Genomic DNA, 57,671 nt, shown 5'->3' with positions numbered 1-57,671 from the left:
TCCGGTCCGGGTTGTCGAGGGTGATCCGCGCAATGGAGCCCTCGACGGCGAACAGCACTCGAGGGGTGGCTGGGGACTCGGTCATGGGCAACCTCGCAGACGTCGATTCGGTGGCTCCCGCGCGATCGGAACGCCCGGGTTCGATCAGAATGCAGCACCAAAGATTGGATTACAAGATTGGATCCAATCTGTTGACAAAGTGGCAGGGTCCCTCTTGAATGAAGGCTCGGTAGGGCGAACGATGTTCGCCGACTTACCTTCCCGGATCCCACGCCGCCAACGCGGCGGCCGGGGCCGGTGCCGGAGGCCGCGCGCACGCTGCGCAGCCCAGGACGGCTGATCGGAGCGGGCGGGCACGGTGCGTTGTCGGAAGGTAGTTCATTGCTCACATTGGCAGCAGTAGGTGGCGTCGCCGACGAACTCGTCGCGCTGCGTCTCGAGGTTCGCGAGTTCCTACGGGAGGAGATCGAGTCCGGTCGTATCCGGACCGAGGCCGACGCGTGGATGTCGGGAATCGACATCGAATTCAGCGGGCGGCTCGCTGCCCGCGGGTGGGTCGGCATGACCATCCCGGTCGAGTACGGAGGTCACGGGCTGACGGCCCTGGAGCGCTACGTCGTCACAGAGGAACTGCTGGCCGCGGGTGCACCGGTGGCCGCGCACTGGATCGCCGACCGGCAGATGGCGCCGGGAATCCTGCGGAACGGAACGGAAGCGCAGAAGCGCTCGTGCCTACCGGGAATTGCCAAGGGGGAGAGGTTCTTCGCGATCGGAATGAGCGAGCCCGATTCCGGCTCGGACCTGGCGTCCATCCGAACCCGGGCGGTAGAGGTGGAGGGCGGCTGGAAGCTGTCTGGCACCAAGGTCTGGACGAGTGCGGCGCACGTCGCGACCGACATCGTCGTCCTGGCCCGAACGGATTGCGGTGAGTCCCGACACGAGGGTCTGTCGCAGTTCCTGGTCGATCTGCCGCACCCGGACATTCACATCCGGCCGATCGTCACGATCGACGGTGAGCATCACTTCAACGAGGTCGTGTTCGACGATGCAGTGATACCCGCAACCAGTCTGCTCGGCAGGCGTGGCGACGGCTGGCGCCAAGTGACCACGGAACTGTCGAACGAACGCTCGGGTCCCGAGAGGATCCTGAGCACACTCCCGCTGCTGACGGCGTGGGCGAGCCGGGAATCGACCGAGGCGTCGCCGGTCGAACGGCTCGAGATGGGCCGCCTGGTCGGCCGTATGACGGTGTTGCGTCAACTCTCGCTCGCAGTTGCCGACCGCTTACGCGCGGGGGAGAACCCGGTGGCGGAAGCGGCCTTGGTCAAGGATCTCGGCACCCAGTACGAGGGCGACGTCGTGAATGTCGTCCGGCGACACGTCCCCCAGGGGCCGGACGCCACCGGCGACACCCTGACCAGGCTCTCGACCCAGTCCGTACTGCACTCGCCGGCTTTCACCCTGCGCGGCGGAACGAACGAGGTGCTGCGCTCGATCGTGGCGAAGGGACTGTGACAGCGATGCGCGAACATCATGCCGAACTCGGGGACGCCGTGCGGGCGGTCCTGGGCACTCGCCGCCGAACCGACTCCCGGCCGGTCGACGAGGTGGACCTTTCGCTGTGGAACGACCTCGAACAGCTCGGTTTCACATCGCTGACCGTGCCGCCCGAGCTGGGTGGATCCGGGGGAGATCTCCTCGACGCCGCCGTGATCCTGCGGGAGTCCGCAACGGCTGCAGTGCCATTGGCGGAGGCGCTCTTCCTGGCCGGCCCGCTGCTCGCGGCCGCCGGCCTGCCGCTCCCGCGGGGGCCGATAACGGCCGCGGCCGCCGAGAACGTGGAGCTCGGTCGAGACGGCGACGGGTGGCACCTGTCGGGTGCGGTGCGCGCGGTGCCCTGGATCCCGGGAGCCGACCACGTCGTGCTGCTGGTGCGGCGTGGCGGGCGCGGCGCGGTCGCCCTCGTCCCGACCGGGGAAGCCGGGTTCACGGTGGTCGAGGGCCGCAACCTCGCCGGGGAACCGCGCGGGACCGTCCTGCTGGAACGGGTCCGGGTCGCCGCAATCGAAGACCTGGGGGAGACCGACTGGTTCCGGAGGTTCGAGATGCTCGGCGCCGCCGCGCGGGCCGCCCAGATGGCCGGCGCTGCCGGCGCGGTCCTCGCCGCGACCCGTGAATACGTCCACGTGCGACACCAGTTCGGTCGGCCGCTGGTTGCCTTCCAGGCCGTCCAGCACCAGTTGGCGCGTCTGGCCGCGGATGTCGTGACGGTCGAGGTGTCCTCGGATGCCGCCGTCATCGCGCTCGTCGACGACGATCCGCACGCTGCCGTGCTCGTCTGTGCTGCCAAGTCCGAGGCGTCCTCGCTCGCCGGGTCGATCGCGTCCGTGGCGCACCAGGCACACGGCGCACTCGGGTTCACGATGGAGCACTCGCTCGGCGCGTTCACGACTCGCCTGTGGGCGTGGCGCGAGGAGTACGGAAACGAACTCCACTGGTGGAGCCGAATCGCCGATCTGGTGCGCGAGTCCGACGGCGATCTGTGGGGGTTGGTGACAGGAACGGCACAGATTCGTCCGGGAGATGGACGAATCGATTGGCGGGTCGGTAGTGGCGAGCAAGGCTGACATGACAGCGGAGCTCGCCGCGGACACGGACGACCGGGAGGAGACGACGGTGCTGCAGTGGGACGAGGACGTGCGGGCGGTGCTCGCGGCTCGACGCGCGAGGCCGACGTTGCAGGACCTCGGTGTCGAGCGGTCCCGCACCATGCTCGAACAAGCCCCCCGGCCCGGCGGGCCCGAGATGCGCAGCGTGCGGTCGACGGAGTTCGACGGGCTGCACGGTCGCGTGCCCGTCCGGATCTACACCCCCGAGGGCTCTGTTTCCCCCGCGCCGGCGCTGGTCTGGTTCCACGGCGGCGGCATGATCATGGGCTCCCTCGAGTCGTGGGATCACCTCGCTCGGGCGCTGGCCGTCGCGTCGGAGGCCGTGGTGGTCAACGTCGGGTACCGCCTCGCGCCGGAACACCGGTATCCGGTAGCCAACGACGAGGCGTATGCCGCCTTGGAATGGGTTGCCGCGCAGCATGCCTCTCTCGGCGTGGATCCCGCGCGCATCGCGGTCGGCGGCGACAGTGCGGGTGGATCGCTCGCCGCCGCGACAGCCCTGCGTGCGCGCGACGCCGGGGGGCCGACGCTGGTTCAGCAGGTCTTGGTGTATCCCGGTATCGAGCGCCGGTCGCCGCGGCAGTCGATGGTCGAGTTCGCGGACAGTCCCTTCCTCTGCGCGACCGATGTGGATTGGATGAAATCCCTCTACCTGGGCGACGACCCCACGGCCGACGATCAGTACGGCGTCCCGGCGCTGGCCGACGATCTGTCGGGTCTGCCGGCCGCAATCGTCGTGTCCGCTCGGTTCGACCCGCTGCGCGACGGTGTCGAGGAGTTCGGCGTACGGTTGCGCGATGCCGGGGTCGCCACCGCGCTTCTGCGCTATCCCGGTGTGGGGCACGGCTTTCTCGTGCAGGTCGGATCCTTCGCCCGCGCCGATACCGCGGTCGCCGAGATCGGGGCCCTCGTGCGTGCGCGGTTCTCTCGTCCACCTGCTTTCGCCGAAACGCATGCCACCACGTCGGAGGTGCATTCGTGACTGTGCCGGACTACACCCGCAAGAGTCTGTTCATCGGTGGTCGGTGGCACACGCCGCGATCCACGGACTTCCGGCCCGTGCGCGAGGCCGCTACCGGGGCACTGTTGGGCACCGCGCCTCTGGCCGGTCCCGACGACATCGACGCCGCGGTGGCGGCGGCGCGTGCCGCATTCGACAAGGGTCCGTGGCCGCGGATGTCGGTGTCCGAGCGCGGCGCGGCGTTGCGGGCACTGGCCGCGGAACTGGACAGGCGCGGTGACTTCACCGCAGAACTGGTGAGCCGCGAGAACGGTATGCCGTCCGTGATGTCCCGAGGCGCCAACGTCGCGGTTCCGGTCGCACTTCTGCACCGATACGCCGATCTCATCGAGACCGGCGGGCTCGAGGAGGTGCGGTCGAGCCCGCGCGGAGCAACCATCGTCCGCAGGGCTCCGGTGGGTGTCGTGGCGGCGATCGTGCCCTGGAACTTCCCACAGCTGATCGCGATGGCGAAGATCGCGCCCGCACTCGCGGCCGGATGCACCGTGGTGGTGAAACCGTCTCCGGAGACCGCGTTGGACGCCTATGTCCTCGCCGACGCGGCCGAGGCGGTGGGTCTCCCCGGCGGCGTGCTCAACATCGTTCCGGCCGAGCGGGATTCAAGTGCCGCCCTGGTGGCTCATCCCGACGTCGACAAGGTGTCCTTCACCGGCGGGACGGCCGCGGGTCGTCATATCGGTGAGGTGTGCGGGCGGCTGCTCCGCCCGGTGACGCTCGAGCTGGGCGGCAAGTCGGCTTCCATCGTCCTCGACGACGCCGATCCGGACGTGTTCGCTGCGCAGCTGGCAGCGACCTCCTTCATCAACAACGGACAGGCATGCGTGCTGCACTCGCGCATCCTGGCTCCGCGGTCGCGATACGAGGAGATCGTGAGTATCGTTGCCGAGCAAGCACGCTCACTCGTGGTGGGCGACCCCCTGGACCCCGGCGTCACTTGCGGACCGATGGTCTCGCAGGAGCATCGCGACCGCGTCATGGGGCATATCGAGGCGGCCCGCGCATCGGATGCGCGACTGGTCGCCGGCGGTCGTGCGCTGGACGGGCCGGGTTGGTTCGTCGAACCGACCGTCTTCGCCGACGTCGATCCGCGTAGCCGCCTGGCCCAGGAAGAAGTTTTCGGGCCTGTCGTCGCGGTGATCCGCTACGAGGACGACGACGATGCGGTCGCGATCGCGAACGACAGCCCCTACGGGTTGGCCGGAGCGGTCTGGACCCGCGACGAGGAGCGCGGCGTGGAAATTGCCCGTCGAATCCGGACGGGCACTTTCGGAGTGAACTACTACCAGATGGACCTCGGAGCGCCGTTCGGTGGAACCAAGGCGAGTGGCCTCGGCCGCGAACTCGGTCCCGAAGGACTCGATGCGTTCGTCGAATACCAGTCGATCTATGTCGGCACCTCGGAACGGAAGGTCGGAGTATGAAAACTCGCGCTGCGGTGCTGTGGGCGCCCGGAGAGCCTTGGTCGGTCGAGGAGATCGAGCTGGACGAACCCGCCGCCGGTGAAGTGCTCGTCGAACTGACCGCCAGCGGTCTGTGTCATTCGGACGAGCACTTCCGGGACGGGACGAGCGTGATCGGGTACCCGTTCATCGGTGGTCACGAGGGGTCCGGGATCGTTCGGCGGATCGGTCCCGGGGTCACCGAGCTGGAGCCCGGGGATCATGTCGTCTTCAGCTTCATCCCTGCGTGTGGGAGGTGCCGTTCGTGTGCCCGGGGAATGTCGAGCGTGTGCGACATGGGTGCGCACATCGGAGTAGGAACCCAGATCTCCGACGGCACCTCTCGTCACCGTGTACGCGGTGAGGATGCGCGCTTGATGTGCGTCGTCGGAACGTTCGCCGAGCACACGGTGGTGAATCAGGCGTCGTGCGTGAAGATCACACCCGACGTGCCGCTGGACAAGGCGGCCCTGGTGGGCTGCGGAATCCCCACGGGCTGGGGATCGTCCGTATACGTCGGGAAGGTCACGTCCGGTGACTCGGTGGTCGTTCTCGGCATGGGTGGAGTCGGTTGTGGCGCGGTGCAGGGCGCCGCTCTGTCCGGGGCACGGCACGTGGTGGTGGTCGATCCCTCTCCGTTCAAGCGGGCGGAGGCGAAGAGGTTCGGCGCCACGCACACCGCGGAGACCGTCGAGGAGGCCGGAGCTCTCGTCCGTGAGTTGACCTGGGGGGCTATGGCCGATGTCGTCGTCATCACGGTCGGGGTGATGACCGGTGGACTGCTCGCTCCTGCGATGTCGCTGCTCGGCAAGGGCGGAACCTGTGTCCAGGTCTCCGTCGGCGACCCGGCAGAGACCGCAGTGGAACTGAGCCTCATCGATCTGACGTCGATGCGGAAGACGATCACCGGGTCCTGGTACGGCAACGCCAACCCCCGGTCGGATATCCCGCTCCTGTTGCGTATGTACATGGAGGGCAAGCTACTTCTGGACGAGATGATCACCCGGACGTACACGTTGGACGACATCAACGTCGGATTCGAGGACATGCGCCGGGCCGAGTCGGTTCGCGGAATGATCGTGTTCTGACATACGGCCGGTGCGCCCGGGGACGAAGGTCCCGCCGGGTGACGTATGTGGCCACTGGACGGGAAAGCGCTATCCCCCAATGGAACCGGCACTCCTAACGTGTTCGGTGCCCGGCAGGTCCGGGGCAGTGTCGTGCAGTAGTGGAGAAGGACGTGGTTTCGTGAATCCGACAGAAGCTCATTTCGACGTCGTCGTCGTAGGTGCCGGCGTCGCAGGTATGTACGCGGTGCACCGTCTGCGGCAGCGAGGACTGACGGTGTGCGGGTTCGAATCGGCTGCCGGAGTGGGTGGAACCTGGTACCACAACCGCTATCCCGGGGCGCGGTGCGACGTGGAGAGCGTGGACTACTCGTTCTCGTTCGACGACGACCTGCAGCAGGACTGGACGTGGAGCGAACGGTTCGCCACTCAGCCCGAGATCCTCGCGTACCTCGAACACGTCGCCGACCGCTTCGATCTGCGCAGCGCGTTCCGATTCTCCACGCGTGCGGGGTCGGCGATCTTCGACGAGACCGAATCGCTGTGGCACGTCACCACCGACGGTGGCGACCGGGTCAGGGCGCGCTACTGCGTGTTCGCGACCGGGGTTCTCTCCGCAACCAACGTCCCGGACATCCCGGGACGCGACGCGTTCGCCGGTGAGTCCTACCACACCGGAGAATGGCCGCACACCCCGGTCGAGTTCGCGGGCAAGCGCATCGCGGTGATCGGTACCGGCTCGTCCGGCATGCAGTCGATCCCGATTATCGCGCAGTCGGCCGATCATGTCTACGTCCTGCAGCGCACCGCCAACTACTCGATCCCCGCAGGCAATCGACCGTTCCCCGAGGACGAGATGCGCGAGATCAAGGCGAACTACGCGGACCGGCGCCGTCAGGCCTGGTCGAGCGGAGGCGGATCACCGTTCACCGCCTACTCCAAGGGTGCGCTCGAGGTCTCTGCCGAGGAACGTACCCGCGTCTACGACGAGTGGTGGCAGCGCGGTGGTGTGCTGTTCAGCAAGGCGTTCCCGGATCAGTTGTCGAATCCGGAGGCGAACGACACCGCCCGGGAATACTGGGAGAGTCGGATCAGCGAAGTCATCGAGGATCCGGAGCTGGTCGACAAGCTGACACCGAAGGACCATCCCATCGGAACGAAGCGAATCGTCACGGACAGCGGATACTACGAGGTCTTCAACCGAGAGAACGTGACGCTCGTCGATCTGCGCGAGACGCCGATCGTGTCGATCACCGAGACCGGGATCCGGACCACCGATCGCGACTACCCGCTCGACATGATCGTCTACGCCACGGGATTCGATGCGATGACGGGATCGTTGAGCCGCATCGACATCCGTGGCCGCGGTGGCCGCGAGCTCCGAGCCGAATGGGCCGGGGGGCCGCGCACCTACCTCGGCCTGGGAGTCGACGGCTTCCCGAACATGTTCATCCTCACGGGGCCCGGCAGCCCCGGGCCACTCGCGAACATGGTGCTCGGTGCGGAACAGCACGTCGACTGGCTCACCGGTCTGCTGGACCGCGCGGAGGCGGACGGTGTAGTCACGATCGAGGCGAACGCCGACGCGGTCGAGAGCTGGGTTCGCGAGTGCAACGCTCTGGCCGAGAAGACGCTCTTCCTGCAGGCGAACTCGTGGTATCTCGGCGCCAACATACCGGGGAAGCCGCGGGTCTTCATGCCGTACATCGGCGGCTTCGCCGTCTACGGCCGAGTTCTCGAAGATGTTGCCGCCGACGACTACCGGGGGTTCACGCTGGCGCGTGCGGACGGTGCGGACGGTGCGGACGGTCAGGTCCGGCAAGCCGCGTCCCTTGCCTCGAGTTCCCGGGGGCGTCTCGCGTGAGCGCGCACCCGACGCGGGAAGTCCACGACAACCCGGCGTCTCCGACGCCGGTGTTCACCGCGTCTGTGCGTGAGCCCATCTGGGCGAGGGTGCGGAACACCCTCGCCGCGACCGAATACCGATCCCGGGAGGGAACACGATGACAAGCTTCGCGCTCGACGGCCGGACCGCCCTCGTCACGGGTGGGGGCCAGAACACCGGTCTGGGAATCGCCCGGACGCTCGCGGAGGCCGGGGCACACGTGATCGTCAACGACATCACCGCCGAGCGGGCCGAGGCGGGTGCCGCCGCCGTCCGGGAAGCGGGAGGTGCTGCGACGCCCGCCGCATTCGACATCACCTCGTACGAGGAAGTGTCCGCTGCGACGAAGAAGATCGGTGAAGAGATCGGCGTCGTCGACATCCTCGTCAACAATGCCGGCCTGCCTGCCGGCGCTCAGATGTTGCCGTTCCTCGAAACCCCGCGACACGAGTGGAACCCGTACATCGACATCAACATCTTCGGCTCGTTGCACATGATGCATGCGCTGCTGCCCGCAATGGTCGAGCAGGGGTGGGGTCGCGTCGTCCAGATCTCCTCGGGGTCGGGATCGGTCGCGAGCCGCGGGTTGGGCGGCACCTTCTACGGCGCGAGCAAGGCCGGTATCGAAGGAGCGGTACGCCATATCGCCACCGAGGTCGGTCCGAGGGGCGTCACCGTCAACACCCTCGCCCTCGGTCTGATGGAGAAGCTGCGGGACGCGATCGAATCCAAGTCCTCGCCGATGCTGAACGCGATCTGGGAGGGCAACGTCATGCAACGAATCGGTACCGGTGACGACGTGGGGGCGGCCTGTCTCTGGTTGTGTTCCGGTGCCGGTGAATTCGTGTCGGGCCAGACGATTCACCTAAACGGCGGCTCCTACTCGGGCCGTTGAGGGGTCGGAACCACGGGTGAGCGAGATCCGGCTGTGGTTCGTTTCCCGCCAGCCGGACGTTTGGACTCGATCCCGGAAAGGGGCGGCCCTAGCGTCGCTGGGGTCACTGTCAGGCCGATCGATCGGCCTATTCTTCTGAAGGAGCATCCATGACCACACTCGAGCGGCATCCGATGACACCCGTCGCGCCTCCCTCGGTGATCCAGGACTTCTACACGCCGGAAGAGCTGGACACCATCTTCGGAGTGATCCGCGACAACGGACCCTGGCGCCTGATTCTCGCGCATCACTTCGCGTCGACGGAGGAGTACCTGGCGGTGTCGGGCGGCAAGGACCGTAAGGCCGACGCGCGCCTGTCCGACTTCACTTCTCCGGTCTTCCGGGGGTTCCTCGCCAACGACGGGGTCGTGTTCCACCCCGAATTGAACGACATCTACTTCGGACGCAAGCTCCTCGACACCGCGCTCAGCCTCCACGGCGCGAAGTACGGCATGGCGCACAATCTTCTGTTCAATCTGGGTGGACCGTCACACAGCTTCGATGCCGGCCATTTCGATACCGGAAGCTTCCGCGGCATGGGGCTCCACAACACACCGCTCTGGCTGATGTCGGTGATGGCCAAATCGGGTCTGTTCGATGCGTGGGAAGTGAAGACCGCGCAGGTGATCACCTACTTCTACAAGTCGGACTTCGCAGGCGGCTTCACGTACTGGCCCGACGGGCCCGACGGGGACCCGCAGCGCCTGCGCCCGCCCTTCTGGAACACCGCGACACTGACCGACAACTCGCGGATGTATCACCGCCGTGAATCCAACGGTCCGGTCGAACGGCGGGATTGCCCCGAACTGGAGATGACGTCGCTGCTGCACAGCCTCCCCGACGGATCGTGGTCGGTCCGCAACGGTGACAAGGAGATCGCCCGATTCGGCGAAGCCGACATGCGAATGCTGGTGCACTACACGGCGCTCCTGTTCGACGACATCGACGACGTTCGTCGGTACCAGAACCATACGGACGACATCGACGCAGAGCGGGCGATCGGAATGCTGGTCTCCGACATGCGCGCGAAGGGCGCCACCGTCGAAATGCCGGGCGACCCCATGGCCGATCCGGCGTTCATCGGGCAGTTGACCGAGTTCTACGCGATGGCGCCGAGCCGGTATCCCGCTGAGGCGCCGCTCGAGGTCGTCGGCCGCTAGACCGGCCGATGTGGTCGGCCGTATCGACTCGAAGATGCCGCGGATCGTAGGCGGCGGCCCGGAAGCGCCCCCCGCTCTCGGGCAATGAAGGGATTTGATCATGACTTTGACCTGGACGTCCGGCGGTTCTGCCGGTGCGCAGGAGCGTGTGACGGAGGCGGACCTGGGCGCGGCGATCGATGTCGCCGACACGGGTGCCCTGCTGATGACGATCGTGCATGTCACCGGCGACCTGTCGTTGCTGGACGAGTTCGAGGCGAAACTGGACGACGCCAAGCGTGCGCGCGGTGCGGACAGCGCCGCATCGCAGACCCATTACGGGGCTCAGTCCGGTGCCGACGCGGTGCCACCGGGGCAGTTCCCGCCGGAGATCTCGGAAGAGGTCCGAGCGCGTGCCAGGACTGTGCTCACTGCGGACCTACCGGTCCGGTTGGGGTCGCTGGATCCGGAGATCTTCCGACGGATGGCTGCGCTGTGCACGGCGAGCGCGGTCGACGAGGAGTTCGTCCCCCTCCTGTTGGAACAGGCCGGGTTCGAGAAGTCCCGCCGCTGTGTTCCGGTCACGACGCGGCCGCCGGCGGACTTCGATGTCATCGTCATCGGTGCCGGGATGGTCGGCCTCAACGCCGCGATCAAGCTCGAGGAAGCAGGTTTCGCGTACACGGTGTTCGAAGCCGCCGAGGGAATCGGCGGAACGTGGTGGCGCAACACCTATCCCGGCGCGGCCGTCGACACCCCCAGCCACTATTACTCGTACTCCTTCGAGTTGAATCCGAACTGGACCAAGTACTACCCACCGGGTCCCGAGTATCTCGAGTACATGCGCGGCGTCGCCGAGAAGTACGAGCTCTACCGGAACATAAGACTGTCCACGTCGGTGCTGTCGGCCGGCTGGAACGAGGACGACCAGCGTTGGACCGTGGTAACCCGCTCGGCCGACGGGACGGTCGAGCGGCATCGGGCCAGGGCCGTGGTCACCGCTCTCGGGATGCTCAATGCGCCGAACATTCCCGATGTCGAGGGCCTGGCCACCTTCGAGGGCGAGATCGTGCACACCGCCGAATGGGATCCGCAACTGGACCTGACCGGCAAGCGTGTGGTGATCCTCGGCACGGGATGCACTGCGGTGCAGGTGGTTGCGAACATCGTCGACCAGGTCGAGAGCCTCGACGCCGTGGTGCGCAGCCCCCACTGGATCGTGCCGGAGAAGGCCGTCGTGAACGACGTTCCGGAGGGTGAGCGGTGGGCGATGCGCCACCTGCCCTACTACCAGGAATGGTTCCGGCTCAAGGCCTACTGGCTGGCATCCGACAATCTGTACCCGATGCCGCGCATCGACCCGGAATGGGCGGCCACGCATCTGTCCGCGTCGCAGTCGAACGACCGCGTCCTGCAGACTGCGCTCGCGCACCTGCGAAACTCCTTCCCGGATCGACCGGATCTCATCGACAAGCTCACCCCGGACTTCCGTCCGTACGCGAAGCGCATCGTCAAGGATCCGGGATTCTTCGCCGCACTCAATCGAGAGCATGTGGCCCTGCACCGGGCCTCGTTCGCACGTGTCCACCCCAACGGTGTCACCACCACGGAGGGGGAGTTCATCGAGGCGGACGTCATCATCTTCGCAACCGGATTCAAACTGCAGTTCGCCTCCTACATCGACATCACGGGCCGCGGCGGGCACAAGCTGGCCGACGTGTGGGACGGCGGTGACGACCCGCGTGCCTACCTGGGTATCCAGGTGTCGGGGTTTCCGAATCTGTTCGTCACGGCCGGCCCCAACAGTGCACCGAATCATGGTGCCGGGCACAACATCCTCAGTGAAGAGCAGGTTCACTACATCGTCGAGTGCCTGCAGCATCTCGTCGAGAGCGGGAATGCGTCGATGGACGTGTTGCCCGAGGTCCAGGAGGACTACAACCGGAGGGTCGACGAAGCGCTCGATCTCACCGTGTGGGCGCATCCGGGTGAAACCGCGACCGGCTACTACCGCAACAAGAAGGGCCGCGTCGTCGTGTCGTGTCCGTGGCGACTCGTGGACTACTGGACCATGTTGCGTCAGCCGGCCGTCGAGAACTTCCACTTCGTACCGGAGCCGGCGCACAGCGCCGAGTGACCCGATGGGTCGGTGGGCTCGCCTCCGGGGTGAGCCCACCGACCGGTCACTGGCCGATCACCACCCGGTCGACGGCACAGAAGGTGTGGCACACCCGGTCGCGAACCACTACCTCGGGACACTCGGGGTCGAACCAACGATCGACGACGGCCCAGTGGACCGGGTGGTCGAGGTACTGGCCCGTCACGTCACCGACCTCGCGAAACTCCTGCTCCCACACGTGCGTCCATGAAACTGGACCCGTGGATGTCTCGACGGGAGACAGCCTCCACGCCCGCATCGACGAGATGTGCCGAGGCATGGAGAGGATGTCGCTCTCGAATTGTTCCAGGGATTCCGGGGTCGCTGACGGGTCGACGCGAACCAGCAGTGCGCGGTAGAGGGTGCCCGGGTCGGCGCCGGGCGCACGACCGGTGGTGCCGCAGTGGTACTCGACGCCGTACACCTTCTCGACGGAGGGCGACGCGAGGATTTCGTCCACACTCGTGCGGACACGCAACCATTCGTCGCGGTCGGCGAACTGCATATGAGCGATGAGGTCTCCGCCGTTGATCGCTCCCGGAAGGGTACGCCCCACGACGGTGACGGCCGTGCCGATCGCGTCGACGGTTGTGCGCAGACGGGTCTCGAAGTCGTCCGGGTTCGCGCCTGCGACCAGATGGACGATTCGCGTGAGGTTAAACATTGCAGAGCTCCTCGACGTCGGCGGCCTCGCCGGCCATCGAGCGCGAGCGTTCGACGATCAATACGTCCACGCTGTCCCACCACTGTGCGAGCGTGACGTCGGGCCGGCCGAGTCTGGTCATGTTCCACCAGGCTGCGACGTCCTCGAGCGACCATACGATCGTGACGACGTTGGACGTCGCACCCTCCCAGATCGGCGGACTGACGAGGATGTGCTCGAGCGTCATGCCCCGGGACCGCCCGCCGGGTACGTAGGCGGTCGTGTATCTGTCGACGAACTCGCGACCACGGCCCGGCGCCGTGACGACGCGGTCGACAACGAATGCTTTTCCTGACATGTAACGAGAAGCTAGTGTCGGCGGTCTCGCTTGAGAAGTCGATATTTCCGTTGCACGGGAACAGAATTCGGCTGGCTATCGGTCGTCCGGTGCAGGCCCCCGGAGGCCGAGGACGAGATTCGCGGTCTGCTGTCCGCCCTCGCGATGGTGCTCCATCAACTCGACGAGCCGTTCGTTGTCGTGGGCGCGAAGGGCGTCGAGCATCTCGTCGTGTTCCCGGACCACTCGTGCTCGTCCTTCGGCTTCGTACAGATACACCGCGTGGTACGGCATCGCGAGCGTCCACAGGCGACGCAACTCCTGCACGACGAGGTCGAGTCCGGACTGCTCGAAGATCGCGAAATGGAAGTCCTGGTTGCACAGCCGCATCCCGAGGAAGTCCCGCACCTCGGCCGCTGCCTTGACCTTCTCGCCCAATTCCTCGATGCGGTCGACGGCTTCGGCGTCGATCGTGGGCAGAGCGCGGAGCGTCTCACGCTCGAGTACCGATCGCATGAGGTAGATCTGTTCGAGTTCGGACTGGTCGAGGCGCGCGACGGAGTATCCGACGTTGGGCACGTGCTGGACCAGGCCGTCGGACGTGAGTTGGCGCAGGCTTTCCCTGATGGGGAGACGGCTCACACCGAGGCGTTCCGCCATCGTCTCCTGCCGGATCTGCTGCCCGGGCAGCAACTCGCCCGAGAAGATCATGCGCTTGAGTTCGTCGAGCACCTGTGCGGTCGCGCGCCCGGACGAAGACGCTGCGGGAGTCTTCACATCACTTCGCTTCCGGATCCGACGTCGTGGCGGCCAGTGCCACCAGGCAGGCCGCGGCCAGTGTAGCGGCTCCGGATATCCAGAACATCGCGGCGAACGCGTCGAAAGTCGGGAGAACTCCGTCGACGGTGCGCACCGCCCACGCGGTGGCGACAGCCGCCATGGTGGCACTGGCGGTGGACGTCCCGATCGAGCGCAGCAGGGAACTGAGCCCGTTCGCCGAAGCGGTTTCCGACGGCGGTACGGATCGCATGATGAGAATCGGTATCGCGGCCTGAGCCAGCGAGAGCCCGATCCCGACTGCCGCGGCGCCCACCAGCACCTGCCACAGTTCGGTGCTGAGGTAGACCCGCGCGACGAAGACGATCGCCATCTCCACGGTCGCGATCAGCAGTGTCGTCCACGCGCCGTACCGGGTGATCGCCCGGGCCGCGACCGGAGCCATCGCGACCCCGACGAGCGTGGGCGGAATCATCCACAACCCGGCTTCGAGGATGCCGAGGCCGAAGCCGAAGCCGGCCGCGCGGGGCGTCTGCAGCAGCTGGATGGACACGAGGACGTTGCTGAACAGCGCGAATCCGACGAGCGCGGACGACACGTTGACCAGCAGGACCCTGGGCCGTGCGGCAACCCTCAAGTCGACCAGTGGCGAACGCGACCGTAGTTGGAGCGGCACCCACAGCGCGATGAGGAGGCCCCCGGTGCCGACCAGCGCCGTCGTCGCCGGCCACCCCCACTGCGCGCCCTTGGACAGCGCCAGCAGCAGCGATGTCAACGCGCCCGCCAAAAGGAGCGCTCCCGCACAGTCGAAGCGCGCCCGCGAGCGGAGTGAGGTCTCCGGCACGATGCGTGCCACCGCAGCGGTCAGCAACACGCCGCATCCGGCCGTCACCCAGAAGATCCCGCGCCAATCCAGGTAGTTGACGAGTACACCCGCCAGGGGGAGGCCGGCCGCCGAGCCGATCGCCAGCGAGGCGCCCATCGCGGACACGCCCCCGGGGACGCGTTCCGCTGGTAGCACGTCTCGCATCGTCGCGATCGCCACGGGAACCAGGGCCAGCCCGCAGCCCTGCAGGATGCGGGCGATGACGAGGGCCGGGAGGGCGGTGAAGAGGCCGCCCATCGCCGAGCCCACGACGACGACCACCAGCGTGAGCATGATCATCCGCTTCTTGCCGAACATGTCGGCGAGACGGCCGATCAGCGGGGTCACCACCGCTCCGGTCACGAGTGTGGCGGTGACCAGCCATGAAGCGCTGCCGGCGGACACCCCCAACAGCCCGGGAAGTGCCGGCAGCACCGGCAGGATCATCGTCTGCTGGAGGGTCATCACGGTGCCGCAGATCGCGAGGACCGCGATCACCCGATTCGAGAAGCCGGTGCGGCTCGGTGGGACGGGAGGACGTTCGGCGACCGGCGAGAGCAGCCGGCGTGTCGGGGTTTCGTGCTCAGGCACGCGAAGCGCTGGTTCCGCGACGCAAGGTCCGGGAGCCGCCGACCGTGACTTCCCCGAACGGTGGGGCCTGCGTGTACGACGGGCCACGGCCGCCGGTGGACAAGACAATCCCGTGTCGCATGGTCAGATGCTGGTGCGGGGACCGGTGCAGGCCAAGCGATTGTCTCACTCGATGGACACTTCCGTCCGCGAAGCTCCTGCTAGCCCTACGGATGGTAGCCGCTGTCCACCCAGCGGGAAATGCCTGTTGTCGCGCCGAGTTCGAAAGTGGGCTAATCCGGTGCCGGGGTGATCCGGACCACACCCTCCCTCGGCGCAGCCTTCCCGGCTCGATTGCCGATGTGCCAGTTCGAACTTCGAGGATTCAGATGACCAACGCCACCCGGTTCGCCTTCACGAAGGTGTTCGTGACCGATCTGGACGCGCAGGCGTCCTTCTACAAGTCCGTGTTCGAACTGAGCGAGAAGGCTCGGATAGTGGGGAGGGTCGGCGCGGACGCCGTCGAGGAGGTCCTGCTCACCACGGGGCGCGGTGACGATTCGACGCTCGGCCTGTGGTGCTACCGCGACCGACCCGCACCTGCTCCGGGCGAGGCGACCCTCGGATTCGACGTCCGCGATGCGCACGAAACGATTCGACGGGTCGAGCACGCCGGTGGTGCCGTCGTCGAATCCGTCAAGGGCATACCGGAACACGGCGTCCTCGTCGGCTTCGTGACCGACCCCGAGGGTCACCTGATCGAGGTCGTCCAGACCCTCTGACCGCACCTCTCCCATTCGGAAGCTTCACCCAATCGAGGAGTCTTCATTGACAGCCCGAATCCGCACGACCGCAACCGTTGTCACCGGCGCCGCCTTCGCACTGCTGATCGCCGGTTGTTCAGGCGCGTCGACCGCGACCACGAGCGGTCCCGCCGGGGAACCGCAGCGAGGCGGCACCCTCGTCCAGGCCTACAACACGGATGCGCAGTCCGTGGATCCCGCGACGTGCGCGATCGGAATCGGTGTCGCCCCGTGCCAGGCGGTCTACGGCGCGCTTCTCTACTACGACTTCGAGACCGGTGAGATCACGCCCGGCATGGCCGAGTCCTTCACGTCGGACGACGGCAAGGTGTGGACCCTGAAACTGCGTCCGGGCCTGACGTTCACGGACGGAACGCCGTTCGACGCCGCTGCGGTCGCCTTCAACTGGGACCGCATCCTCGACCCTGCGCTGCTGTCGCCGAGTAGGGCTGCGGCCCAGACGATCACGTGGAACGTCGTCGACGAGACCACGCTGACGGTCACGTCGAACGAAGTCAACCACCAACTGCCGTTCCAGCTCACCGAGTCCCTCGCGTTCGTGGCCTCACCCACCGCGATAGCGCAGAAGGGCGCGGATTTCGCCAACGCGCCGGTCGGCGCGGGACCGTTCCAGCTCACTTCGTGGGCTCGTGGCACGCAGATCGAGTTCGACCGCAACCCCGGCTACTGGGACGCCCCACGACCGTACGCGGACAAGCTCGTGATGAAGACGATCGCCGCCGACGACCAGCGCTTCAATGCTCTGCAGGCCGGCGAGATCAATGTGATGACGGTCGTCGGGGACAAGTATGTCGAGCGGGCCCGCGGGGCCGGGATGAATATCGTCCAGTCCCAGCAGCTCGGCGGAAACGGCGTGCGCCTGAACTTCCGTGGACCGCTCGCGGACGCCGGATTGCGCACGGCGGTCGGCAAGCTGATCGACAACGACCAGATCATGGCGGCCGCCTTCCCGGACGATCCGGGAGCTACGCACTTCATGCCCGACGACAGCCCGCTCTACGACGAGCAGGCGGTATGGCCGGACAAGGATGTCGACGGAGCCCGAAAGCTCGTCGACGAGTACCGGGCCGCCCACGGCGGCGCCGACATCACGCTCACCTATGTGACTACCGCCGGCAGCCCCGTTCTCAACCGTGTCGCCGAACTCCTGCAGTCGCAGATCCAGCAGGTGGACGGACTGAAGCTGGACATCAAGTCGCTCGACGGCGCCGGTTTCGCGTCGGCAATGACGTCGGGGAACTACGACCTCATCATCAGCTCCCTCGGCGGGGCTCACCCCGAGAACCTCTACAAGGTCTTCCGCACCGGAGCCGCGGGCAACAACTCCGGGTACTCCAACCCGGTCGTGGACCAAGCGTTCGAGATCACCCACAGCTCGAGCGATCCTGCGGTCGTGAACGAGGCCTACAAGACGGCCATTCGGCAGATCGTCGCCGATTCGGCGTACCGATTCTGGCGTCCCAGTGAGTCCACCCTCCTGTCGGCGGCCTCGGTGCAGGATGTTCAACCGGCCTACCAGTACTGGTTCCGCCCCGAACTCGCCTGGATCCGGTAGCCGTGGCAGCGACGACGTCGTCGATTCGTCGATCGAACGCCGCCAGGGTGAGGACGAGAAGGGTTTCGGTGGCTGCTGCCAAGCTGATCGCGGTGCTGACGCTCGTCAGCGTCGTCACGTTCCTCCTTCTCGAGATGATTCCCGGTGACCCCCTTGCGGCGATGCTCCCGGAAGGGGCGTCGCCGGAGATGCGGGCGGCGGCCGCGGAACGCTTCGGCCTCGACGGTCCATTGGTGCAGCGTTATCTCGAATGGGTCGGCAACGCCCTGCAAGGGGATCTGGGCAGGTCGATGCAGACACAGGTCCCGGTGACCGATGCGATAGTCGAAAGGCTCCCGGTCACTCTGGAACTCGCGGGACTGTCGATTCTGGTCGCGTTGCTGATCGCCCTCCCGTTGGGCGTGTACTCGGGCTACCGCCCGGGCGGAATCGCCGACCGCATCGTCACACTCGTGTGTTCGGTGACGCTGTCCATTCCGAGCTTCCTGCTCGGCGTTCTGCTGGTGTTCGTGTTCGCCGTGACGTTGCACGCGTTGCCTGTGACCGGATGGACTCCGTTGTCGGCCGGCCTGGTTCCGCACCTGCGGAGTCTGGTTCTTCCGGTCGCGACGCTGGCGGCGATCGAGGCCGTGGCCTTCATCCGGCTTCTGCGTAACGACATGGCGGCGACCCTGCAGCAGGACTTCGTCCTCTCTGCCCGGGCCCGGGGTATCTCGACGCCTCGGATCCTCGTCGTCCACGCCCTCCGACCGTCGGCCTTCTCGCTCGTGACGGTGCTGGGTGTGTCGTTGGGCAGACTCATCGGAGGCACCGTCATCGTCGAAACCCTCTTCTCTCTACCAGGGTTGGGATCGCTCGTGGTCACCGCCATCAACGGCCGCGACTACCTCCTGGTGCAGGGAATCGTGCTGGTCGTCGCGGTCGCGTACGTGCTGCTCAATTCCCTGGTCGACCTGGCCTATCCGTTGCTGGACCCGAGAGTGAGATCCGCATGAGTACGACGACCGACGTGTCGCTTCGCGGTCCGGACGCCGGGAAGGGTGATCCACCTTCTGTCCCGGCCGGATCGTCGGTCCGTGCGACGAAATCTCGCCGTCGTCGGCGCGGGCGCAACGTCGTAGCGGCCCTCGGGGCGGCGTGGCTCGTCCTGATCTCCGGTGCCGCCGTCCTCGCGCCGGTGTTGCCGTTGCCGGCGCCGGACCACGTGGGCGACCAGTATTCCCTGGCGCCCTTCCGGACGATGACCCATCTGCTCGGCACCGACCAGCTGGGCCGGGACCAGCTCAGCCGGGTCGTGTTCGGTGCTCAGGTATCGCTCGCCGTCGCGGTCGGGGCGACGCTTCTCGCCCTCACGGTCGGTACGGCCGTCGGACTCGCCGCCGGATACTTCCGCGGCGTGACGGATGTGGTCTTCGACATCACGACCAACACGACGTTGGCCTTCCCTCCGTTGATCCTGTTGGTCGCGCTCGTCGCCGTGATGCAGCCGAGCGTGACGACGTTGACCCTCGGTCTGGGAATCGTCGGGGCCCCGACGTTCGCACGCATCGCGCGCGCGAACGCCATCTCGTTCTCCGGTCGTGAGTTCGTCACGGCATCGAAATCGTTGGGCTCGAGTACGTTCAGGATTCTCCGTCGGGAAATCCTGCCGAACATCCTCTTGCCGGTCTTCTCCTTCGCGACCGTCGTGGCCGCGTCACTCGTCGTCGCGGAAGGATCGTTGAGTTTCCTCGGACTCGGTATTCCGCCACCCACCCCGAGCTGGGGCGGAATGATCGCGGCGGGTCGGGAGAGCCTGTACGACCACCCGCACCTCGTCCTGGTGCCCGGGTTGTTCTTCTTCTTGACGGTGCTGTCGCTCAATCTCATCGGAGACTGGGCGCGAGATCGAGTCGGACGGGAGTCCTCGCTGTGAATACCGCTGTCCGCCCGGAACAATCGCTGACCGCCGGCGTCACGACAGATCCTCCGGCACTGTCCGTCGCCGACCTGCGGGTGTGGTTCGACACGCCTCGTGGACCGGTCCGGGCAGTCGACGGGGTGACCCTGGACGTGAAGCCGGGACGCACGCTGGGAATCGTCGGCGAATCCGGCTCGGGCAAGTCCGTTCTGTCCAGAGCAGTGATGAACATCCTGCCGCCGAACGCCATGGTGCGGCCCGGGTCGCGTGTCGAGGTGGAGGGCCGCGACGTCGCGACGCTCACCCGAGGCGAAGCGAAGTCGCTGTGGGGTTCGCGCATCGCCATGGTGTTCCAGGATCCGATGACGTCACTGACCCCGGTCCTGACCATCGGACACCAGCTCACCGAGACACTGCGGCGGCACCTGCCGTTGACGAGGGCCCAGGCGTCGGCCAGGGCCGAGGAACTGCTCGGGTGGGTGGGTATTCCCGAACCGCGGAAGCGTCTGGGCCAGTATCCGCACAGTCTCTCCGGGGGCATGCGCCAGCGGGTCGTCATCGCCCTGGCTCTCGCCTGTTCGCCGCGGCTGTTGATCGCCGACGAGCCCACGACAGCGCTGGACGTGACGGTGCAACACCAGATCCTGAATCTGCTGGCGCGCCTGCAGGAAGAGTCGGGGATGGCGCTGATCCTGATCACCCACGACCTCGGTGTCGTGGCGGGACGAACGGACGAGATCGCGGTGATGTATGCCGGCCGGGTCGTCGAGCAGGCGCCCACCAAGGCTCTGTTCGGGGCTACCCGGCACCCCTACACGCGGGCGCTGTTGCGGTCGATCCCACGGATCTCCGATCCGAGCCATACTCGCTTGGCGGCTGTTCCGGGCCGTCCGCCCACCGTGATCGATCCACCGCCCGGCTGCTCGTTCGCGCCGCGATGTCCACATGCGCAGTCGCGATGCCTCGAGCAGACGCCGGTGCTGACCGACGATCCCACCGCGGGCGACCGGCACCGGATCGCGTGCTTCTACCCCGTGGGCACCGTCGCAGGCGAGTCCGCATCAGCTGCCAACGTCGCCGTCGGCGTCACCGCCGCCGGTCTTCCCGTCGACCCGAGGAGCGTGATCTGAGATGGCCGGAACAGGAACGGCGCATCTACGCGACGACGAGGTCGTGCTCAGCGTGCGCGATCTCGTCGTCGAGTACGACACCGCAGGCGCGGGCAAGGTGCACGCGGTGTCGAACGTCAGTCTCGACATCCGGCGCGGGGAGACGCTCGGCCTGGTCGGCGAATCCGGCTGCGGGAAGTCGACACTCGCGAAGGCCATCATGCAGCTACCCCGGCCGACATCCGGGGTCGTGATGTTCGAAGGTCGTGACCTCACGACACTCGCACCTCGCGAGTTGCGTTCGGTGCGCCGCCCGGTGCAGATGATCTTCCAGGATCCGATCTCGTCGCTGAACCCGCTGCGCAAGGTCCGGGACATCGTCGGGGAGGGTCTCGACGTCGTCGGAGGGCGTAGCCGTCGAGAGCGGGATGCGCTTGTCGACGACATGCTCGAAGTGGTCGGGCTCGACCCGGAGACGGCCGGCGACCGTCGGCCTCACGAGTTCTCCGGGGGACAGTGCCAACGGATCTCGATCGCTCGGGCGATGGTCGTGGAGCCGGACCTCATGATCTGCGACGAGCCCGTCTCGGCGCTCGACGTCTCGGTCCAGGCTCAGATCCTGAACCTGCTCGAAGACATGAAGGAACGGTACGGACTGACGCTGCTCTTCATCGCGCACGATCTGGCGGTCGTCAAGAACATCAGCGATCGGGTGGTCGTGATGTACCTCGGCAAGATCTGCGAGGTCGCAGATCCGAACGAGATGTATGTCGCGCCGTTGCACCCGTACACCGAGGCACTGCTCTCGGCCGTCCCCGAGCCGGATCCCGAGGTCGCGCCGTCGGAGTCGAGCCTGTCCGGGGACCTGCCCTCGCCCCTCGATCCTCCGTCGGGCTGCCACTTCCGGACCCGGTGCCCGCGCGCCGCCGCGCTGTGCGCGGAGAGTGAGCCCCAGATCCGGGAGGTGCGACCGGGGCATTTCGTGGCCTGCCACTTCCCGTCGACGACATCTACGTGACGAGCGTCCGCACAGTGGGAAAACGCTCTTCATCAACGGCCGGGTCAGCGGCGATCCTTCGCAAGAGCGGCGAATCGACCTCCGGTGGTGACAGATCGAGCGGCCGCACCGGTCCGAACGCCCGAAAGGAACGCGCATGACGGCATCCGCCTGCCATCCCACGACACCTCGTGTGCCGCCGCAGTTCGTCGGCGTCCTGGGCCGGGCCTGGGCCGTCACTCCAGCGGATCACCCGGGAGGGGCCACCCCCGAGTCGGTCGGGGCGGTGTGAGGGAGACGCCCGGGGGAGCGAGTCCGGGTCCGGACGACGGGGACGGCGTTCCCGGCGCCGTTCTGGACCGGGCCGTGCTCGTGCTCGGAGCATTCGACAGGGGCGGGCAGTTGACTCTGACGGACGTCGTGAGGCGCACGGGACTCCCACGCTCGTCAGCCCATCGGATGATCGTGCGTCTCGTGCGGATGCGGTGGCTCCGCCGGGACGGCCGACGGTATTCGCTGGGACTCGGGTTGATCGAGCTCGGTTCGCTGGCTCTGCACCAGGACAGGCTCCGTGCCGCTGCGCTTCCCTTCCTGCACGAGCTGCACCGGTCGACGCGACTGGTGGTTCATCTCGCGGTTCTCGCAGGTCGCGACGTCGTTTGCCTGGAGAAGCTCGGGCGATGCCCGGCAGAACCGGTGCCGACCCGTGTCGGAGGGCGATGTCCGGCCCGCGACAACGCGATCGGGCGCGCCCTTCTGGCGAACACGCTCGGTGGGGAGCGCGAGTACGAAGGGATCCGCCGCGCCGGCGCGGCCTACGAATGGGACGACCGGAGGGGATACGGCGCCATCGCCGTCCCGGTGGGGCCTCCCGGTGCGGTCGCCGCGGTCGGGATCTCCGGTCCTCGCGCGCACGTGCACTTCGACTCTCGACATGTCGCACCTCTTCGGGCTGCCGCGAACAGCATCTGGCGTTCGACCGATCCGGTGTGGAGATCGCGGGATCGGACCAGGTACGGCGCGAGCGAGGCGGCAGTTCGAGGCGTCCCCGCCACCCGGTTGTTGTGATGCGCGTCACCGTATGGCAGGATCTGCCAAACAGACAGGAACTGCCTTGGAGGTCGTGTTGACTGTGATCAGCCGCGATGATTCCCCCCACGCCGTCGTCGACCGAGTGATCTCGGTCCTGAGTGCGTTCTCCGGATCCGAGGCGCTGACCTCGTCGCGGATCGCGCATCGGACGGGTCTGCCTCGGTCGTCCGTGCATCGGCTGCTGCAACGGCTGGTGGAGTTGGGCGTGATCAGGCGGGACGGGTTCGACTACCGGGTGGGGCTCAAGCTCTTCGAGCTCGGCAGTGTCGCTCTCGCCCAACACGAGGTCCATCAGATCGCGATGCCCTACATGTCGAGGCTCAGCCGCGCGACCGGGATGAGCGTCTATCTGGCCACTCTGTCGGGTCCCGACGTGGTGTTCATCGACGAGGTGTGGACCGACTGGGCCGCCCCGTTGCGTCGGGGAATCGCGCATCCCGCCCACCAGACCGCGTCGGGGAAGATGCTCCTGGCATGTCTTCCGGCGGAGGCACGGCCGGGCATCGATTTCACCGGGGTGACCCCGAAAACCCGGTACAGCATCACCTCTCAACAGGGTCTCGATCGCGAACTCCAGCGGATTCGGGAAACCGGTATCGCCACGACCCGCGAGGAGTACTACCTCGGATCGATGTCGATGGCGGTACAGGTCGGCCCTGCCGATCACGCCACCACCGCGTTGTCGCTGTGGGGGCCCGTCGAGCGGATGCGTCAAGCCGAACTCGTCGTACACCTGCGGCAGGCCTCCCGTGCCATCTGGACCGCGGCACAGCAGGGCCCCCGATGGGAACGCCGGAACTCGGTCTCTCGTCCCGTCGGCGAGTCCGGTGCCGCGCCGGGACAGCCCGTGGGCCGGTGAAGGGGAGCCGAGCCTGATGTCGGCGCGCTTCCAACTGCAGCAAGGAGTTCCGATGATCACCAGCGGTTCCGCGGGTTCCTCGTTGCACCCTAGAATGGGCGACGTTCGTCGGCGGGTTTCGGCCGACATGTCGAACCGGGCATCCCACCCGGGATCGCCGGCTCACGGTCCTCCGGCGGAAACGAGGGCGGAAGGAATGACAATGCAGGGTGGCCGGGCCGCGACACTCGTCGAACGTCGGCATGCCGACGTCCGCTTGGCCGTCGCGACGGCGGCACGGGATCTGTTCGTCGAGAATCACTCGACGTCCGTGACCGTGGAGGCGATCGCGCAGCGAGCAGGGGTTTCCGAACGCACCTTCTATCGCCACTTCCCCACCAAGGCGGACATCGTCATGCCGCTGCTGGAACGGTCTATGGACCGTCTCCTCGGTGCTCTCGCCGAGTCGGCAGGGGCGAGCACCGGCGTCGTGGACGCGCTGGTGGACGCTCTGACCGAGGAACTCGCGACCGATCTCGAAGATCGGCGAGAACTGCTCGAACTGCTCATTCGGACGCCCGAGTACCGCCTGCGGTGGGAGAGTGTCGACGACTGTGTCGTCTCGGTACTCGCCGACTGGCTTCGCGAGAGGTCGGTTCATCCCGGCGACGACTTCACCCGCAGGACGACCGCCATCCTGATCCTGACGGCGTCGCGATCGGCGTACACCGAGTGGATTCTCGCCCAGCCGGACACGGGGGTCGACGAGTTGCGCAGGCTCCACATCAGGGCGCTCGAGGCGATCGCCGGGGGATGGCGCAGTCACTGCGGCCACTGATGTGGGGACGCGAAAGGAGGGGCCACGTCCGGTTCGGACGGGGCCCCTCCTTTCGGTGATGCGCGTCGGTGACGCGAACGTGCCTACAGCAGAGCCGCGGGTAGCTCGCCACCCGACAGATCGTGGCCCCAGTAGCTGTCGGCGGTGATCTCCTCGGACGTGTAGAACGTCTCGTCCACCAGGTGCCCGTCGGTGCCGAACTCGACGTCCCAGCCGCCGGGCGCACGGACGTAGAAGGACACCATCTTGTCGTTGGTGTGGCGGCCCAGCGTCGAGGACACCGGGAATCCGCCCTTCACGACGCGGTCGAGGGCCTGGCCGACGGCGTCGAGCGAGTCGACCTCGACCATGACGTGGATGAGACCGGGCGCCCCTTCCCTCGGCGCCGGGATCAACGCGAGGCTGTGGTGCCGCTGGTTGACCCCGAGGAATCGAACGCGGATCGGCCCGTACTCGGGTGGGGCAGGCAGGCGGAAGGCGCCGCGCGGCAGGAAGCCGAGGACCTCGGTGTAGAAGTCGAAGGTGCCCTGCAGATCGGTCACCGGTAGTACGACGTGGCCGAGACCTTGTGCGCCGGTGACGAACTTGGCGCCGAACGGGGTGACGACCGGACTGTGGTCGAGAACCGCGCCGTGGAAGATCTCGAGCGTGGCCCCGCCGGGATCCTGGAAGGTGATGACCTCCTCGACGCGGCGGGCGTCGGCCTCCTCGACTGAAAGGGGCTTGACCGCGATCCCGGCCGCCTCGACTGCGGTCCGCACTCGGGTGAGGGCGGCGTGGTCGCGGACCTCCCAGCCGACGGTGACGACGCGGTCGTCCGCTCCGGGTACGACCACGATGCGGGCGGCGCGCTCGTCCATGCGCAGGTAGAGGGCCTCGGGGTCCGGCCCGGAGCCCTCCGCGAAGCCGAGGACGTCGAACGCGAAGGTGCGCCAGCGCTCGATGTCGTCGGTCTGGACGGTCACGTAGCCCAGGGCGCGGATGTCGGTGCCGAAGCCCCCGACGATGGGGTTTGTCATGGATTGTCTCCGTTGATGTTTCGGAATCTCTGTCAGATCATCATTCGGAGCGGGCCCTGCGGGTCCACTCCGAGGTTCGCCAGCGAGGCTGCGTGGAAGGTGGTTCCGGGCACGTGAATGCCGTGATGCAGGCCCGCATGGGCGTCACGCCAGAAGCGCTGCATCGGCTTGTCCATGCGCAGCGCGTTTCCGCCGCAGCGGGCGTAGACCTGGTCCATCGCCGTGACGGCCTGCCAGGCCGCGTTGACCTGGGTAAGCCTCCCCTGCGCGCGCTGCTCGAACGTCGGGGTCCTGCCGGCTTCCACCAGATCCCACATGCGATCGACGTTGGCCAGCAGCGAGTCCCGGGCCGCACGCAGCTGGGCGGTGGCCTCACCGACCGCATACATCGTGTACGGGTCGTCCTTCATCGGGGCCCCGGTCGGGCTGATTCGTTCGCGCTGATACTCGTTGGCATGGTGAAGCAGGCCCTCGCAGATGCCGATCGTGGCCGACGTGATGCCGAGCGGGAACATGTTGGACCACGGCATCAGGTAGAGCGTCTCGGTGCGGCCGTACTTGCGCACCGCGGTGCCGTCCATGACCTCGGCGGCGTTCATGACGCGGTAATCCGGCACGAACGCGTCCTCGATGACCAGATCCTTCGAGCCGGTGCCGCGCAGACCCACGACGTCCCAGGAGTCCTCGATGATCTCGTAGTCGGTGCGCGGGATGATCACGTGCAGGCCGGTCGGGGGCATCACCATCCGGCCCTCGTCGTCGGCGAGCCAGGCGCCGAGAAAGGCCCAGTCGCAGTGATCGGTGCCGGAGGAGAACGACCAGCGGCCCGAGAGCCTGTATCCGCCGTCGACCGGCACGCACATGCCGCCGGGCATGTACGGCGACGCGAGCCACGTGTCCTGATCCTTGCCCCAGACCTCCTGCTGGACCTTGGGGTCGGCGAAGGCCAGCTGCCACGGGTGCACGCCGACGATGCCGTGGACCCAGCCGGCCGACGGATTCAGCGACGCCGTGCGCATGACGGTCTCCGCGAATTCGCGCGGATGGACCTCGAGGCCTCCGTGCTCCTTCGGCTGGAGCATCCGGATCAACCCGGCTTCCTTCATCTTCTTCGCGGATTCGTCCGCGAGTCTGCCCAGCCGATCCGCTTCGACGCCTTCGGCGAACAGGTCGTCGGCCATGGCCTCGACCCGCGAAAGTACTTCGTACGTCATGTCTTCAGGTCTCTTCTCGAATGTCGTTCTACTCGGCGGCGCTGCCGGTACGCAGCGCGATGTTCTCGGCGACTTCCTTCTTCCAGCTCTCGACCGCCCGGGTGGTGTCGATCTCGAACTCGAAGCGCTTGGTCATGTCTTCCGTGATGTCTTCGACATCGACGTAGAACTGCTGGTACCAGCGGCGCAGCTGGTAGACCGGCCCGTCCTCCTCCGACAGCAGCGGGTTGTCGATGGGCGCCTTGTTCTTCCAGATCTCGACGTCCTGCTCGAATCCGATTTCGACGCCCTTGGCGAACTCCGCGGCCACGGCGGCGGTTTCCGCGTCGGACAGTCCGGGGATCTTCTCCACGATGACGCCGTACTGGAGGACGAACGAGTTGTCGGTCACGGGGTAGTGGCAGTTGATGAGGATCGTCCTCATCGTGTGTCCGGCGGAGTCGTTCTCGAGCCAGTCGATCATGTACGAAGGACCGAAATAGGATGCTTCCGAACGCCCTTCGGCGTCCGGGTTCCCGTCGTAGTTGGTGCCGAGCATGACGTCGCCGCGCGGCTGTGAGCGCATGTACTGCGTCGCGATGTGTCCTTCGAAGACGTTCTTGAAGTACTTCGGGAAGGCGTAGTGGACGTAGAAGAAGTGCGCCATGTCGACGACGTTGTCGACGATCTCCCGACAGTGTGAACCCTCGATGCGGATCGAGTTCCAGGTCCAGTCGGTCCACTCGTCGGTGCCGTACTCCGCGATCTCGGGGATCGTGACGTCGGCCGGCGGCGGGTTGCCCTGCGGGTCGTTCCAGACGTACAGCTGGCCGTTGCGCTCGAGCGTGGTCCACGCGCGGGTCTTGGCGACCGGGGGAACGCGTCGGGCGTAGGGGATGTCGGTGCACTTGCCCTTGCCGTTCCAGCGCCAGTCGTGGAACGGACAGGCGATGGTGTCGCCCTTGATCTCGCCCTGGCTCAGGTCGCCGCCCATGTGGCGGCAGTAGGCGTCGAGGACGTTGAGCTCGCCCTTGCTGTCGGCGAACACGACCAGCTTGGTGCCGAACGCCTCGATCGAGTGCGGCTTGCCGTCCTTGAAGTCCCGGATGAGACCGAGGCAGTGCCAGCCGCGCGCGAAGCGGGTGGGCGCCGCGGCGGCCTCGATCATCCGGACCTCTTCGGTCTGCGGCACATCTGTCGCGTCTGTGGTCATCGTTCCTCCGTTTGCATGTATGCGCCGGTGACACGGCTGTTGATCCGCATGATCCGGCCGGTGGCCCTCCGGTGTGAAGGGCATGTGTTCAGTGGATGGACAGGTCGGCGTCGCCCGAATTCGCGCCCGGCCCGGGCGGCCGCGGACCTCTGCGTCGCAGGCCCGGGCGGTGCAGGTCGCGGAGTATCGCTACGGCCGTTTCCCGGACTGCGGCGCGGGCCTGGGTGGCGAGGGGGGAGAGACGGGACGGGCCACAGACGGACACTGCGGCCGTCGTGCCACCTCGGGGAGCGACCCGGGCGACGATGTGTGCCAGTTCGCCGTCACCGCCGTCGATCTCCGATGTTGTCTTGACAGGGTGGTGGGCCCCGGCGTCGGCGCAGCCGAGCAGTGCCTCCCCCAGCACGCTTCCTGCGGCGGGCACCCGTAAACCCGTGCGTGTCGGCGACAGTCGGTCGAGGGTGTCTCCGACCTTGCGGAGGTAGACGACATCGGTGCCGTCGAGGACGGCGAGGTGGACCACCAGCCCGGTCCTCCGATGGAGGCGAAGCAGGTGCGGCTCGGCTGCCTGCGCGAGGGGGTCCTGATCGAGGGCCAGCGAGCCGAGTTCCACCAGACGGGTTCCCAGGCGGTGCGTATTACCCTCCCGCTCGAGCCATCCGATCGCTACGAGTTGTTCGAGGATCCGATAGGTCGAGGTGCGTGGAAGGCGGGTGGAGTCCATGATGTCGCAGCCGGTCAGGGGGCTGTTCGATCCGAATGCGTCGAGGACCGTCCCGATCCTGTCGAGCAACGTCGTTCGGGCGACAGTGGTCGAACGGGAGGTGTGCGGGTTCTTCATGCTGCTCCGATCCGCGCAACGTGAACGGTGGGCCTGCTCGGCGACAGGAGAAGGGCGCTGGAGACGAGGTCGCATCTCCTTGGCAGCTTCTGTCTAGGTGGCAGAGTCTGCCACACGCTGGTGTCGAACAAAAGCCCCCGTGGCGAGGGTGCCGGTGTGACCCGGAGGAATCTCGTCCGCTGAGTGGACAGCAGTACTGGGCGCCTCCCCGGGCCGCGGACGATGCTGTCGCTCAACAGATTGTGGAACTGCTCGGGCGTCGACTCGCGTCACGTGGAGAGCGATCTATTGGTGTGGAGGAAGCATGGCGCCGTCGTTGACAGGTAGGACTGCCCTGGTCACGGGCAGCAGCAGGGGAATCGGACGTGCGGTGGCTCAGCGCTTGGCGGCGGAGGGCGCGACCGTGGTGGTGACCGCGCGATCCCGGGGGGTGTCGGAGTCGGTCCGGGCAGGCCGCAAGGCGGCTGTCGCGGGTAGTCTCGACGAGACGGTGTCCCTCATCGAGGAGGCCGGCGGTCGGGCCGTCGCCATTCCCGCGGATCTCGAGGACGCACAGGCGCGGGATCAATTGGTGGACAAGGTTGTCGACAGTGTCGGCAGCATCGACATATTGGTGAACAACGCGGGATTCGCCGACTACTCGTTGGTCGAGGAGATGGAAACGGCGACGTTCGATCGCACGGTCGACCATTACCTTCGTGTGCCTTTCGCGCTGTCGCGTGCCGCCATCCCACACATGCGAAAGCAGGGGGCGGGCTGGATCGTCAACATCGGATCCGTGACCGGGCTGGCCCCTGTCCGCCCGTTCCGGGAGTACAACAAGATCTCGGGTGACGTGATCTACGGCTCGATGAAGGCGGCTGTCCACCGCTTCACCCAGGGGCTCGCAGCCGAGGTCCTCGACGCCGGCATCGCGGTCAACGCGGTGGGCCCGTCCACGGCGATCATGACGCCGGGTGCGGCGTCCCTGATCCCGGAGGGCTACGAGACGGAGCCCGTCGAATACCTGGCCCAGACGGTGTTGGCGATGTGCACGTTGCCTGCTGCGGAGCGAACCGGCCACGTCGCCTTCAGTCTCCACTACCCGTGGAGCCAGAACCTTCCCGTGATGACGCTCGACGGCCGAACCGAACTACCCCGCCGGGAACCGCCGGAGTGGGCCAACCCGAACATCCTGCCGGCAGGCCTTTGATCGACGACGAAAGAGGACACATGAGTCAGCTGGAGATTGCGCCCGAGGCCGTGGCGCAGACAGTGGCCAAGTGGTGGTTCCACTACGACGAGTGGACCCCCGACGTGCTTCGCGCCATGGCGACCGACGACTTCCACTTCGTGTGTCGAAGCGATACGGGCGCCACCGACTACGAGGACTTCATCCGCGCGGACCTGAACGGTGTGGACGCGGTCATGGCCTGGCAGGAGGCGCACCGCAAGGACAGTCCGTATCCTCTGCGGCACAACGGAACGAACGTCTTCGTCACCGGCTCCGACGGCACGGAGACCACCTTCTCCTCCTACATCTTCGTCACCAAGATCGTTGACGGCAAGCCCTTCAACTTGTCGAGCGGCATCGTCCGAGGAGCGATACGTGCGGGTGTCGACGGTGCGCCGCGACTCAGCGAGCTCGAGGTGGTACTCGATACGCGTGACTCCGTCCGCTATGCGGATCTGTCCGCAGGAGCTTCGGTGGGGGTGGGAGACGATCATGGCGCTCACGGCTGATGCTCAGCGCTTGATCGACGGCATCGCGGCCGACATGAAGTTGCCGATGCACACCTCCTCCGTGGGAGAACTGCGGGCTTCCTATGCGGCCCGGATGACCGCACCGACGACCGAGATCCATTCCGTGCGTGACGTGGTCGTTCCCTCAGCGGCCGGTGGGGTGCCGGTGCGCGTCTATCGACCGACGGACGAGGAGTCGCTGCCGGTCGTCATGTGGCTGCACAGCGGGGGATGTGTGTTCGGTGGTCTGGATCAGAACTCCGAATACCTGCGGAAGCTGAGCCTGGCGGCGGGCGTGGTCGTCGTTTCGGTCGACTACCGATTGGCACCCGAGCATCCGCACCCGGCCGCACTCGAGGACTGCCGGATCGTCTGGGATTGGCTGGTGTCCGGGCCTCCGGAGGTGCCCGCCGATGTGACACGTGCGGTGGTTGCGGGTGAGAGTGCCGGCGGCACACTCACCTTCGCCCTGACCCAACAGTTGCGTGACTCGGCGGGTTCGCTGCCCGTCGCGCAGGTGAGTTTCTACGGCGCAGCCGAGATGCGTGTGTCGAACCCGGAGCAACGGTGCCTGATCGCGTCCCCGGAAGACTGCGAATGGTTCTGGGACCTGTACGCGCCGGACCCGCAATCGCGACAGTTTCCGGACGTCAGTCCGGGTCTCGCCCGCGATCTCACGGGTCTGCCGCCCACCTTCGTCGTCACCGCGGAGGTCGATCCGACCAGAGACGCGACGGAGGCGTATGCGCAGCGGCTCGCCGCCGCAGGTGTCGACGTGAACCTGATGCGCTACGAGGGTGTGATGCACGGCTTCGCGACCATGCTCGGGGCTCTTCCTCAGGCGCGCAACGTCTTCGACCGCACGGTGGCATTCCTTGCCCCGATCCTGGCGAGTCCGCGCGCCGGGACGTGACCGGTCGATTGCAAGCAAACCCCGGCCGGTACCGCCTGTCGGAGCACAAGAACTAGGAGGGGCAGTGTCCATAGCCCAGGTCAGATTCTCGACGGGCACAGCAGTCGTCACGGGTGGCGCCGCGGGGATCGGCGAGGGGTTCGTCCGACACCTTGCCGGTCTCGGCATGACGGTCGTCATCGCCGACATCGACGAGAGTCGCGCGGCAGCTGTCGCGGCGGACGTCGAGAGATCGGGAGGCGTCGCGGAACACTACCGACTCGACGTGACGGATCCGGCCGCCGTCGACGCGATGGCGGCGGACGTCTTCGCGCGGCACGGCACCGTCGAACTGCTCGTGAACAACGCGGGAGTGGAGAATGCCGGGCTCCTGTGGGAAGTCGGGGTCGAACGCTGGAAGCGCGTCATGGAGATCAATGTGGACGGTGTCTTCTACTGTCTGAGATCCTTCGTTCCACGCATGATCGCGGCCGACGCTCCGGCGTGCATCGCCAACCTGTCTTCGGTGGGCGGCCTGAAAAGCGTTGCGGTCCAAGCTCCGTACATCACCAGTAAGCACGCCGTGCTGGCGATGACCGAATGTCTCCATCAGGAATTGTCCCTCGTGGACGCGCCGATCCAGGTGTCGGCGGTGCTGCCGCACTCCATTCGGAGCCAGATCTTCCTGGCTGCTCAGGAGGCTTCTCCGTGCGAGAACGACACCGCCAACGCCGTCTTCGAGGCGATGCAGCGCGACAACGTCGAATCGGGGCTCGACCCGGTCGAAGCGGCCGCACACATGACGGAGGCCATCGCGCGTGGAGATTTCTGGGTGTTCTCCGACGACGAGAAGTGTGCCGCGGTCGCGGCGCAGAGGGCCGGCCAGTTGGTCGGACTGACACCGCCACCGGATCCTCGGGAGATGCTCACACGGATGGGGATCGAGGTGAGTGCGTAATGGCACCGGTTGCAGCTTCGCGCGCGGGACGACTGACCGCGCGGCACGCTCCGGCGCTGGTGGCAGCTGCTGTGTCCACCCTTCTCCTCGTGAGCTGCGGCACTGCGGATCCCGCCGAGTCGGACGGGGCGGACGAGCCGTACCGTGTGCTCGTCACCGGCGGGATCAGCGCGCAGGGGGCGCTCGCAGCCAACGCGCAGACGTCGATTCTCGCGGCGAAGGCCGGTGCGCAGGTGCAGAACGAGGCCGGCGGCATCGGTGGCCGCCGGATCGAGCTGACCGTCGTCGACGACGGAGGGGATCCGACGAAGGCCGTCACCGAACTGCGCAAGGCGATCACCGCGCAGAAGCCGGATCTGTACCTGAGTTCGGGCCCGTCCGCGGTGAGTGCCGCGGTTCTGCCGATCCTGAAGCAGAACGACATCCTTTCGTTCGGGGTGGCACCGACCTCGGATTCGACCGACCCGTCGAAGTTCCCGCTCAACTTCGACGTCGGTGTGGGCCCCACCGAAAGTGCGCGGGGGATCGTCGGTTTCGCGAAGGAGAAGGGTTACGATGACATCGGTGTGGTGCACGGCAGCACCGCGTACGGAGAGTCGTTCGGCAAGGAGATGACGAGCGCGCTGAAGGATGCGGGTCTCGAACAGGCCGGTAACGAGGAGTACGAGGCGACCGCCCTCGACATGACCGCGCAGCTGCAGGCCCTGAAGAACGCCGGTGCGAAGGCGATCGCGTTGGATGCGTACGGCGCGCCGCTCGGCTACGTACTGCAGAGTATGCAGCGGCTCGACTGGGACGTGCCGTTGATCGGGAACATCTCCGTCGGCGCGACGAACCTGGTCGCGAACGAACCACCGGCAGGCGTCCTCGGCACCCCGGCGAGCGAGAACCTCGTGGTCCAGGTGTTCGGCAGCACGGTTCACGACACGGACGCCGAGACGGTGAACCGGATGGTCGACACGATGGCGTCGCTCGGCACGATCTCGTCGACGCTGGTGATCGCCGGCCAGTACGACGCCTTCCCACTCGTCGCGGCCGCGGCCGAGTACGCGGGAACCACGACCGATGCCGCGAAGCTTGCCGAGGCACTCGAGACCGAGGAGGTCCAGACGAACGCGTCTACGGCGTTCTTCTCGCGGTACCACTTCACCGCGGACGACCACGGGCCCAACCCGGATCAGGACGAAATGCGGTTCATCGCACCCACGAAGGTGCTCAACGGCCAGTTCGGCAATCCTCGCGCGTGAATTCGCCGACGACGAGACAGTGGAGGACGGAACGGATGGATACCAAGTCAGAGGGGGTCGTGGTGGGGACGGACGGGATGCCGCCGGCCGAGCAGGCAGCGGCGATCGAAGCGATCCGACGCGTCTTCTCCTCCCGCCTCCGCATCATGGACACCAAGCAGTGGGATCTCTACGGCAGCGTGCACACCGAGGACGTCGTCAGCGAGACCTTCGATCCGGACAATCCGGTGATCGGCCGGCAGGCGCTCACCGACGCGATTCGGGCCGTGCTCGACGGCAACGTCTCGGTCACGTCCGTTCATCACGGTCATACTCCGGAGATCACGTTGACATCGGAGACGACTGCCGTGGGTGTCTGGGCCATGGAGGACATGCTGTGGTGGACCAACGGCGCGAGCGAGGAGCATCTGCACGGCTACGGGCACTACCACGAGGAGTACCGCAAGGTCGGCGACGACTGGCTGATCAGTCGTCGCCGGTTGACCCGCCTGCGGGTGGATCTGACCCCCGACTTCTTCGCGTATCGAGAGGAGTCCGCACGCATTCCGTGACCGGAGTGCGAACGCGCCGAGAAGGGCTGTGGCCCCGAGGATCGATCCTCGGGGCCACAGCCCTTCTCGTGCCTGCGCCGCGGATCTACCTACCGCGAATCGCGTCGAACACCTTGGGATCGACGAGGGTCGAGGTGTCGCCGAGATCGCGGCCCTCGGCGACATCGCGCAGCAGGCGGCGCATGATCTTGCCGGAGCGGGTCTTGGGCAGCTCGGGGACGACGGTGATCTGGCGTGGCTTGGCGATCGGGGAGATGTCGGTGGAGACCTGCGAGCGCAGCTCGGCGATCAGAGTGTCACCCGTGTTCTCGGCGCCTTCGCGGAGGATCACGAACGCGACGATGCCCTGACCGGTGGTCTCGTCGGCGGCTCCGACGACGGCGGCCTCGGCGATGGACGGGTGGCCCACCAGCGCCGACTCCACCTCGGACGTGGAGATACGGTGCCCGGAGACGTTCATGACGTCGTCGACGCGGCCGAGCACCCACAGGGCGCCGTCCTCGTCGTACTTGGCGCCGTCACCGGCGAAGTACCAGCCCTCCTCGGCGTATCGGGACCAGTAGGTGTCCTTGTAGCGCTCCATGTCGCCCCAGATGCCGCGCAGCATCGCCGGCCACGGCTGGTCGAGGACCAGGTAGCCACTGCCACCGGGGCCGAGTTCGTGGGCGTCGTCGTCGACGATCTTCGCGGAGATGCCGGGCAACGGCGCCATGGCGGATCCGGGCTTGGTGGCGGTGACGCCGGGCAGCGGCGAGATCATGATCGCGCCGGTCTCGGTCTGCCACCACGTGTCGACGATCGGGGCCGTGCCGCCGCCGATAACGTCGCGGAACCAGCGCCACGCCTCCGGATTGATGGGCTCACCCACCGAACCGAGGAGCCGGATCGACGACAGGTCGTGGGCGTCGGGGATCTCCCGGCCCCACTTCATGAACGTGCGCACCAGCGTCGGCGCGGTGTAGTAGATCGTGACGCCGTACTTCTCGATGATCTGGAAGTGCCGGTGCTCGTCGGGGGAGTTGGGGGTGCCCTCGTAGACCACCTGCGTGACGCCGTTGCTCAGCGGGCCGTACACGATGTAGCTGTGTCCGGTGACCCAGCCGATGTCGGCGGTGCACCAGTACACGTCCTGTCCGGCCTTGTGGTCGAACACGTTGTGATGCGTGTACGACGCCTGCGTCAGGTAGCCGCCGGAGGTGTGGATGATGCCCTTCGGCTTACCGGTGGTGCCGGACGTGTAGAGGATGAACAGGGGATGCTCGGCATCGAACGCCTGCGCCTCGTGCGTGTCCGACGCCTTCTCGACGGTGTCGTGCCACCACAGGTCACGGCCGTCGGTGATGTCGACGTCGATGCCGGTCCGCTTGACCACCAAGACGTTCCGGACGGAATCGGCATCCGCGACGGCCTCGTCGACGGCGGGTTTGATCGGGGCCGCCTGGCCGCGGCGCCACTGTCCGTCGACGGTGACGACGAGCTTGGCGGCGGCGTCGTCGATGCGCGAGCGCAGCGCGGTCGCCGAGAATCCGGCGAAGACGACCGAATGGGTCAGGCCGAGCCGGGCGCACGCGAGCATCGTCACGATCGCCTCGGGGATCATCGGCATGTAGATGGCGACGCGGTCACCGGCGACGAGGCCCAGCTCGGTGAAAGTGTTTGCCGCGCGGCTCACTTCGGCAAGCAGGTCGTTGTAGGTGATGTCGCGGCTGTCGCCCGGCTCACCCTCGAAGTGGATCGCGACGCGGTCGCCGTTGCCCGCCAGCACGTGCCGGTCGACGCAGTTGTACGCGACGTTGAGGCTGCCGCCGACGAACCACTTCGCGACGGGGGCGTCCGACCAGTCCAGGACCTCGGTCCACGGGGTGGCCCAATCCAGGCGCCGGGCCTGGACGTCCCAGAAAGCCAGCCGGTCGCGGTCCGCCTCGGCCTGCAACTCGGGCCCTGCGTTCGCTGCCGCCGCGAAGGCCGCGCTCGGTGGGTACACCTGGGGTGCGTCGGTTGCACTGCTCGTCATCTCGGCTTGCCTTCTTTCCGGGTCGAAATCGACGGTTGTCGCACGTGTGAGGGTAGTCACACGCGGCCGTGGCTGCACGATTCGCTCCCGTGGAGTGGTCGCTGTGTGCGGCGATCGGTCGAAACGGTGCGACAGGCGGTCGCCGCACGGCGGGGACGTTGCGATCGGGCCTCGAACAGGTGCCGATCCGGTCGGGGAGCGCGGGACTGCGGCGGCCGGCGCCGGCGCTGTTTATCGTCGCAGGAACCAACCGAGTGTTTCGGGAGGTGGCGGTGACTGTTCGGCGGAGCTGGGCGGCTGCGGTGGCGTCGACGCTTGTCGTGGTGCTGGTGTCGGCGCTGCTCGCGGCCTGCGCCGGAGCGACGGCCCCGAGCGCGCACACGGTCTATGCGTGGAGTGGTGAGCCGCAGAACCCGTTGATCCCCACCGACACGGGCGAGAACACCGGCGGCCGGGTGCTCGACGCAATCTTCGCGGGCCTGGTGTCGTACACCGCGGCCGGCGACGTGGAGAACGAGGTCGCGCAGTCGATCGAGACGGTCGACGGCCGGCGGTACACCGTGACGCTCGAGAACGGCTGGACGTTCACCGACGGCACGCCCGTCACCGCGCACTCGTTCGTCGACGCATGGAACTACGGCGCGCTGTCCACCAACGCCCAACTGCAGTCCTCGTTCTTCGACCCCATAGAGGGCTACGACGAGGTGGCCGCGTCGAACCCGACCGCGACGACGATGTCCGGACTCGAGGTACTCGGCGACAAGACCTTCACGATCACGCTGAAACAACCGGAGGCGGCGTTCCCGAAACGCCTGGGATTCGCCGCGTACTACCCGTTGCCGCGGTCCGCGTACGCCGACATGGCCGCGTTCGGGCAGCACCCGATCGGCAACGGCCCGTACCGGTTCGCGGGCGACGACGCGTGGCAGCACAACGTGCGCATCGACCTCACGGTGAACGCCGACTACCGGGGCCCGCGGACGCCGCGGAACGAAGGGGTGACCTTCGTGATGTACAGCAGTCTCGACACCGCGTACACCGACCTGCTGTCGAACAATCTCGACGTCCTCGACGGCGTCCCGGCCAGCGCACTGGACACGTTCGAGGACGACCTGCCCGGGCGGACCGTGAATCAGCCGTCGGCGACGATCGAGACGTTCACCATCCCGGAGCGGCTGCCGCACTTCGGCGGCGAGGAGGGGCGGCTGCGGCGGCAGGCGATCTCGCAGGCGATCGACCGCGACCGGATCACCGAGCGACTGTTCGCGAGTACGCGCACACCGGCCCGCGACTTCACGAGTCCCGCCGTGCCCGGTTGGTCGCCGGACCTGCCCGGATCCGCGAACCTGAGTTTCGCCCCCGACCGCGCGCGGGCGTTGTGGGCGCAGGCCGACGCCATCGCGCCGTGGAGCGGGACGTTCGCGATCGCCTACAACTCCGACGGTGGCCATCAGGACTGGGTGGACGCCGTCTGCAACAGCATTCGCAACACGCTCGGCATCGACGCGCACGGTGCGCCGTACCCGACCTTTGCGCAGTTGCGCACCGAGGCCACCGAACGGACGATCCGGACCGCGTTCCGTTCCGGTTGGCAGGCCGACTACCCGCAGCAGTACGGGTTCCTGGCGCAGAACTACCAGACGGGAGGTAGTTCCAACGACGGCGAGTACTCCGATCCCGAGTTCGACGCTCTGCTGCGCGCGTCGGCGGGGGCGACCGATCCGGTCGAATCGCAGCGGCTGATCGACGACGCACAACAGATCCTGTTGCGCGACCTGCCGGCGGTGCCGAACTGGAACCGCAACGCGTCGGGCGGCTGGTCCGAATACGTGACGAACGTCCGGATCGGGTGGGACGGTGTGCCGCTCTACTACCTGGTCGAGAAGGACTAGCCGTGTTGCGGTACACCGGGCGCCGTGTGCTGCAGATGATTCCGGTGTTCATCGGAACCACTTTCCTCATCTACGCGTTGGTGTTCCTCCTCCCCGGAGACCCGGTCGCGGCACTGGCCGGGGATCGGGCACTCACCCCGGCGGTGACCGAGCAACTGCGTGCCCGGTACCACCTGGATCAGCCGTTCCTGGTGCAGTACCTGCTGTACCTGAAGGGGCTCCTGACGCTCGACTTCGGCACGTCGTTCTCCGGACGCCCCGTCGGAGAGGTTCTGGCGCAGGCTTTTCCGATCACGTTGAAGCTCGCTTTCACGGCGATCGTCATCGAGACGGTCCTCGGGATCGGGGCCGGACTGATCGCCGGCCTCCGGCAGGGCGGGGTGTTCGACGGCACCGTCCTGGTCCTGAGCCTGGTTCTCATCGCGATACCGGTGTTCGTGCTCGGCTTCCTGGCACAGTTCTTCGTCGGAATCCGTTGGGGGCTGGCGCCGCCCACCGTCGGCGCCGACACCAGTCTGTCGCGCCTGCTGCTGCCGGCGTGTGTGCTCGCCGCGGTCTCGTTCGCGTACGTGCTGCGGCTGACGCGCACGTCGGTCGCGACGACGCTCTCCGCCGATTTCGTGCGGACCGCGACCGCAAAGGGTCTGTCCCGGCCGCGGGTCGTGTGGGTGCACGTGCTCCGCAACTCTCTGATCCCGGTCGTGACCTTCCTGGGCGCCGACCTCGCAGCGCTGATGGGGGGTGCGGTGGTCACCGAGGGCATCTTCAACATCAACGGGGTCGGCGGCACGATCTATCAGGCGGTCATCCGCGGCGAGGCGCCCACGGTCGTGTCGTTCGTCAGTGTCCTCGTCGTGGTCTACCTGATCGCGAATCTGTTCGTCGACCTGCTGTATGCCGTCCTGGATCCGAGGATTCGTTATGCCTGAGGCGCGCGGGATGTGGGGATCGGCGTGGCGACGGCTGCGGCGGCGCCCGATGTTCCTCGTCGCGTGCGTCATCCTGGCCGTCGTGGCCGCGGTCGCGCTGTTCCCGTCGGTGTTCACGAGTGTCGACCCGCGTTACTGCAACATCGCCGACAGCCTCGCACCGCCGCGGTCGGGGCACTGGTTCGGCTTCGACCGCCAGGGCTGCGACGTGTACGCGCGCACCGTCTACGGCGCTCGCCCGTCCGTCACCGTCGGGGTGTGCGTGACCGCGTCCGTGCTGGCGATCGGTGTGCTGTTCGGCGCGCTCTCCGGCTACTACGGCGGCTGGGCCGATTCGCTGCTGTCCCGTGTCACCGACATCTTCTTCGGGATCCCACTGATCCTGGCGGCGATCGTGCTCATGCAACTGTTCGCGCAGCGGACCATCTGGACGGTGGTGGCGGTCCTTGCGCTGTTCGGCTGGCCGCAGATGGCGAGAATTGCTCGCGGAGCGGTCATCTCGGCCAAGTCACGCGACTTCGTCCTCGCTGCCCGCGCCGTGGGCATGTCGGGGCCGTCGATCCTCGTCCGGCACGTGCTGCCCAACGCGCTCGCACCGATCATCGTGGTGGCGACGATGTCGCTGGGGACCTTCATCGTCACCGAGGCGACGCTGTCGTTCCTGGGGATCGGGCTACCGTCCACCACGGTCTCGTGGGGCGGCGACATCAGCACCGCGCAGGTCACCCTGCGCCGCGGGTCGACGATCCTGTTCTATCCGGCCGGCGCGCTCGCGATCACCGTGCTCGGGTTCGTCCTGCTCGGCGACGCCCTGCGCGACGCGCTGGATCCGACGCGAGCGAGACACCGGTGACCGCGCCGCTGCTCGAGTTGGACGGGCTCGAGGTGACCTTCGGCACCGGTACCGGCGCGGTGCGTGCGCTTCGCGGCGTGGATCTCACGGTGCAGCGTGGCCAGACCGTCGCGATCGTCGGCGAGTCCGGTTCGGGCAAGTCGACCCTCGCGCACGCGCTCGTCGGGCTGCTGCCGGGCGCAGGCCGGGTGACGGGCGGCCGCATCACGTTCGAAGGGCGCGACCTGGCACACGCGTCGGAGCGAATCTTCGTCGGAATCCGGGGGAGCGGAATCGGGTTCGTGCCGCAGGACCCCGCGACCAATCTCGACCCCGTCTGGAAGATCGGGTTCCAGGTGCGCGAGACGCTCGCCGCCAACGGGATCGCGAAGGGGCGGGCGGCCCACCGCCGCGCGGCCGAACTGCTCGCGCAGGCGGGTCTGGACGACGCCGAGGCCCGCGCCGGGCGCTACCCACACGAATTCTCGGGTGGTATGCGTCAGCGGGTCCTCATCGCGATCGGGTTGGCCGCCCGGCCACGACTGCTGATCGCCGACGAACCGACGTCGGCGCTGGACGTGACCGTCCAGCAGCGCGTACTCGACCATCTCGAACGCCTGACCGACGAACTCGGGACTGCACTGCTGCTCATCACGCACGATCTCGGGGTCGCTGCCGAGCGTGCCGAACACGTCGTCGTGATGCACGCCGGTGCCGTCGTCGAATCCGGCTCGCCGGCGCAGATTCTCACCGCGCCCGAACATCCGTACACTCGCCGGCTCGTCGCGGCGGCGCCGTCGCTCGGGGCCGCCCGGACCCGGCAACCTCCGAACGCGCCGGCCGGCGCGCATCCACTCCTCGTCGTCGACGGCCTGCGAAAGCTGTTCCACAGCAGACGCGCCGAGGTCATCGCCGTCGACGACGTCTCGTTCACCGTCGACCGCGGCACCACCACCGCGATCGTCGGCGAATCGGGTTCGGGTAAGACGACGGTGTCGCGGATGATCCTGGGGTTGCTGCCTCCCGACGGCGGCTCGGTCCTGTTCGACGGCACCGATCCGGCGGCACTCGGACGCCGCGAGAAGGAGTTCCGACGCCGCGTCCAACCCGTGTTCCAGGACCCTTACGGCAGCCTCGACCCGACGTACTCGGTGTTCCGGATCGTCGAGGAACCGATGCGGGTGCATCGGATCGGTGATCGCGGCGAGCGTGCGAGGCGGGTGCGTGAACTTCTCGAGCGCGTCGCACTGCCCGCCGATCTGTCCCGTCGCTTCCCGGCCGAGTTGTCCGGCGGGCAGCGGCAGCGGGTGGCGATCGCCCGGGCGCTCGCTCTGGCACCCGAACTGCTGGTGTGCGACGAGGCGGTCTCCGCTCTCGACGTCGTCGTACAGGACCAGATCCTGCGTCTGCTCGACGAACTGCAGCGCGACCTGGGGCTGACGTACGTCTTCGTCAGCCACGACCTGGCCGTGGTCCGGCGGATCGCCGACCGCGTCGTGGTGATGCACGGCGGCCGAGTGGTGGAGGAAGCGGCCGCGGAGGACGTGTTCGAGCACCCCGGACACGAGTACACCCGGCGCCTGCTCGACGCCGTACCGGCCGGGCGCCGGCGCCGCAGAGGCGGGTAGCGTCTGACAGCGTGACTGATCCCTTGCAGCCGCTGCTGGACCTCCCGGGTGTCGTCGACGCCGCGGATCGCGCACGCGACGCGTTGGGCGAGGTGCACCGACACCGGACCAACCGCCGGGACTGGCCCAAGACTGCCACCGAGGCGTCGGTTCGCGCTGCGCGCGCGTCGGCGTCCATCGACGGCGGATCGACCGAGCTGCCGGTGCCGGGAACGGTCGGCGACCCGGTGCTGTCCGGTGCGTTGCGTGTGGCGCAGGCGCTCGACGGAGAAGCGCTCACGATCATCCTGCCGACGTGGCAGCGAGCGCCGCTCCAGGCACTCGCCCGGTTACACCTGCTGGCCGCGGCGGACCTGGTCGACGACGCCGCCACCTTGGGGCGGCCGCGGACCGATCCCGGGGTCGGCGAACGTCTCGACATGCTCGCGCAGTTGGTGACGGGGGGCACGAACGCGCCCGCACCGGTGCTCGCGGCGGTCGTGCACGGTGAGCTGCTCGCGCTGCGACCGTTCGGGGTGGCCGACGGCATCGTGGCCCGTGCCGCATCCCGACTGGTTGCCACGTCGACGGGTCTCGATCCGCACAACCTGGGCGTGCCCGAGGTGAGCTGGATGCGTCGCGCGCCAGCCTACCGTGACGGCATCGCCGGGTTCGCGTCCGGCACGGCCGAGGGCGTGGGCAGTTGGGTGATCCTGTGCTGCGGCGCCCTGGAAGCCGGTGCCCGCGAGGCGATGTCGATCGCCGATGCCGCAGCGGCGGGCTGACGAAGCGCGCGTTCCGGATCTCGCGTTCCCGGAAGTCGCGGGTGCCCGCACATGCGAAGCGGGTGGTGTCACCGACCGTGATCGGCGCCGCCACCCGCTAGCACGGATTCCGGGTTACCAAGCGTGCAAGGTGGGTTGTGTGTCAACGGCCTCGGCGTGGTCTCGGGCGGTGCCGGTTCGTCCCGTGCAACGTGTGCAGGGTCCTTGCCGTCAGTCATCCGAGTCACGCAAGCCCACAACGCTTCTGCCCTTATAGTGGCTTGTGCTCCGCGTGGGTACCTGGTGCCCGTGCTGGGAAGTCCGGTCGGGGAATCGGTCCTTCTCTTCCGGATCGATCCTGGCTTTCCGGCCTTCCGTAACTCCTTTGTACCCTGTGCCCCCACCCACTTCAAGTGGCAATTTTCCTTTGTGGCAGATGCAGGTTCAGCGTTTGCGGCGACGCATCCCGTAGGTGAAGGCGCCGGCCACTGCGGCGCTCGACAACACGGCGGCCGCCGCGGTGACCGTCGAGCGGGAGGGGGACTGCAGTCGTGCACGCAGTGAAACGGGGTTGGAGAAAGACAATACGGGCCAACCATTTTCGGCGGCAGCGCGGCGCAGTCCGCGATCGGGATTGACTGCGGTGGGGTGGCCCACTGCCTCGAGCATCGGCAGATCCGTCACCGAATCCGAGTAGGCGTAGCACTGGGCGAGGTCGTAGCCCTCGCGCTCGGCGAGCTCGCGCATCGCCTGGACCTTGCCGTCGCCGTAGCAGTAGAACTCCACGTCACCGGCGTACCGGCCGTCCTCGACCACCATTCGCGTTGCGCAACTGTGGGAGGCGCCGAGCGCGTCGGCGATGGGTGTGACGACCTCCTCGCCGGAAGCCGACACGATGACGACGTCGTGCCCGCGCAGCTTGTGGTCGGCGATGAGGTCCGCGGCCTCCGCGTAGACGAGTGGATCGACGATGTCGTGCAGGGTCTCGGCGACGATCGCGCGGATCTGTTCGACATCCCACCCGGCCGTCATGCTGGTCAGGTGGCTCCGCATCCGCTCCATCTGGTCGTGGTCGGCGCCGGAGAGGATGAAGAGGAACTGTGCGTAGCTGCTCTGCAGGACCGATCGCCGCGTGATCAGCCCTTGGGCGAAGAACGGCTTGCTGAAGGCCAGCGCGCTGGACTTGGCGATGATCGTCTTGTCCAGGTCGAAGAACGCGGCGGTGCGTCCGCGGCGGGTGAGGTCGCTCGGGTCGGCGGTCACCCGACCAAGAATAGGGGAGAGGCCTCGTCTTCGGCCCGGTACCGGGTACCGGACGTTCCCGACGATCCGGGCGGATTCTGGCGATCGCTGAACTTGCAATTATTCCTGCACCTGGGTGTAGTATTGCTTCTACCTGGACGCGATCCAGGCGTGTTCAGCCCGACCCCCCGGGGCTGAACTCTGACGACCCCCGCCTCCTCCCCCCCTGGCGGGGGTCGTCCCATATCTCGGCCCGGATGGCCCCGGTGCCCCTCATTTCCCGTGGTAGAGCTGCCGGGACAGCTTCGTTCCGCCGAACTGGTACGAACGTACGAAAATTCATCCACACCCCGCGGATCTGTGCACATTCGACGTATCGACGTGCCGGCGGCGCGTCCCGGTGCCGCAGGCTGGCTGACATGACCACCGCATCCCGTGCCACCCCCGCTCTCGGCAGCCGCGGGGTAGTCGCCGCCGTCGGCGAGCGTGCCGTGCTCGAGATCCTGCGCTCCGTCGCCGCGGCGACCGATCAATCGTTTGCCGAGTCGGCCGCGCCGGTCGGCCGCAGCGTGTGGATGTCGGCGGACCTGGTGGTGCTCGACGCCGCCGCGGCGCGCGAGTGCGCCGCGGGACTGCCGCGCCGCGACCGAGTGGTGATCGTGTGCTCAGGCGTTCCGGGCATCGCCGATTGGCAGGCCGCCGCAGAGGTGGGCGCCGACCGGGTATTGGGTCTGCCGGCGGACGAGGACGTCCTGGTCGCGGTGTTCGCCGACCGCAACACCCGACGCGAGGCGGGTGGCGCGGTCGTATCCGTCGTCGCGGGCAGCGGTGGCGCGGGCGCCTCGACGATGGCGGCCGCGATCGCCCTCGCCGGCGCGCGGGCGCGGAAGACGGATCGCGCACCCGGGGTGTTGCTGCTCGACGCGGACCCTCTCGGAAGTGGACTCGACCTACTGCTGGGAGTGGAGAGAGCGCCGGGGCTACGGTGGTCCGGCCTCGCTGTCGAGGGTGGGCGGGTGCTCGCCGACGCGCTGCATGCCGCGTTGCCCGCGCAGGCCGGGGTCAGCGTGCTGGCCTGCGATCGAGACAGTCGTACGGGCGGGCTCACACCGGCGGCGGCCACGGCCGTGGTGGAGGCCGGCCGACGGGCGGGGTGCCTCGTGGTGTGCGATGTCGCCCGACATCCCGGCGAGGTCGGCGAGAGCGTCGTCGAACTTTCCGATCTCGTCGTCGTGGTCGTCCCCGCCACCGTGCGCGGTGGCGTGGCGTCCGGGCGGGTGCTGTCGTGGATCACGCAGCGGAACCCGCACCGGGGCATCGTGGTTCGCGGACCCGCCCCGGGCGGGCTGCGGGGGACGGACCTCGCGGAAACCCTGGACGCGCCGGTGATCGCCGTGATGCGGCCGGCGCCTCGCCTCGACGCGATGCTCGAACGCGGCGGGCTCGATCCGGGGGAGCGCTCGCCGCTCGCGGCGGCGGCACGGTCGGTGCTCGACGTCCTCGCAGCCCGCCCCCGCTCGGGGCGGTGGGCGGCATGAGCGCGTTGTTCTCCACCGACCTGCTCGACCGGGTGCGCGAGCGGCTCGCGACCGCCGACGGTGACCCGACCCCGGCGACCGTCGCCGCCGCCATCCGCTCCGAGTCGGGTGGCGTACTCGGCGACACGGATCTGCTGGCGGCGCTGCGCGTGTTGCAGACCGAACTGACCGGCGCCGGCCCGCTCGAGGCGCTGCTTGCCCAGCCGGGCGTCACCGACGTACTGGTCACCGCCCCCGACGCGGTCTGGGTCGATCGCGGTGCCGGGCTCGAACGAGTCGACGTGACGTTCGCGGACGAAGCGGCAGTGCGCAGGCTGGCGCAGCGGTTGGCGTTGTCCGCGGGCAGGCGACTGGACGACGCGCAGCCGTGGGTCGACGGCCGACTCCCAGCGGCGGGCGGCGGGGACCTGGGTGTCCGACTACACGCGGTACTCGCCCCGGTCGCCCAGGCCGGGACCTGCCTGTCGCTGCGGGTGCTGCGGCAGGCGACGCAGGGGTTCGACGATCTGGCCGCGTCCGGTGCCCTGCCCGGTGACGCGCGCTCGCTGCTGGAGCGCATTGTGCGCGCACGGCTCGCGTTCCTGGTGACGGGCGGTACCGGGGCTGGGAAGACCACGATGCTGGCGGCCCTGCTCGGGCGAGTCGATCCGGGCGAGCGCATCGTGTGCGTCGAGGACGCCGCCGAACTCGCCCCGGCCCACCCGCACGTCGTGCGTCTGGTCGCGCGAGTGGCCAACGTCGAGGGCGTCGGTGCGGTGACGGTGCGTGACCTCGTTCGCCAGTCCCTGCGTATGCGTCCGGACCGCATCGTGGTCGGCGAGGTGCGGGGCGCCGAGGTGGTCGATCTGCTGACGGCACTCAACACCGGTCACGACGGCGGTGCGGGCACCGTGCACGCCAACTCGCCCCGCGAGCTCCCGGCGCGGCTCGAGGCGCTCGCCGCACTCGGTGGGCTCGACCGGGCTGCACTGCACAGCCAATTGGCGGCCGCGGTCCAGGTGGTGCTGCACGTCGAGCGGGACACCTCGGGGCGCCGGCGCCTCGCGGAGATCGCGGTGCTGCGCCGCGACCCCGCAGGGACGGTGGAGGTGGTACCGGCCTGGACATTCGGTGGGGGAGTTCATGCGGCAGGGAAAGTGCTGCAGGACATGCTGCTTCGACGGGGTGAATCGTGAGCGCGGTCGCCCTGGCGCTCGCGGCGGCCCTCCTGATGGTGCCCCGCAGGGGTGCGCCGGCCCGTCTGCGGTCCGCCGCGCCTCCTCGCGGCGGGGGTGCGCCGCCGTGTCGGCCGCGGTGGCGTCGAGTGTCGCCGTACGATGCCGCCTTCGCGGCGTGCGTTCCGCTCGTGGTCGTCGGTGCGATCGGCCCGGCGCTCGCCGCGGCGGTAGTCCTCGCCACCGCGCGCCGGCGGCACCGACGGCGCGCCGAAGTCGAGCGGCGTCACCGGGAGCGTGCGCAGGTGCTGGCCGGGCTCGAAGCCGTGATCGGCGAACTGGGGGTCGGCGCGCACCCGGCGGCGGCGTGCGATGTGGCCGCGCAGGAGTGCCGCGGCGACGCCTCGGCGGCGCTGCGCACCGCAGCGGGGCGAGCGCGCCTGGGTGGGTCTGCGGCCGGTGGACTCGTTCTGCCGGGCAGTGTCGTCGCCGACGAACTCTCCCGGCTGGCGGAGGCGTGGTCGGTGGCCGAGTCCCGTGGACTCCCGCTCGCCGAGCTGCTGCAGGCGGCGCGCACGGACCTGCAGGGGCGCAGCCGGTTCCGTGCCAGAGCTGATGCCGGACTGGCCGGCGCCCGGGCCACGGCTGCGGTTCTCGCTGGCCTGCCCGTCCTCGGGATCGGGTTGGGACAGCTCATGGGAGCCGCGCCCGTGCGGGTACTCGCAGGGGGCGGCCTCGGCAGCGCGCTACTGGTGGCGGGAACCGTGCTGGGCGCACTCGGGCTGGCGTGGACCGACCGAATCGTCGACCGGGCGGTGCCGTGATGTGGACGTCGGCGCTCATGCTGGCCGCCGCGGTGCTGGTCGTCCCCGGCACGGACCGCCTCCGAAGACGGCTGCGTGCTTCGGCCGAGGCCGCCGACACGACCGCGGGCGCCGACCGTGCCACCAACGACGCGCCGTCGACGCGGCCGGACCCGCTCGCTGTCGCGGGCACCTTCGACCTCCTGGCAGCGTGTCTGAAAGCTGGCCTGCCGGTGCCGGACGCCGTCGCCGCGGTGGCTGCGTCGGCGCCGGATCCGCTGGGGGAGTCGTTGCGGCGCACCGCGGACCGGCTCGCGCTCGGTGCGGACCCGGCCACTGCGTGGGACGTCGTGGCGTCGGAGCCCGCGACCGAGGCGTTGGCCCGGATGGCCCGACGGTCGGCTCGATCGGGCGCCGCGCTGTCGTCGGCGATGGCGGACCTGGCGACACAACAGCGGACGGAGGCCGAGGACCGTGCGATCGCCGCTGTGGAGAAGGCCGGCGTGCTCATCGGCGGACCGCTGGGGCTGTGCTTCCTGCCGGCGTTCGTGTGCCTGGGCATCGTCCCGGTGGTGATCGGGCTGGCCGGTCGGGTGCTCGAGGGTGGGCTGCTCTGACCGAATCCGAAGGACCCCGGCGCGGGTACGCCGCGCCGGCATCTATGAAGGGGGAAAGCAATGTGGTCGAGGATGTTTCGAGGGGTTCAGGCCCGGATCATGACGGCTGCGACGGGGGACGACGGCATGTCCACCGCCGAGTACGCCATCGGCACCATTGCGGCCGCGGCGTTCGGCGCGGTGCTGTACACGGTGGTCACCGGCGATTCGATCGTCTCCGCGCTCACCGGGATCATCGACAAGGCACTCGCCACGTCGGTGTGACCGGGCGTCCCGGCCCGCGCGGCGACACCGGTGCGGTCACGGTGGAGGCGGCCATCGCAATCGCTTCCATCGTCACCGTGGTGGTGCTGTGCATCGGGGCGATCGTGGCCGTGTCCACGCAGGTGCGATGCATCGACGCAGCCCGGGAAGCCGCCCGCCTCGCCGCACGCGGCGACCGCCCCAACGCAGCCGTCGCGGCGGGTCGGGTGGCCCCGCACGGGGCGGAGATCGAGATCCGGGACGACGGTGCGTTCGTCGTCGCGACGGTTCGGGCGCGGGCGACACTTCTGCCGGTGGTCGAACTGTCCGCGGAGGCAGTGGCAGTGAAGGAACCGGAGCAGGACAGCGGATGAGGAGGAGGATACGAGCACTGGCGCGTGACGAGTCCGGCGGTGCGACAGTGCTCGCCTGTTTCACGCTGGCCGCGCTCGTCGTGGTCACGGCTGCCCTCGTGCACGTGGGCGGGGTGGTCGTCAGCAGGCACCGGGCGCAGTCCGCGGCCGACCTCGCGGCGCTCGCCGCCGCCTACGCGCTCGACGGTGGAGGTGAATCAGCCTGCGCTGCCGCGTCGTCGATCGCGGATCGGATGCGGGTCGAACTCGCGGATTGTTCGGTCGACGGCTGGCAGGTCGTGGTGGCGACGACAGTGTCGGCTGCGGGTTCGGGTGTGCTGCCGATCGGTCCGGCCCGTGCCGTCGCTCGGGCCGGACCCCTCGAATGATGCCGTCACACCGCGGGATCCGACGGGGTCACGGCGCCGAGGATCGCGGCCAGCACCCGCACGGCGCCGTCCTTGTCGAGCGGATGGTTGCCGTTGCCGCATTTGGGGGAGTGCACGCACGACGGGCACCCGGCCACGCACTCGCACGCGTCGATCGCCTCCCGAGTCGCGCCGAGCCAGCGGACGAGTTCGTCGTGGCCGCGGTCGGCGAAGCCGGCGCCGCCCGGGTGGCCGTCGTAGACGAACACGGTGGGTAGACCGGTGTCCGGGTGCAGCGCGGTCGACACGCCGCCGATGTCACCGCGGTCGCACGTCGCCACCAGCGGAAGCAGGCCGATGGCGGCGTGTTCGGCGGCGTGCAGCGCACCCGGGACCCGGTCCGCTCCGATGCCGTGTTCCTCGAGCAGTTCCGGCGTGACCGTGTACATCACCGCGCGGGTGTGCAGCGTCTGCGCGGGCATGTCGAGTTCCACCGAGTCGAGTACTTCGCCCGACGACAACCGGCGCAGGTATCCCACCACCTGATGGGTCACCTCCACCTGCACCAGCGCGACGCCGACCTCGCCGTACCGCTTGTGTTCGGCGACGTCGGCGATCGCGATGTCGGTGACCTCCCGGGCCGAGGTGGTCCAGTCCGGTTCCTCCGGGTGGACCAGCGCGAGACCCTCGTCGAGGTCCAGGTGGTCGACGACGAACGACTCGCCCTGATGGATGTGCACCGCGCCCGGGTGCGCGGTGGCCGGGGCCCGCCCGGCGTCGACGGTCCCGAGGAGCCGACCGGACTCGCTGTCGACGATCGCGATCTGGGCGCCGATGCCGCCCCGGATGTCGAGCGCACTGTGCGGATCGGATTCGGCCGTGACGAACCATCCGTGTGCACGACGTCGGATCAGGCCCTGCGCCGCGAGTTCGGTCAGGACTTCGGTGGCGCCGAAGTCCGCCACCTCGGCGTCGGACAGTGGCAGCTCCAGTGCCGCGCACAGCAACTGAGGTCCGAGCACGTACGGGTTCGTGGGGTCGGTGACGGTCGCCTCGACCGGGCGGTCGAGCAGCGCGGACGGGTGATGCACGAGATAGGTGTCGAGTGGGTCGTCGCGCGCGACGAGCACCACGAGGGAGCCTTGACCGCGGCGTCCGGAGCGCCCGGCCTGCTGCCAGAACGATGCGACGGTTCCCGGGAACCCGGCCACCACCACCGCGTCGAGCCCGGCGATGTCCACCCCCAGCTCCAGGGCGTTGGTCGTTGCGACGCCGAGAAGCCGGCCGTCCGCGAGGGCGGACTCGAGGTCGCGGCGATCCTCGGCGAGATATCCGGCACGGTAAGCGGCGACACGATCGGCGAGGTCGGGGTCCACGTCGGCGAGGGCCCGCCGCGCGCCGATCGCGGTCAGTTCGGCGCCGCGCCTGGACCGGACGAACGTCAACGTCCTGGCGCCCTCGACCAGCAGGTCCGCCATGATGCGCGACGCTTCGGACCCGGCCGCCCGCCGCACCGGGGCGCCGTTCTCGCCGGTGACCGACGCCAGTAGCGGGGGCTCCCACAGCGCGATCGTGCGGGGGCCGTGTGGTGATCCGTCCTCGGTGACCTGCGCGCACGGCGCTCCGATCAGCCGCGACGCGGCCGCTCCGGGTTCGGCGGTGGTGGCGCTGGCCAGGACGAATGTCGGATGGGCTCCGTACCGGGCCGCGATGCGGCGGAGTCGTCGCAGGACCAGCGCGACGTTCGATCCGAACACGCCGCGGTACGAGTGGCACTCGTCGACCACGACGTAGCGGAGGTTGCGCAGCAGGTGCGACCACCGTTGGTGCGATCGCAGGATCCCGAGGTGCAGCATGTCGGGGTTGGTGAAGATCCAGCGCGAGTTCGCGCGCGCCCACTGCCGAAGTTCGATGGAGGTGTCGCCGTCGAACAGGCAGGGATGGATCGACCGCAGATCCGGCTCGGACTCGGTGAGTGCCGCCGTGGCGCGCAGTTGATCGGCGCCGAGCGCCTTGGTCGGTGACAGATACAGAGCGGTGCCGCGGGATTCGCCGGCGAGCGCGGTCAGCACGGGAAGCTGGTACGCCAGCGACTTGCCCGACGCCGTCCCGGTCGCGACCACCACGTGCTCACCGGCGGCCGCGATGGAAGCGGCCTCGGCCTGGTGGCTCCACGGCTGAGGGATGCCGGCTGCGCGAAGGGCCCGGACCGCGGCCGGGTCCGCCCATTCCGGCCATTCCGAGTAACTGGACACGCGGGGCGGTAGATCCGCGGTGAAGGTCAGGGGGTGCTCGCCCGGAGGAGTGCCCGCCAGAATCCGGTCCAGAAGCATCCGGCCGAATGAGTCGTCGCCGTTTCCGTCGGGTCGACCGGGATGGGGCGGGGGATTCACGGGGGCCTCTCCGGAAACTCGTCGGTGTTGCGTTCTGGGTGACTGCTACGCGTCGGACCTGGGCTTTTCATCCTATCGACGGCCTGTCGGAATTATCCGCGTGGGGTGTACCGGAGAGTAGCCGGAGTGGCACTGCGTGCAAGATCAACTATTTGCAGTTTTTGTTCGTCTTTCGACTGTTGCGCGCGGGTCGGACGTGGTTGACTATGACCTGGTCGCAGCTTCTGTGTTCGTTTACACGCCCGCAGGATCGATGTTGCGAGCGCGGTGCTTGTGCGTTCCTGAGGGGGAATCGAGAAAGTACAGCGGTCGGAACCGGCCCGGTGGACCGGAAGTGCTGTCCATCGAATCCGGTGTAAGAAAGAGAAGGAAAAGCATGGCACAGGGCACTGTGAAGTGGTTCAACGCGGAAAAGGGCTTCGGCTTCATCGCTCCCGAGGACGGCTCCGCTGACGTCTTCGTCCACTACTCCGAGATTCAGGGCAGCGGCTTCCGCACCCTGGAAGAGAACCAGCGCGTCGAGTTCGAGGTCGGCCAGGGCACCAAGGGCCCGCAGGCCACCGGCGTTCGCGCCATCTGATTCGTTCACCAGCTGAACGTCAGAACTGAACGACAGGCAGAGCCGGCCGTCACGACCGGTGCCTGACGTCGTCCCCCACTGCCGATTCGGCAGTGGGGGACGACTGCGTTGAGGGGTGATCCCGCCGGGCTCCGCGGTGCAGATGCACGAAGAGCGCGAACAACGCGAATCCGTGGCCTAGTGTCCACTTGTGGCCCAGCTGTCGTTCTTCTCCGCCGAGTCGATGCCCCCTGCGGTGACCGACCTCGGTGGGCTGCTCGCGGCGCAGGGGCAGGTGGCCGTCTCGAAGGACGGTGCTCGGGTGTCCGTCGTCGTCGACAGTCTGTGGCGGGCCGAAGCGATCGCCACGTTGATGGCCGAGGCGGATCTCGAGCCGGAGATCGGTACTTCGGAGGAAGGACGGCCGCTCGTTCGGACGGCCTCGGTTCCGCATCTGATCGATCTCGCCGCTCGATGGACGCGGGGGGCGGTCAAGTCCGTGCCCCCGGGTTGGATTCCGGGCGCGCGTGAACAACGGGCGTGGGTCCTGGCCGCCGGACGCGTCGAGGCCGACGGCCAGCGCTATCTTCTCGGCCTGGACCCGCATGCACCGGACACCCACGTCGTCCTGGCCCAGTCGCTCATGCGGGCCGGCGTCGCACCGACAATTGTCGGAATCAGGGGGTCCACTCCTGGATTGCGCATTTCCGGGAGAAGGCGCCTGATGCACCTCGCGGAGAATATCGGCGAAGCCCCCGACGATCCGGACGCTCGCCGCAACTGGCCGCACATTTGAGCGAACGGACCGGGACGGATCTACGTGATCGGCTTACCGGTGTGACACCCTGTTACTGACCGGACCCGGTATAACGGGGTCGAAGGCGAGATTCGCATCAGGTGCACACGGTGGCACTGATCGAGCAGGAAGGTGCGGACAACAGGTGGCATCACGGGAGAAGAGCACGGCGGACGGAGCGTCCGGCACGCGCCGCCTCGTCATCGTCGAGTCACCGACGAAGGCCAAGAAGATCGCGCCCTACCTCGGGAAGAATTACGTGGTGGAGGCGTCGGTCGGCCACATTCGCGACCTCCCGCGAGGCGCTGCGGACGTGCCCGCGAAGTACAAGGGTGAGCCGTGGGCGCGCCTCGGTGTGAACGTCGACCACGACTTCGAGCCGCTGTACGTCGTCAGCCCGGAGAAGAAGTCGAAGGTCACCGAGCTCAAGAGCCTGCTCAAGGATGCCGACGAGCTGTACCTCGCCACCGACCCCGACCGTGAGGGCGAGGCCATCGCCTGGCATCTCCTCGAGACGCTCAAGCCCAAGATCCCGGTCCGCCGAATGGTGTTCCACGAGATCACCGAGCCGGCCATCCGCGCCGCCGCCGAGGACACCCGCGACCTCGACAACGACCTGGTCGACGCACAGGAGACCCGACGCATCCTCGACCGTCTCTACGGCTACGAGGTCAGCCCGGTGCTGTGGAAGAAGGTCATGCCGAAGCTGTCGGCGGGCCGCGTGCAGTCCGTCGCGACGCGCGTCATCGTGCAGCGCGAGCGCGAGCGCATGGCGTTCCGCTCCGCGGAGTACTGGGACATCTCGGCGACGCTCGACGCCGGTGCCGACGCCAGCCCCCGCGCGTTCGGTGCGCGCCTCGTCTCGGTCGACGGCTCCCGCGTCGCCGCGGGACGGGACTTCGGGCCCGACGGCAAGCTCAAGTCCACCGGCGTGACGGTGATCGACGAGGCGTACGCCCGTCGGCTCGCGGAGGCCCTCGAAGGCGTCGACCTGGTCGTCTCCTCGGCCGAGGACAAGCCGTACACGCGCAAGCCGTACGCGCCGTTCATGACGTCGACGCTGCAGCAGGAGGCTGCGCGCAAGCTGCGCTTCTCGTCGGAGCGCACCATGCGGGTAGCGCAGCGTCTGTACGAGAACGGCTACATCACCTACATGCGAACCGACTCGACCACGCTGTCGCAGTCGGCGATCTCCGCGGCGCGGGCCCAGGCCACCGAGCTGTACGGCGCCGAGTACGTACACGCCACTCCGCGCCAGTACACCCGCAAGGTGAAGAACGCGCAGGAGGCACACGAGGCGATCCGTCCGGCCGGTGACGTCTTCCAGACGCCGGGTCAGCTGCACTCTCGTCTCGAGAACGACGAGTACCGCCTGTACGAGCTGATCTGGCAGCGCACCGTCGCCTCCCAGATGGCCGATGCCCGCGGCACCACCCTGACGCTGCGGATCACCGGCACCGCCGGCACCGGCGAGGAGTGCACGTTCTCGGCGTCCGGCCGCACCATCACGTTCCCGGGCTTCCTGAAGGCGTACGTGGAGAGTGTCGACGAGGAGGCCGGCGGCCAGTCCGACGACGCCGAGTCGCGCCTTCCGGTCCTGACGCAGGGCCAGGAGGTGACCGCTACCAAGCTCGACCCGGACGGTCACTCCACCAATCCGCCGGCGCGCTACACCGAGGCGAGCCTCATCAAGGCTCTCGAAGAGCTCGGCATCGGTCGTCCGTCGACGTACTCCTCGATCATCAAGACCATCCTCGACCGCGGTTACGTCTACAAGCGCGGCAGCGCGCTCGTTCCGTCGTGGGTCGCGTTCGCGGTGATCGGGCTGCTCGAGACGCACTTCGGCCGGCTCGTCGACTTCGACTTCACCGCGGCGATGGAGGACGACCTCGACGAGATCGCCGGCGGCCGCGAACAGCGCGGCAACTGGCTGTCGAGCTTCTACTTCGGTGACGCGGCGGCCGCGGACGACTCGATCGCGCGGGCCGGTGGCCTCAAGAAGATGGTCGGTCAGAATCTCGAGGACATCGACGCCCGCGAGATCAACTCGATCCGCCTGTTCGACGATGCCGAGGGCCGCGAGGTCCATGTGCGGGTCGGACGCTTCGGTCCCTACCTCGAGCGGATGGTCCAGAACCCGGACGATCCGGACGGCGACCCGGTCTCGCAGCGTGCGAACCTGCCCGACGACCTGCCGCCGGACGAACTCACTCCCGAGTACGCCGAGAAGCTGTTCTCGACGCCGCAGGAGGGACGGAAGCTGGGCGTCGACCCGCTGACCGGCCACGAGATCGTCGCGAAGGAAGGCCGCTTCGGCCCGTACGTCACCGAGATCCTCCCCGAGCCGGCACCCGAACCGGAGCCGGACATCGTGCCCGTCGAGGCGGCGGCCGACGGCACCACCAAGACGAAGGCCGTCAAGAAGGCGCCGGCGAAGAAGGCCGCGAAGAAGGTGGCCGGCCCCAAGCCGCGCACCGGATCGCTGCTCAAGTCGATGGACCTGGCCACCGTCACGCTCGAGGATGCCCTCAAACTGCTGTCGCTGCCGCGCGTGGTGGGTGTCGACCCCGAATCGAAGGAAGAGATCACCGCGCAGAACGGCCGTTACGGGCCGTATCTGAAGAAGGGCACCGATTCCCGTTCTCTGGAGAACGAGGATCAGATGTTCACGGTGACGCTCGAGGAGGCACTGAAGATCTACGCCGAGCCGAAGCGGCGCGGGCGTCAGGCTTCGGCGGCTGCTCCGCTGCGGGAACTCGGCAACGACGCGGCCACCGGCAAGCCGATGGTCATCAAGGACGGCCGCTTCGGCCCGTACGTCACCGACGGCGAGACCAACGCCAGCCTGCGCAAGGGCGACGAGGTCGAGTCGATAACCGACGAACGCGCGTCCGAACTTCTCGCCGATCGTCGCGCTCGCGGCCCGGTCAAGAAGAAGGCCGCCGCGAAGAAGGCACCGGTCAAGAAGGCGGCGGCGAAGAAGACTGCAGCCAAGAAGGCGCCGGCCAAGAAGGCCGCGGCGAAGAAGTCGTGACCAGCCGCGCCGTCGCCGTCGGCAGGGACAGTTAGGCTCGGCGCGTGGCGGGTGTTTTCGATCGACTGGTCGGCCAGGAGCAGGTCGAGGCAGAGTTGACGGCTGCTGCGACGGCGGCGCGCGGCGGCGACGCCGGTTCGCGGATGACGCACTCGTGGCTGTTCACCGGTCCGCCCGGGTCGGGCCGGTCGGTTGCCGCGGTGTGCTTCGCCGCGGCACTGCAGTGCACGTCCGACGGAGTCCCGGGCTGCGGCGAATGTCAGGCCTGCACGACGACGATGGCCGGCACGCACGGTGACGTCCGTCGGGTCGTGCCCGAGGGGCTGAGTATCAGCGTCAGCGAGATGCGCGGCATCGTGCAGACCGCCTCGCGTCGACCCAGCACGGGCCGCTGGCAGGTCGTCGTCGTCGAGGACGCCGACCGTCTCACCGAGGGCGCGGCGAACGCGCTGCTCAAGGTCGTCGAAGAACCGCCGGAGCGGACGGTGTTCCTGCTGTGTGCGCCGTCGGTGGACCCGCAGGACATCTCGGTGACGCTCCGTTCCCGGTGCCGGCACATTCCCTTGGTGACGCCGAGTGTGGACGCGATCGCGCAGGTGCTGCGGGAGCGGGATCACCTCGACGCCGAGACCTCGGACTGGGCGGCCTCCATCTGTGGCGGGCATGTCGGGCGGGCCCGGCGCCTCGCGCGGGACGAGGACGCGCGCAGCCGACGCAAGCGTGCCCTGGCTCTGGCGGGCGCGGCGCTTCGGCCGGGCACCGCCTACGCCGCCGCCGAGGAGCTGGTGCAGTCAGCGGAACTCGAGGCCCGAGAACTGACCGCCGAACGCGACGAGCGGGAGACCGAGGAGATGCGGACCGCGCTCGGCGCGGGCGGCACCGGCAAGGGCGCCGCCGGAGCCCTGCGGGGCTCGGCCGGCGTGCTCAAGGAACTCGAACGTCGTCAGAAGTCTCGCGCCACCCGAACCGGGCGCGACTCACTCGATCGCGCGCTCATGGATCTCGCCGGTCTGTACCGCGACGCGTTGGCCTACTCGTTCGGGTCGTCCGCCACTCCAAATCATCCCGACATGGCGGAACAGGCGGCGGACCTCGCGGGTCGCACGTCGCGAGAGGGCCTGTTGCGGTGCATCGAGGCGATCCTGGACTGCCGGGAGGCACTCGATCAGAACGTCAAACCCAAGTTCGCCGCCGACGCACTCGTCGCCCGCCTGGGCGCCGAGTTCAGGTAGAACGAGCCCGATTTGCATTTGGGCCGGGGGGACGGGATAGACTCGCGTGCGCCGAAAGGCACGCTGCCTTAGCTCAGTCGGTAGAGCATTTCACTCGTAATGAAAAGGTCGCGAGTTCGATTCTCGCAGGCAGCTCCGAGAGGGCCCCTCACCACCAGGTGAGGGGCCCTTCTGGTTTCGGCGACTCGGTGGCCGATCCGGCGCGGTCGCCGAAACCTCGCGGTACGGCCCCGCGGGGAGGACGATGAACCGTGGGACGGGCGGTCCCGCCGGCACTCCATGGGAGAAGGTGACTCATCGTGTGGATGGAGATCTTCTGGCTCATCCTCATGGTCGGCGCCCTGGTCATGTTGATACCGATCGCACGACAGGTGTTCCGTCGATCCGACGACGACCGGGATCACCACGATTCGTGACGGCAGGTCTCGACAGGGCTGCGAGCGAGGCGGCATGCTCGGGAGGTGAGTGATTCGCTGAAGACCCGCGTTCGCGAGAAACTCCTGCGCCAACTCTCCGAGAACGGGGGTCACCCGGTGGAGGAGGTGGAGAGCGACGATCCGCGTCTTGTCGCGATCGACTCCGACCTGGCCGCTCTCGACGAGGTCTCCGAGGACGATCCCCTCGTGGAGGAGTTGGCCACCAAGTACTGGGTTCCCTGACCCAGCCGGTCCGGACGGCCACGCGGCGTACATGACCGTGCTTTCGACGGCCTGATCAGGCGATTTGGCAATCGCCGAACGGTTCGCGTAACTTATTCCAGGTCAGAGCGACACGGACACCGACCCGGCCGCGACCTTCACTGGTCAGCGAGGGAAAACGAGGTTGTACGGGGAGCGCCTGGCGGTTGCCGATACTCCTTCCGGTCGCCGATTTGCGTCGGTGTCGGGTGCGGGTTAGGCTGGAACGGTTGCCCCGGAACGAGAAACTGTGTGTTTCGAGTGATGGTGTGTGCGTGTTCTTTGAGAACTCAACAGTGTGTCGATGAATGTCAGTGCCAATTTTTGGTAC

54 protein-coding genes and 1 tRNA gene (1 of these 55 running past the window's edge) are annotated in these 57,671 nt (G+C 68.0%); 43 read left to right on the top strand and 12 right to left on the bottom strand.

Features of this window, described 5'->3' with window-relative positions; genetic code table 11:
• Positions 1–85 carry the 5' portion of an enoyl-CoA hydratase-related protein gene (locus PSS76_RS19470; protein ID WP_005515865.1) on the bottom strand. Its footprint begins 722 nt before the window's first position, so 85 of the gene's 807 nt are visible here — the first part of the coding sequence; the start codon lies at positions 83–85; its stop codon lies beyond the left edge, outside the window.
• 296 nt (positions 86–381) lie between these two features.
• Between PSS76_RS19470 and PSS76_RS19465 the strand changes: the two genes are divergently transcribed.
• The 9 genes from PSS76_RS19465 (at position 382) to PSS76_RS19425 (ending at position 12,291) form a co-directional block, all read left to right on the top strand.
• A complete protein-coding gene (locus PSS76_RS19465) occupies positions 382–1,515 on the top strand; it encodes an acyl-CoA dehydrogenase family protein (RefSeq protein ID WP_084867596.1) in 1,134 nt (377 codons plus the stop codon).
• 5 nt (positions 1,516–1,520) lie between these two features.
• Positions 1,521–2,627 (top strand): acyl-CoA dehydrogenase family protein, encoded by a 1,107-nt coding sequence (locus tag PSS76_RS19460; protein ID WP_337456550.1) that lies wholly within the window; start codon positions 1,521–1,523, stop codon positions 2,625–2,627.
• A gap of 1 nt (position 2,628) precedes the next feature.
• On the top strand, positions 2,629–3,651 hold the full coding sequence (locus PSS76_RS19455) for an alpha/beta hydrolase (RefSeq protein ID WP_337456549.1): 1,023 nt from the start codon (positions 2,629–2,631) through the stop codon (positions 3,649–3,651).
• Positions 3,648–5,111 carry an aldehyde dehydrogenase gene (locus PSS76_RS19450; protein ID WP_337456548.1) on the top strand — a complete coding sequence of 488 codons (1,464 nt, stop codon included), beginning with the start codon at positions 3,648–3,650 and terminating at the stop codon, positions 5,109–5,111. Before PSS76_RS19455 ends, PSS76_RS19450 begins: the two co-directional genes overlap by 4 nt.
• A complete protein-coding gene (locus PSS76_RS19445; RefSeq protein WP_081185882.1) occupies positions 5,108–6,217 on the top strand; it encodes an NDMA-dependent alcohol dehydrogenase in 1,110 nt (369 codons plus the stop codon). The genes PSS76_RS19450 and PSS76_RS19445 overlap by 4 nt, the downstream gene beginning before the upstream one ends.
• Positions 6,218–6,377: 160 nt before the next feature.
• Complete coding sequence (locus PSS76_RS19440; protein WP_337456547.1) at positions 6,378–8,060, top strand: flavin-containing monooxygenase; 1,683 nt, start codon at positions 6,378–6,380, stop codon at positions 8,058–8,060.
• A 139-nt stretch (positions 8,061–8,199) separates the two neighbouring features.
• On the top strand, positions 8,200–8,976 hold the full coding sequence (locus PSS76_RS19435) for an SDR family NAD(P)-dependent oxidoreductase (RefSeq protein WP_069854775.1): 777 nt from the start codon (positions 8,200–8,202) through the stop codon (positions 8,974–8,976).
• A gap of 149 nt (positions 8,977–9,125) precedes the next feature.
• A complete protein-coding gene (locus PSS76_RS19430; protein WP_337456546.1) occupies positions 9,126–10,175 on the top strand; it encodes a hypothetical protein in 1,050 nt (349 codons plus the stop codon).
• Positions 10,176–10,275: 100 nt separating this feature from the next.
• Entirely contained in the window at positions 10,276–12,291 is a 2,016-nt protein-coding gene (locus tag PSS76_RS19425; protein WP_064058295.1) for a flavin-containing monooxygenase, read from the top strand.
• A 46-nt stretch (positions 12,292–12,337) separates the two neighbouring features.
• Here the strand turns inward: PSS76_RS19425 and PSS76_RS19420 are convergent, their stop codons facing one another.
• The 4 genes from PSS76_RS19420 to PSS76_RS19405 all read right to left on the bottom strand — a co-directional run bounded on the left by PSS76_RS19420 (position 12,338) and on the right by PSS76_RS19405 (position 15,525).
• On the bottom strand, positions 12,338–12,976 hold the full coding sequence (locus PSS76_RS19420) for a Dabb family protein (RefSeq protein WP_064058296.1): 639 nt from the start codon (positions 12,974–12,976) through the stop codon (positions 12,338–12,340).
• Positions 12,969–13,313 carry a hypothetical protein gene (locus PSS76_RS19415; protein WP_337456545.1) on the bottom strand — a complete coding sequence of 115 codons (345 nt, stop codon included), beginning with the start codon at positions 13,311–13,313 and terminating at the stop codon, positions 12,969–12,971. Before PSS76_RS19415 ends, PSS76_RS19420 begins: the two co-directional genes overlap by 8 nt.
• Positions 13,314–13,388: 75 nt before the next feature.
• The gene (locus tag PSS76_RS19410; RefSeq protein WP_005515849.1) at positions 13,389–14,069 is read right to left on the bottom strand and encodes a GntR family transcriptional regulator; all 681 of its coding nucleotides are present in this window, start codon (positions 14,067–14,069) and stop codon (positions 13,389–13,391) included.
• Between the two features lies 1 nt (position 14,070).
• Positions 14,071–15,525, bottom strand: coding sequence for an MFS transporter (locus tag PSS76_RS19405; protein ID WP_139792079.1), 1,455 nt, complete (start codon positions 15,523–15,525; stop codon positions 14,071–14,073).
• Between the two features lie 368 nt (positions 15,526–15,893).
• Between PSS76_RS19405 and PSS76_RS19400 the strand changes: the two genes are divergently transcribed.
• From PSS76_RS19400 to PSS76_RS19355, 10 genes are all read left to right on the top strand, one after another.
• Positions 15,894–16,286 (top strand): VOC family protein, encoded by a 393-nt coding sequence (locus PSS76_RS19400; protein ID WP_064058299.1) that lies wholly within the window; start codon positions 15,894–15,896, stop codon positions 16,284–16,286.
• A gap of 46 nt (positions 16,287–16,332) precedes the next feature.
• The gene (locus tag PSS76_RS19395) at positions 16,333–17,883 is read left to right on the top strand and encodes an ABC transporter substrate-binding protein (RefSeq protein ID WP_005515846.1); all 1,551 of its coding nucleotides are present in this window, start codon (positions 16,333–16,335) and stop codon (positions 17,881–17,883) included.
• A gap of 68 nt (positions 17,884–17,951) precedes the next feature.
• Positions 17,952–18,878 (top strand): ABC transporter permease, encoded by a 927-nt coding sequence (locus PSS76_RS19390; RefSeq protein WP_037084676.1) that lies wholly within the window; start codon positions 17,952–17,954, stop codon positions 18,876–18,878.
• Positions 18,875–19,798 carry an ABC transporter permease gene (locus tag PSS76_RS19385; RefSeq protein ID WP_064058300.1) on the top strand — a complete coding sequence of 308 codons (924 nt, stop codon included), beginning with the start codon at positions 18,875–18,877 and terminating at the stop codon, positions 19,796–19,798. Before PSS76_RS19390 ends, PSS76_RS19385 begins: the two co-directional genes overlap by 4 nt.
• Positions 19,795–20,913 carry an ABC transporter ATP-binding protein gene (locus PSS76_RS19380; protein ID WP_081122731.1) on the top strand — a complete coding sequence of 373 codons (1,119 nt, stop codon included), beginning with the start codon at positions 19,795–19,797 and terminating at the stop codon, positions 20,911–20,913. The genes PSS76_RS19385 and PSS76_RS19380 overlap by 4 nt, the downstream gene beginning before the upstream one ends.
• 1 nt (position 20,914) lies before the next feature.
• Positions 20,915–21,910, top strand: a complete 996-nt coding sequence (locus PSS76_RS19375; protein WP_064058301.1) for an ABC transporter ATP-binding protein — start codon at positions 20,915–20,917, stop codon at positions 21,908–21,910.
• Between the two features lie 136 nt (positions 21,911–22,046).
• On the top strand, positions 22,047–22,181 hold the full coding sequence (locus PSS76_RS19370) for a hypothetical protein (RefSeq protein ID WP_258013601.1): 135 nt from the start codon (positions 22,047–22,049) through the stop codon (positions 22,179–22,181).
• A complete protein-coding gene (locus PSS76_RS19365; protein WP_069854777.1) occupies positions 22,178–22,957 on the top strand; it encodes an IclR family transcriptional regulator in 780 nt (259 codons plus the stop codon). The genes PSS76_RS19370 and PSS76_RS19365 overlap by 4 nt, the downstream gene beginning before the upstream one ends.
• 64 nt (positions 22,958–23,021) lie before the next feature.
• A complete protein-coding gene (locus PSS76_RS19360; protein ID WP_226347542.1) occupies positions 23,022–23,840 on the top strand; it encodes an IclR family transcriptional regulator in 819 nt (272 codons plus the stop codon).
• 196 nt (positions 23,841–24,036) lie between these two features.
• Complete coding sequence (locus PSS76_RS19355) at positions 24,037–24,657, top strand: TetR/AcrR family transcriptional regulator (protein WP_157419552.1); 621 nt, start codon at positions 24,037–24,039, stop codon at positions 24,655–24,657.
• An 83-nt stretch (positions 24,658–24,740) separates the two neighbouring features.
• Here the strand turns inward: PSS76_RS19355 and bphC are convergent, their stop codons facing one another.
• From bphC to PSS76_RS19335, 4 genes are all read right to left on the bottom strand, one after another.
• Entirely contained in the window at positions 24,741–25,676 is a 936-nt protein-coding gene (gene bphC, locus PSS76_RS19350) for a biphenyl-2,3-diol 1,2-dioxygenase (RefSeq protein WP_005515836.1), read from the bottom strand.
• A 32-nt stretch (positions 25,677–25,708) separates the two neighbouring features.
• Positions 25,709–26,890, bottom strand: coding sequence for an acyl-CoA dehydrogenase family protein (locus tag PSS76_RS19345; RefSeq protein ID WP_069854778.1), 1,182 nt, complete (start codon positions 26,888–26,890; stop codon positions 25,709–25,711).
• Between the two features lie 28 nt (positions 26,891–26,918).
• Positions 26,919–28,082: a 3-ketosteroid-9-alpha-monooxygenase, oxygenase component gene (locus PSS76_RS19340; protein ID WP_005515833.1), complete on the bottom strand. Its 1,164-nt coding sequence runs from the start codon at positions 28,080–28,082 to the stop codon at positions 26,919–26,921.
• Between the two features lie 88 nt (positions 28,083–28,170).
• Entirely contained in the window at positions 28,171–28,923 is a 753-nt protein-coding gene (locus tag PSS76_RS19335) for an IclR family transcriptional regulator (RefSeq protein ID WP_337456544.1), read from the bottom strand.
• 304 nt (positions 28,924–29,227) lie between these two features.
• Between PSS76_RS19335 and PSS76_RS19330 the strand changes: the two genes are divergently transcribed.
• The 6 genes from PSS76_RS19330 to PSS76_RS19305 all read left to right on the top strand — a co-directional run bounded on the left by PSS76_RS19330 (position 29,228) and on the right by PSS76_RS19305 (position 34,293).
• A complete protein-coding gene (locus PSS76_RS19330; protein ID WP_064058307.1) occupies positions 29,228–30,115 on the top strand; it encodes an SDR family NAD(P)-dependent oxidoreductase in 888 nt (295 codons plus the stop codon).
• Between the two features lie 20 nt (positions 30,116–30,135).
• Positions 30,136–30,645: a nuclear transport factor 2 family protein gene (locus PSS76_RS19325; protein ID WP_081206591.1), complete on the top strand. Its 510-nt coding sequence runs from the start codon at positions 30,136–30,138 to the stop codon at positions 30,643–30,645.
• A complete protein-coding gene (locus tag PSS76_RS19320) occupies positions 30,629–31,558 on the top strand; it encodes an alpha/beta hydrolase (RefSeq protein WP_022593872.1) in 930 nt (309 codons plus the stop codon). The genes PSS76_RS19325 and PSS76_RS19320 overlap by 17 nt, the downstream gene beginning before the upstream one ends.
• 64 nt (positions 31,559–31,622) lie before the next feature.
• Complete coding sequence (locus tag PSS76_RS19315) at positions 31,623–32,495, top strand: SDR family NAD(P)-dependent oxidoreductase (RefSeq protein ID WP_022593874.1); 873 nt, start codon at positions 31,623–31,625, stop codon at positions 32,493–32,495.
• A complete protein-coding gene (locus PSS76_RS19310; RefSeq protein ID WP_064058310.1) occupies positions 32,495–33,742 on the top strand; it encodes an ABC transporter substrate-binding protein in 1,248 nt (415 codons plus the stop codon). Before PSS76_RS19315 ends, PSS76_RS19310 begins: the two co-directional genes overlap by 1 nt.
• 35 nt (positions 33,743–33,777) lie before the next feature.
• Positions 33,778–34,293: a nuclear transport factor 2 family protein gene (locus PSS76_RS19305; protein ID WP_069854782.1), complete on the top strand. Its 516-nt coding sequence runs from the start codon at positions 33,778–33,780 to the stop codon at positions 34,291–34,293.
• A gap of 85 nt (positions 34,294–34,378) precedes the next feature.
• Here the strand turns inward: PSS76_RS19305 and acs are convergent, their stop codons facing one another.
• Positions 34,379–36,307, bottom strand: coding sequence for an acetate--CoA ligase (gene acs, locus PSS76_RS19300; protein ID WP_238774361.1), 1,929 nt, complete (start codon positions 36,305–36,307; stop codon positions 34,379–34,381).
• 272 nt (positions 36,308–36,579) lie between these two features.
• On the opposite strand from acs, the gene PSS76_RS19295 reads away from it, so the two are divergent.
• Genes PSS76_RS19295 through PSS76_RS19275 form a run of 5 tightly spaced genes read left to right on the top strand, consistent with a single transcriptional unit; the run spans position 36,580 to position 42,352 of the window.
• Positions 36,580–38,199 (top strand): peptide ABC transporter substrate-binding protein, encoded by a 1,620-nt coding sequence (locus PSS76_RS19295; protein ID WP_013414744.1) that lies wholly within the window; start codon positions 36,580–36,582, stop codon positions 38,197–38,199.
• 2 nt (positions 38,200–38,201) lie between these two features.
• On the top strand, positions 38,202–39,128 hold the full coding sequence (locus PSS76_RS19290; protein WP_005515820.1) for an ABC transporter permease: 927 nt from the start codon (positions 38,202–38,204) through the stop codon (positions 39,126–39,128).
• The gene (locus tag PSS76_RS19285) at positions 39,121–39,981 is read left to right on the top strand and encodes an ABC transporter permease (RefSeq protein ID WP_022593881.1); all 861 of its coding nucleotides are present in this window, start codon (positions 39,121–39,123) and stop codon (positions 39,979–39,981) included. Before PSS76_RS19290 ends, PSS76_RS19285 begins: the two co-directional genes overlap by 8 nt.
• Positions 39,978–41,588 (top strand): dipeptide ABC transporter ATP-binding protein, encoded by a 1,611-nt coding sequence (locus tag PSS76_RS19280; RefSeq protein WP_084968839.1) that lies wholly within the window; start codon positions 39,978–39,980, stop codon positions 41,586–41,588. The genes PSS76_RS19285 and PSS76_RS19280 overlap by 4 nt, the downstream gene beginning before the upstream one ends.
• A gap of 11 nt (positions 41,589–41,599) precedes the next feature.
• Positions 41,600–42,352 (top strand): Fic family protein, encoded by a 753-nt coding sequence (locus PSS76_RS19275; protein ID WP_005515817.1) that lies wholly within the window; start codon positions 41,600–41,602, stop codon positions 42,350–42,352.
• Positions 42,353–42,775: 423 nt separating this feature from the next.
• On the opposite strand, the gene PSS76_RS19270 is transcribed toward PSS76_RS19275, so the two are convergent.
• A complete protein-coding gene (locus tag PSS76_RS19270) occupies positions 42,776–43,594 on the bottom strand; it encodes an HAD family hydrolase (protein WP_005515815.1) in 819 nt (272 codons plus the stop codon).
• A gap of 398 nt (positions 43,595–43,992) precedes the next feature.
• Between PSS76_RS19270 and ssd the strand changes: the two genes are divergently transcribed.
• From ssd to PSS76_RS19235, 7 genes are read left to right on the top strand one after another with little or no spacing between them, the layout of a single operon-like run.
• The gene (ssd, locus tag PSS76_RS19265) at positions 43,993–45,111 is read left to right on the top strand and encodes a septum site-determining protein Ssd (protein WP_005515814.1); all 1,119 of its coding nucleotides are present in this window, start codon (positions 43,993–43,995) and stop codon (positions 45,109–45,111) included.
• Positions 45,108–46,286, top strand: a complete 1,179-nt coding sequence (locus PSS76_RS19260) for a TadA family conjugal transfer-associated ATPase (RefSeq protein WP_064079776.1) — start codon at positions 45,108–45,110, stop codon at positions 46,284–46,286. Before ssd ends, PSS76_RS19260 begins: the two co-directional genes overlap by 4 nt.
• The gene (locus PSS76_RS19255; RefSeq protein WP_064058315.1) at positions 46,283–47,089 is read left to right on the top strand and encodes a type II secretion system F family protein; all 807 of its coding nucleotides are present in this window, start codon (positions 46,283–46,285) and stop codon (positions 47,087–47,089) included. The genes PSS76_RS19260 and PSS76_RS19255 overlap by 4 nt, the downstream gene beginning before the upstream one ends.
• Complete coding sequence (locus tag PSS76_RS19250) at positions 47,086–47,685, top strand: type II secretion system F family protein (RefSeq protein ID WP_013414749.1); 600 nt, start codon at positions 47,086–47,088, stop codon at positions 47,683–47,685. The genes PSS76_RS19255 and PSS76_RS19250 overlap by 4 nt, the downstream gene beginning before the upstream one ends.
• 60 nt (positions 47,686–47,745) lie before the next feature.
• The gene (locus tag PSS76_RS19245; RefSeq protein WP_005515809.1) at positions 47,746–47,949 is read left to right on the top strand and encodes a DUF4244 domain-containing protein; all 204 of its coding nucleotides are present in this window, start codon (positions 47,746–47,748) and stop codon (positions 47,947–47,949) included.
• On the top strand, positions 47,946–48,302 hold the full coding sequence (locus tag PSS76_RS19240; protein WP_013414750.1) for a TadE family type IV pilus minor pilin: 357 nt from the start codon (positions 47,946–47,948) through the stop codon (positions 48,300–48,302). The genes PSS76_RS19245 and PSS76_RS19240 overlap by 4 nt, the downstream gene beginning before the upstream one ends.
• On the top strand, positions 48,299–48,670 hold the full coding sequence (locus PSS76_RS19235; RefSeq protein WP_044990402.1) for an Rv3654c family TadE-like protein: 372 nt from the start codon (positions 48,299–48,301) through the stop codon (positions 48,668–48,670). The genes PSS76_RS19240 and PSS76_RS19235 overlap by 4 nt, the downstream gene beginning before the upstream one ends.
• A 5-nt stretch (positions 48,671–48,675) precedes the next feature.
• On the opposite strand, the gene PSS76_RS19230 is transcribed toward PSS76_RS19235, so the two are convergent.
• Entirely contained in the window at positions 48,676–50,982 is a 2,307-nt protein-coding gene (locus PSS76_RS19230) for a DNA 3'-5' helicase SftH (RefSeq protein WP_064058316.1), read from the bottom strand.
• Positions 50,983–51,418: 436 nt separating this feature from the next.
• Here PSS76_RS19230 and PSS76_RS19225 point away from each other — a divergent pair, with 436 nt between their 5' ends.
• The 6 genes from PSS76_RS19225 (at position 51,419) to PSS76_RS19200 (ending at position 57,322) form a co-directional block, all read left to right on the top strand.
• Positions 51,419–51,622, top strand: coding sequence for a cold-shock protein (locus PSS76_RS19225; RefSeq protein ID WP_005515803.1), 204 nt, complete (start codon positions 51,419–51,421; stop codon positions 51,620–51,622).
• 190 nt (positions 51,623–51,812) lie between these two features.
• Positions 51,813–52,397 carry a hypothetical protein gene (locus PSS76_RS19220; RefSeq protein ID WP_005515802.1) on the top strand — a complete coding sequence of 195 codons (585 nt, stop codon included), beginning with the start codon at positions 51,813–51,815 and terminating at the stop codon, positions 52,395–52,397.
• Positions 52,398–52,542: 145 nt separating this feature from the next.
• Positions 52,543–55,431: a type I DNA topoisomerase gene (gene topA / locus PSS76_RS19215; RefSeq protein ID WP_013414752.1), complete on the top strand. Its 2,889-nt coding sequence runs from the start codon at positions 52,543–52,545 to the stop codon at positions 55,429–55,431.
• 44 nt (positions 55,432–55,475) lie between these two features.
• Entirely contained in the window at positions 55,476–56,663 is a 1,188-nt protein-coding gene (locus tag PSS76_RS19210; RefSeq protein ID WP_337456543.1) for a DNA polymerase III subunit delta', read from the top strand.
• Between the two features lie 62 nt (positions 56,664–56,725).
• Positions 56,726–56,798 (top strand) — tRNA-Thr (locus PSS76_RS19205).
• 326 nt (positions 56,799–57,124) lie between these two features.
• The gene (locus PSS76_RS19200; protein ID WP_013414754.1) at positions 57,125–57,322 is read left to right on the top strand and encodes a hypothetical protein; all 198 of its coding nucleotides are present in this window, start codon (positions 57,125–57,127) and stop codon (positions 57,320–57,322) included.
• Positions 57,323–57,671 lie beyond the last annotated feature (349 nt).

Source organism: Prescottella sp. D32, assembly GCF_037287305.1.
In the GTDB taxonomy this organism is placed as follows: domain Bacteria; phylum Actinomycetota; class Actinomycetes; order Mycobacteriales; family Mycobacteriaceae; genus Prescottella; species Prescottella equi.
Note: the sequence above shows the minus strand (reverse complement) of the source record. Positions and strands in the feature narration are given on the sequence as shown.

Coding starts and splice junctions, on each gene's coding strand:
- PSS76_RS19460 (WP_337456550.1), top strand. CDS start 1,521: ATGCGCGAACATCATGCCGAACTCGGGGACGCCGTGCGGGCGGTCCTG.
- PSS76_RS19455 (WP_337456549.1), top strand. CDS start 2,629: ATGACAGCGGAGCTCGCCGCGGACACGGACGACCGGGAGGAGACGACG.
- PSS76_RS19445 (WP_081185882.1), top strand. CDS start 5,108: ATGAAAACTCGCGCTGCGGTGCTGTGGGCGCCCGGAGAGCCTTGGTCG.
- PSS76_RS19435 (WP_069854775.1), top strand. CDS start 8,200: ATGACAAGCTTCGCGCTCGACGGCCGGACCGCCCTCGTCACGGGTGGG.
- PSS76_RS19430 (WP_337456546.1), top strand. CDS start 9,126: ATGACCACACTCGAGCGGCATCCGATGACACCCGTCGCGCCTCCCTCG.
- PSS76_RS19425 (WP_064058295.1), top strand. CDS start 10,276: ATGACTTTGACCTGGACGTCCGGCGGTTCTGCCGGTGCGCAGGAGCGT.
- PSS76_RS19420 (WP_064058296.1), bottom strand. CDS start 12,976: ATGTTTAACCTCACGCGAATCGTCCATCTGGTCGCAGGCGCGAACCCG.
- PSS76_RS19415 (WP_337456545.1), bottom strand. CDS start 13,313: ATGTCAGGAAAAGCATTCGTTGTCGACCGCGTCGTCACGGCGCCGGGC.
- PSS76_RS19400 (WP_064058299.1), top strand. CDS start 15,894: ATGACCAACGCCACCCGGTTCGCCTTCACGAAGGTGTTCGTGACCGAT.
- PSS76_RS19385 (WP_064058300.1), top strand. CDS start 18,875: ATGAGTACGACGACCGACGTGTCGCTTCGCGGTCCGGACGCCGGGAAG.
- PSS76_RS19375 (WP_064058301.1), top strand. CDS start 20,915: ATGGCCGGAACAGGAACGGCGCATCTACGCGACGACGAGGTCGTGCTC.
- PSS76_RS19370 (WP_258013601.1), top strand. CDS start 22,047: ATGACGGCATCCGCCTGCCATCCCACGACACCTCGTGTGCCGCCGCAG.
- PSS76_RS19355 (WP_157419552.1), top strand. CDS start 24,037: ATGACAATGCAGGGTGGCCGGGCCGCGACACTCGTCGAACGTCGGCAT.
- bphC (WP_005515836.1), bottom strand. CDS start 25,676: ATGACAAACCCCATCGTCGGGGGCTTCGGCACCGACATCCGCGCCCTG.
- PSS76_RS19345 (WP_069854778.1), bottom strand. CDS start 26,890: ATGACGTACGAAGTACTTTCGCGGGTCGAGGCCATGGCCGACGACCTG.
- PSS76_RS19340 (WP_005515833.1), bottom strand. CDS start 28,082: ATGACCACAGACGCGACAGATGTGCCGCAGACCGAAGAGGTCCGGATG.
- PSS76_RS19335 (WP_337456544.1), bottom strand. CDS start 28,923: ATGAAGAACCCGCACACCTCCCGTTCGACCACTGTCGCCCGAACGACG.
- PSS76_RS19330 (WP_064058307.1), top strand. CDS start 29,228: ATGGCGCCGTCGTTGACAGGTAGGACTGCCCTGGTCACGGGCAGCAGC.
- PSS76_RS19325 (WP_081206591.1), top strand. CDS start 30,136: ATGAGTCAGCTGGAGATTGCGCCCGAGGCCGTGGCGCAGACAGTGGCC.
- PSS76_RS19320 (WP_022593872.1), top strand. CDS start 30,629: ATGGCGCTCACGGCTGATGCTCAGCGCTTGATCGACGGCATCGCGGCC.
- PSS76_RS19310 (WP_064058310.1), top strand. CDS start 32,495: ATGGCACCGGTTGCAGCTTCGCGCGCGGGACGACTGACCGCGCGGCAC.
- PSS76_RS19305 (WP_069854782.1), top strand. CDS start 33,778: ATGGATACCAAGTCAGAGGGGGTCGTGGTGGGGACGGACGGGATGCCG.
- acs (WP_238774361.1), bottom strand. CDS start 36,307: ATGACGAGCAGTGCAACCGACGCACCCCAGGTGTACCCACCGAGCGCG.
- PSS76_RS19285 (WP_022593881.1), top strand. CDS start 39,121: ATGCCTGAGGCGCGCGGGATGTGGGGATCGGCGTGGCGACGGCTGCGG.
- ssd (WP_005515814.1), top strand. CDS start 43,993: ATGACCACCGCATCCCGTGCCACCCCCGCTCTCGGCAGCCGCGGGGTA.
- PSS76_RS19260 (WP_064079776.1), top strand. CDS start 45,108: ATGAGCGCGTTGTTCTCCACCGACCTGCTCGACCGGGTGCGCGAGCGG.
- PSS76_RS19245 (WP_005515809.1), top strand. CDS start 47,746: ATGTGGTCGAGGATGTTTCGAGGGGTTCAGGCCCGGATCATGACGGCT.
- PSS76_RS19235 (WP_044990402.1), top strand. CDS start 48,299: ATGAGGAGGAGGATACGAGCACTGGCGCGTGACGAGTCCGGCGGTGCG.
- PSS76_RS19230 (WP_064058316.1), bottom strand. CDS start 50,982: ATGCTTCTGGACCGGATTCTGGCGGGCACTCCTCCGGGCGAGCACCCC.
- PSS76_RS19225 (WP_005515803.1), top strand. CDS start 51,419: ATGGCACAGGGCACTGTGAAGTGGTTCAACGCGGAAAAGGGCTTCGGC.